Here is a 44,464-nt window from a genome sequence, read left to right on the forward strand (position 1 = left end):
CACGTAGGCACCGAAGTGGGTGTTGTCGATCTCCCACCGGGCGCCGCGACCTGCAGCCTGCTTGATGTCGGTACGGCCGATACCGACCAGCCCACCGACCTGCCAGCCACCACCGAACACATGATCGGCACCGACCAGCAGCCCGTTGCTGTTGGAATCGGTGCGCGCAGCGTTGGCATCGCCATCGAGCTTGCCGCTGCCCCCGATTGCCTGCACCCATGCACCACCGGCAGCCTCATCCGCGGCACCCGGCGAACGCACGCCGACCGCACGGCTCAGGGCCGCATCACGCAGGTAGCGGCTGCTTTCCACCAGCGCCATCGGCGTGGCGGCATGGAGCTCACCACTCAGCGCATCCAGTGCCGCACCGACCTGGGCCGGGAACAGCTGGGTCAGCGGCTTGGGCAGGCCCTGGTTGATGGCCAGACCATCGGCGCTGGTGGCTACGGCGATCTGGTTGGGCGTGACCGCAGCGCTGGCCAGTGCGTTGCCGCGGGCGACGTCGATGCGCAGCCCATTGGCGCTGTAGCCCAGGCCGAACGCCAGGAACGGCGAGAAGGCCGAGAAGTCTGTCGTGGCGAACTGGCCGTTGATGCCACCGGCGGCCTGCAGGAAGTTGAACTGCTCACCGAGGTAGTACACACCGGCTTCCGGCAATGCCTTCAGGGTGCCATCCAGCGTGGCCGTACCGCTGACGCGCAGCAGATCGCTGCGGCCGCCCGGGGACAGCTCGGCCTGGTAGACGCCGGTGGCGGTCTGCACGTAATCGCCGTTGATGGTCAGCGTGCCGATCGAATTGCCCGGCGCGATGATGCCTTCGACGCGAGTGCTCCCCAGCGTACCGATGCCCTTCAAGGTGCCCTTGGCACCGACCACCGTCGCGCCATCCTGCTGCACGCCAAGGACACGGTGCCGGCGGTGACGAACAGGTCCGAGCCGTCCAGCAGGGCCCCGGCATTGACGCGGGTGGCACCCGCCGAGGTCAGCGAGCTGTCGACCAGCCGGCCATTGAGCACGAAGCTGCCGCCGCTGCCGACCGTGGTGTCGCCCGCCTGCTGCAGGCCGTTGAAGGTGACCGAGCCGCCGGTCACGTTGAGTGCCGAGCCATCGAGCACGCCCGTGGTAGAGATCACGCTGCTGCCCCCAGGCTGTTGAGCGTGGTGGACACTAGGCTGCCGTTGAGCAGGAACTGGCCGCCCTGCACATCGACCGAAGCGGTCAGTGCATTGGCACCCTCCAGTTCCAGCACGCCGTCGCGCACGATGGCGCCGTTGAAGCTGTTGTCACCGCTCAGGCGCAGCCAGCCGATGCCGGACTTGGTCAGCTTGCCCGGGCCGCCGATGTCATTGGTCCAGTCGTCCCACGCATCGCCTTCCCACACCTTCAGGCCACCGGCCTTCTGGTTCATGACCACGTCGGTGTCCACACGCAGCAGGCCGTCGCCCTCAATGGTTTTTCCGAAGCTCATCAGGCCGCAGCCACAGTCGTCGCAAATACCTCGCGTCCCGATGACGATAAGACCTCTATCTAGCCCCTTTTGACAGCACGAGATGAGAGTTTGAACACAGATCTCGACGACTAGACTGTCGTTGTACGCCCCCGCATTGAGCGATCAATCATCAGCAAAACAGAGAGTGACTGACCCATATGGGGGTCATGTGGACAAATAGTGTCGCTCAGTCATCAGTAGCCAATGAATTAGGAGAAAAATTCCGTTATAGATACAAAACCCCTAGTCATCCCTCTCGACCTGCACGTCAGCCTTGTCCCGACAGATAATTGAAATTAAAGACAGAAGCAAAGCTGGAAGTCCCAAAAGAAGCGCAAACAACAAGGGCGCACCAAATGCCCAAAGGGCACCGGAAAATACGACAGCCGAAACTCCAAGCAACGGAAATGAATATTTGACCCTTTTAATCAATAGGTAACTTGCCGTCGAACACAGTAGCGAAGATGCGGCAACGAGAACGGCAACCTCCTGAGCCACCTGGACAGGGTTAATACCCCGCAGCGCCACCACCAGCATAAGCGCCGACGCAAATGCCATCGCCATCAACGAAACAAAATAGAATTTGCCATGTCGGTCGTCAAATCCACCGGTAATTCTCATATCCGCCCTCAAAGGAGCGCAAGGCGAAAGCCTTGCGCTCCGGTCAATTATTTACCAAGCCATTTGATAGAACTGGTAGCCAGCATAGCCAGCACCAGCAATACCGACGCCAGCAACAAAGCCCTTGCCAAATGCAATGCCAACTGCAATGACGACCGGAACGACTGCCCCGTCAACGCCCTCAACTTCAAGACTGGTCAATTCACGCATATTATTCTCCCTTGAAATAGGTATCATGACAGTTATCGTGCATTGTAAAGAACGGAACCACCAATGCCGATTCCAGTCATTGTCCCAGCCATAAACGCAACACTAGTCCAACTCACCTGGGAAAGAGCAACTGCGCCAACAAACATCAAAGGCAATACGGCGCCATCAACATTCTCAATCTCTTCCATGGTCATTTCACGCATAGTACAACTCCTTCTTAGGCTGTGCATTTCCATGCACGGGGATCCGGGATAGTCCCGGGGAATAAATCGGAGATCAGTCACCATTGACTTTCACAACAAGAGCTCTGACGGAGAGCAGTCACGCCTCTATCGTCGCTGAGCCTTCCTCCGAAGGGTTAGCCCTCAATTGCTGAACGATCTTTCCACTCTCCATTACTAGGACGCGATCAGCACTAGCGATGGTTTCAGGGCGGTGGGCGACAATTACCTTGGTGAGTCTCAGCTTCCGTATCGAATCATTGACCTCACGCTCCCGGAAAACATCCAAATGACTACTAGCCTCATCCAAAACTAGTAGATGTGGCTGCCGATACAACGCCCTAGCCAATATGATCCGCTGCTTCTGACCTCCAGAGAGCGAACTTCCCATGTCACCGATGAGGCCGTGATAACCCATCGGCATCGCCCTAATTTCTTCATGAATCGCAGCCAGCTTGGCAGCAGCCTCAACCCGCCCCTGGTCCTGACTAACATCGAAGAAACTTATGTTATCTGAAATACTCCCAGCGAAGAGTTGATCTTCCTGCATGACAGCACCAACAATCGTCCGAACATTCTTGGGACCTAACTTATTTATATCTATACCACCAATTCTTACAACCCCAGAGGTTGGCTTCAGCAGTCCAAGCAATATCTTTACAAGGGTCGTTTTTCCACATCCTGACGCACCAATGATGGCCAAGGACTCTCCGGCCGCCATCCTAAAATTACACTCATTGACAATCCAGGGCTCACCTTCTGCATATCGGAACGAAAGATTCTCAACTTCGACAGTGGCGACATCGGGAGGATCAGCATCATGAAAATCTCTTTCTGGCGCGGACAGAACTATGTCGCCGAGCCGCTCTCCGTGAAGGCGAAGCATCCGAAATTCAACCCATTTGTCAATCAAGCCACCTACACGCTGCGAGAACTGATCACGATAGGCAAGATATGCGATTAACATACCGACGGAGAATACGTTATTCAAAGCCAGAAGCGCTCCAATCCAGATCACAGAAACGCGCTCGATTCCAAAGATGAGCTGGCTTCCCACATTGAAGCCCAGCGTCATACGCGAAAGTCGGACATCTTGATTTACGGTATCAATCATCAAGTTGTCGTACGCAGCTCTCCGCTGTGACTCATGGCCTGCAATTTTAATGCTCTGCATGCCACGAAGAGACTCTAATAAGTGGCTCTGTTGCCGAGCTGCAGCAACAAGCTGCTGCTCACTTCGATTGCGAACAGGCTGATACGCAATTGCGCGCAATACCGTATAAAGAGCTACCGCCAGCAGAGAGACGAGGGCAAGCTTCCAACTGTAGTACAACATCAGACCTATCGTTACAACAGCCATCAGACCATCAATAATTGCTTCAACAAAGCTTGTTGTCAGTGTCTGCTGAATACTTTGAATTGAGTTCATTCGAGAAGTAACGTCGCCAAGATGCCTCTTCTCAAAGAAGTCCAGGGGAAGTTTCATCATGTGGGCAAAAACATTACCCATCCACTGAACGCCCAATTGCGCAGACAGGTGCACTACAACCCAGCCACGAAGCAGTCCAACACAAACCTGCAACAGCAACGCAAGGCCGAACCCTAACCCGAGAACTGTCAAAAGGTCTCTATCCGCAGAGACAAGGGCATGATCAACCGTCCACTGCAAGTAGAACGGCGCTAGCACCACGAATACCTGCATAGCAAGCGATATGGCAATAATTTGTGCCAATACCCTTCGCAGCCCACGAACTGGGCCAGTCAATTGCCGCAGCGAAACTGCCGGATAGGTCTTCTGTGGCTTGAATTCCTCGGTCGGCGTCAGCTCTAGCGCCACACCGGTAAAGTGCTCAGACGCCTCCATCAGCGAAAGTGTCCGCTCGCCGAGTGCCGGGTCAAGGATAGTTATCCTCACTCGACCTACGGCACTAAGGACGACAAAGTGATTTAAATCCCAGTGCAAAATGCACGGAAGTTTCAGCTGGGATAGATGCTCCATCTCAAGCCGAACCGGCCGAGCAGAGAAGCCCAACTGCTGAGCGATCTTAATCAAATATCCAAGCCTGGCCCCTTTAAGGGATAGCGAGAAACGGCGACGCATCTCAACAAGACCAATCGCGTTACCATAAGCCTCTGAGATCATCGCAAGGCAGGCAAGGCCGCACTCCGAAGACTCTGATTGAATAATCCCCCTCACGACTTTCCCTCTTAATGCGCAACACCCTTGGGTTGAACGCCATTTCTACAGATATTGCGCACAACACCAAGCAGAAGAAAATACTCGGCCAGCTATACACTTAAGAACCCATGCCGCCGTACGAATTAGAATTCTTGTCAGCCATCGGGCAACCCGCCTCACCCCGTATTCATACGGGGCCCAGAAATACATACCCAAACAAATCACCCAGCCTTCCCCTTCACAGAAAACAAGGGTTCAAAGATCCATTCAATTAGGCTTCGACTCTCCCCCATAATATCCGCTTCGAGCAACATCCCTGGCTTTAGCGGTTCACGCCTTCCATACGCCATTACGTCTTGATTCGTCAGGCCGACAGTTACGCGATAGAAGGGTTCGCCTTGCTCTGCCCTCCCAACAAGCGTTCCAAGCTCACCCGACGTCAAAGCACTGCGGCTTATTTTTTTTACGGTTCCTCTTTGATGGCCGAACTTTTGATAAGGATATGCTTGGTATCGGAGCTGGACTTCGTCACCGGGTGCTAGGAAACCGATGGCTCGACTTGGCACAAGAAGATTTGCTTCCAGCGCCCCCTCACCGGGAATCAAACTCATCAGCGGCGCGCCGGCCTGGACGGATTGACCAGCCTTTACAAGTTGGCTCGAGACGACTCCAGCTACAGGCGCGACCACTGCCATGATTCGCTCTGACTCAGCGTGCATGCGCTCTTGTGATAGCTGCGCAAGCTCCCTGTTCAAATTAGCGTGACTCGCGAGTTCCTGACCAGGAAGTTCCTCTAAAGACTGCCGCAACTGAGCGACTACACGCTGCGTATTTGCAGCCTGCCTCCGTAACGATTGTATTTGCGCGCTATAGTCCATAGCAGCAATCTTCTGCTGCTCAATCTGAAGCAAGCTGACATATCGCTCATCAGCTAGACTATTAAGCTTTGCAAGAACATCGCTCGCCACCCTTTCTTGCTCTGATCGAGTCATTATTTCCAGCTTAATCTGATCCAACTCTCGCAGAGCGGTAGCGAGCTGCAACTGCAAACCAGCGCTTTGCGCCTTTAGCTGTGACTGATGAGCCTGGCCCCCACTTTCTAAGCCTGCTTGGCGCTGCATAAATTTCTCTTCCAACGCGACATGGGCGTCGTCCCCCAGTTGAGTCGCACGCGGAAATACAATTACGCCAAGCTTGTCTCCCAACGCAACTCGAGCCCCCTCAGACTCCGACAGGTGCTTGACGACACCATTCACTGGTGAAACCACAGTCGCCAGACCATCGATCGGCGTCAATTGACCGCTAACCGTTGAGCGACGCGTATACGTCCCTAGAACCAAGAATGAAACGACAGTTAGCGCTAAGAGCGCAGCTAACGAAGTGAATGCCCAAAGCCCAAGGGATTGAGACAGCATGATGCTCCCCAACCAGCTAGTTCGCTTTGCATTCAACACTTCCTGTCTAAACAACGGCTCCGACATCCTGTCTCCGAACATTGTTGGCGGGCGTATCACCCCCGGCGTGCATTAGACCGTAGCGTGACCTTCCGCAGAGGTCAATGAGGCAATTGCGACATCAAGCCATCAACCCTCTTGTTTTTATACCGCTGAGAAATCTGATTCCGTCACCCGAACCCCATTGAACACGTGATGCTGGCCATCCTCTATTTTGTGGAGCAGGCAGCATTCTGTTGCGTACTAGCGCGCATGCTGTTTCGATCATTCTTCTTCACAGCGCGAATGATCATTTCCGTCCCTGCGAACTACCGAGGACTATCACGACGCATCCTAGTGATTGTCAGCGCAACAATGCGCTCACCCAACTGGCGAGATACGAACGAAATATAGAAATCTAATGCCCTCGTATCGAACTGTTTGATGAAGTTAGGCGGAAGCATTCACACGCGCGTGCACCAGATCCCGCATAGTTCTCGCTACAGTGGTTCATAGCCACTTGGCAAGCGCTGTCGATCTCGCTAGCGTTCGTGCGGGCGGTTAGATGTGATTCGAGGGGAGAACCATGCAGAAGTTGTTGAGCGTCGGCGTTGGCCTGGCGTTGATGTGGATCGTGTCCGCGCCGGCGCCCGCCGCGTCGCGTTTCCTCCAGGATCCCTACCCCAGCACCTATGTGCCAATCGCCTCGGCGCCGGTGTTGATCAGCAATGCCACCGTGCTCACCGGCACCGGCGGGCGCCTGGACAACGCCGATGTGCTGCTGCGCGACGGCCGCATCGCGGCGGTGGGTACCGCCCTCAGTGCGCCGGCCGATGCGGTCCGCGTCGACGGCCAGGGCAAGTGGGTCACCCCGGGCATCATCGACGTGCACTCGCACCTGGGCGTGTATCCCAGCCCGGGCGTCAGCGCGCACAGCGACGGCAACGAGATGACCGCCCCGGTCACCGCCAACGTCTGGGCCGAGCACTCGGTGTGGCCGCAGGATCCCGGCTTTGCCGCGGCACTGGCCGGCGGCGTGACCTCGATGCAGGTGCTGCCCGGCTCGGCCAACCTGGTCGGCGGCCGTGGGGTGACCTTGAAGAACGTACCCGCGACGACCTACCAGTCCATGAAGTTCCCCGGCGCGCCGTGGGGCCTGAAGATGGCCTGCGGCGAAAACCCCAAGCGCGTCTACGGCGGCAAGGGCACCGCGCCGGGCACGCGGATGGGCAATGTCGCCGGGTACCGCGCGGCCTTCATCGATGCCAGCGAGTACATCGCCAAGAACACGCCGAAGCAGCCGAAGAAGAAGCGCTGGTTCAGTGGCGATGACAAGGGCGACAGCGCCGGCGACAGTGGCGGCAAGCGCGATCTCAAGCTGGACACCTTGGCCGGTGCGATCCAGGGCGACATCCGCGTGCACATCCACTGCTACCGCGCCGATGAGATGGCCACGATGCTGGATCTCTCCAGGGAGTTCGGCTTCAAGATCGCGGCCTTCCACCACGCGGTGGAAGCCTACAAGCTGGCCGACCGGCTCGCCGAAGAGGGCGTGTGCGGCGCGCTGTGGGCCGACTGGTGGGGCTTCAAGATGGAAGCCTTCGATGGCATCCAGGAGAACATCGCCCTGGTCGACCGCCCGGCCAACAGTTGCGCGATCGTGCACTCGGATTCGCCCGAGGGCATCCAGCGCTTGAACCAGGAGGCTGCCAAGGTGATCGCCAACGCACGTCGCGCCGGCATCGAGATCGCCCCGGAACGGGCCATGATGTGGCTCACCTCCAATGCGGCGCGCTCGCTCGGCGTGGAGAAGCAGACCGGCAGCCTGGAAGCCGGCAAGATGGGCGACGTGGTGGTCTGGAACGGCAGCCCCTTCAGTTCCTACGCATTGGCCGAGAAGGTCTACATCGATGGCCACCAGGTCTATGACCGCCAGGACGTGAGGCGGCAGCCGCTGTCGGACTTCATGCTCGGCCAGGAGGCACGCCCATGAGCCGCCGCTCGTTGCGCCTGCTGCCGCACGCTCTGCTGCTCGCCGGAGCCTGCGTGGCGCCGTCGTTGTCCGCCCAGGACCTGCTGATCCGCAACGCCACCGTGCACACCGCCGCGGCACGCGGCAGCCTGCAGCACAGCGATGTGCTGGTCCAGGGCGGCGTGATCCGCGCGGTCGGTCCGGGCCTGTCGGCGCCATCCGGCGTGGCCGTGGTGGAGGCCGCGGGCAAGCCGCTGACGCCGGCGTTGTTCGGCGGCATCACCGACATCGGTATCGAAGAAGTCTCCGGCGAATCGGCCACGGTCGACAGCACGCTCAAACTTGAAGACCAGCCGCTGCGCCCGGAATTCGATGTCACCCTGGCCTTCAATCCGGATTCGGTGCTGATTCCGGTCGCACGGCTGGATGGCATCGGCTTCACCATGCTCGGGGCCAACACCGGCGGCGGCTTCATCGCCGGCCAGGGCGGCGTGATGCGGCTGGACGGCAGCGCCGATCCGGTCGGTCCGCAGGCGTTGTTCATCCGGCTTGGCGCGTCCGGCGCCGAGCTGACCGGCAACTCGCGCGCGGCGCAGTGGATGCTGCTGGAGCAGATGGTCAGCGAGGCGTGTGGCCGCGTTCCGGCCGACTCGCCGCATGCCCTGCTGACACCGGCCGGGCGTGCCACGCTGGCACGCTACCTGGCTGGCCAGGGGCGCATCGTCGTGCAGGTCGACCGTGCCGCCGACATCCGTCAGCTGCTGCGCTGGGCCGCTCGCGAGAAGGTCAAGATCGCCATCGCCGGCGGTGCCGAGGCGTGGCGTTTGGCCCCGCAGCTGGCACAGGCCGGCGTGCCGGTGTTCGTGGATGGCCTGGGCAACCTGCCGACCAGCTTCGATCAGCTCGGCGCGACCCTGCAGAACGCGGCGCGACTGAAGGCGGCCGGCGTGGCGGTCAGCTTCGATCAGCTCGGCGCGACCCTGCAGAACGCGGCGCGACTGAAGGCGGCCGGCGTGGCGGTCAGCTTCGCCCAGCGCGACGATGCTTCGCACAACGCGCGCAAGATGCGCCAGCTGGCCGGCAACGCGGTCGCCAACGGCTTGCCCTGGAACGATGGCCTGGCCGGCCTGACCCGGGTTCCGGCACAGGCGCTGGGGGTCGGCGACCGGATCGGTACCATCGAACCCGGCAAGCTGGCCGACCTGGTGCTGTGGGAAGGCGATCCGCTGGATGTGGGTCACTATGCCGAGCAGGTCTGGCTGGGCGGCCGCGCGATGCCGATGCGCTCGCGCCAGACCGAGCTGCGCGACCGCTACCAGGCCCCGGCGTCCAGCGAACCGCGCGCATACTCGCGCTGACTCCCTGCACAGGGCCGCTGCCTGCGGCGGCCCTGTGTTCCGCGCCCCTGTCGTCCTGCAACGTGAGCACCCGATCATGGCCCTGCGCTGGTATTTCGACTTCGTCTCACCGTTCGCTTACCTGCACTGGCAGCAGCTCAAGGCGTTGCCGCAGTTCAAGAGCATCGTTCCGGTGCCGATCGCCTTCGGCGCGGTGCTGCACCACCTGGGCAACCTGGGTCCGGCCGAGATTCCGGCCAAGCGGGTGTTCACCTATCGGCAGGCGTTGTGGCAGGCCCGCAGTGCCGGGGTGACGCTGCGCTTTCCGCCGGGCCATCCGTTCAACCCGCTGGCGGCGCTGCGCCTGTGCCTGGCCGCCGGCGCCAGCCACGAGACGGTCGAGATCCTGTTCAACTGGATCTGGCGCGACGGCCATGCCGGCGACAGTGCAGCCGCGTTGGCCTTGCCCGGCGCGATGCTGGACATCGCCGATGTCGCCGCGGCAATCAGCGCACCGTCGGTCAAAGAGGAACTGCGGCGCAATACGGATGCCGCGCTGGCCGCCGGGGTCTTCGGCGTGCCGACCCTAGCGATCGGCACCGAGCTGTTCTGGGGCAACGACGCCCATCCGCTGATGCAGGCGGTGCTGGCCGATCCGGCCCTGCTCGAGCGGGGCGAATGGGCCCGGATCAAGGACCTGCCGGTGGCCGTGGAACGCAGCCGCTGAAGGAGGCCCCCTCCCCGGTCAGGCAAAACATCTCGTTTTGAGATAGCGTTCACGTTTCCGAACCTACAACCTGCCGGAGGGGCACAGGATGCGCATCGGAATCGTGGTCGACTCTGCGTGCGATCTGCCGCAGGAGTTCATTGAACAACACAACATCGTGCTGCTGCCGATCACCGTCCGCATTGGCGAGGCCGTGCTGGCCGACCATCGCGACGAACAGGCGACACTGAGTTTCCTGCATGCCCATGTGGCCGAGCACGGCGCCGAAGCGGAGACCATTCCATTCAGCGTCAACCAGATCCGGGACCTGTTCCTGGGCAAGCTGGTGATCGATTACGACCATGTGTTCTGCATGACGATCACCAAGACCCGCAGCCCGATCCACGACAACGCGATGCAGGCGAGCTTCGCGATCCTCAACGACTACAAGCCGGTGCGGCAGGCGGCAGGCTTCAACTCACCGTTCGCGCTGCGCGTGCTCGATACCCAGAACCTGTTCGCCGCTCAGGGCGTGACCGCGGTGGAAGCGGTACGCCTGCGCGACAGCGGCGCAAGCGTGCAGCAGATCCGCGAGCGGCTGGAGCTGCTGGCGCACAACGTGCACGGCTACATGATCACCCGCGATCTGTACTACATGCGCGCCCGTGCACGGCACAAGGGCGACCGCAGCGTCGGCCTGATCAGTGCCGCGCTGGGCAGTGCGCTGGACATCAAGCCGGTCCTGCATGGCTACCGCGGGGAGACCGGGCCGGTGGCCAAGATCAAGGGCTTCGACAACGCCGTGCAGAAGCTGTTCGATTTCGTCGGGCAGCGGGTCAAGGCAGGCCTGATGACCCCGACGGTGTGCATCAGTTATGGCGGTGAACTGGCCGACCTGCAGGCGCTGCCTGGCCATGCAGCGCTGCGCGAGACCTGCCAGGCCCATGGCGTGCAGGTGTTCGAGGCGGTGATGAGCCTGACCGGCATGGTCAATGTGGGCAAAGGCGCGCTGACCATCGGCTTCGCCGACGGTCCGCATACCTTCAGCGGCTGACCACACTGGCCAGCCACGCCGCGGCCATGCCACGATCCCGGCACGGCGCCGGTTCTGCACGCGGATTGCACCGCGTCTCTGCCAGCCTTGCCGCATTCAATGGAGGTAACCATGCCAGTTAGTTATGACATCAGCCTGCCGGATCCGGCCAAGGCACGCGGCAACGACCCGGACCTGTCCTTCCGCGCCCAGGGCGCGGCGGGGCTGGCCGAAGAGTTGGAGAACGCGCTGCGCACCACGGTGCTGTTCGACCGCTGGCGCGCAAAACAGGACGATCCCGACGCAGTCGACCCGCAGTGGGGTGCAACCGATCCGGCCGCCACCGTGACCGGCGCGCAGGATGATCTGCGGATCAACCTGTGCGCCACCACCAGCATCGACAGCGATGTGTTCAAGCAGCGCCTGCGCATGCTGGCCGGCAGTCACTGGGAACTGCGCAACGTGCGTTGAGCGATGTTGCCAACCCCGCTGGCAGCCGACACGCTGCCAGTGAGGGCTGCATCCGCCCCCTCATCGCGCCACCCACCGCCCAGCGCTCGATACAGATCCACCCGGGCGATCGCAGCCGCCGCCTGGCTGCCAGCCAGCGCCGCCTGGTTGTCCAGCGCGATGCGCTGGGTGGTCAGCACGTCGAGCATGTCGATCACCCCCGCTTGGTACTGGCGGCGCGCCGCCGCCAACGCACGCTCACTTTCCTCCACCGCCACCTGCAGCGCCTGCCCACGCTGCTGTTCCGCGCTGTAGCCGTCGATCGCATCGTCCACATCGTGCCAGGCCTGCAGCACCGTCTTCTGGAACTGCAGTCCGGCCTGGCGTTCCTGCAACCGGCTCAGGGCCAGGTTCGCCTTGAGCCGGCCTCCCTGGAAGATCGGCAGACTGATCGCCGGGCCGATGCTGAAACGATGTGCGTTCCAGCCGTCCAGCTCGTCGAGCTGTCTGGCCTGGAAGCCGGCATCGCCAGTGAGGGTGATGCGCGGCAGGAAGTTGCCTTTGGCCACACCGATGCCCGCCGTCGCCGCGTGCAGGGCCGCTTCGGCGCGGCGGATGTCCGGGCGGCGCTCGACCAGGTCGCTGGGCAGGCCGGTCGCCATGCCGGGCAATGCCGGCCAATCGCGCCGTGCGCTGTCCAGTTGTGCGTCCAAGGCCTGCGGAGAGCGCCCCAGCAGCAGGGCCAACGCATTGCGCAGTTGCGATTGCCGATGCTGCAGCGGCACTACCCGCGCCGCCAGTGCGGCCACCTGTGCGGCCGCACTGGCGACCTGCAGGGTGGTCGCCACGCCCCGCTGCTGGCGGGCCAGGGTCAGCCGCTGTACGTCACGCGCGATGTGCAGGTTGTTCTCGGTAATGGTCAGCAACTGCCGGGTGGCACGCAGTTGCAGGTAATCGCGGGCCGTTTCAGCCATGACCGCGGTCTGCACCGCGTGCCAGTCTTCGTTGGCGATCTGCACGCGGGCATCGGCGATCTCGACCTGACGCCGCACACGGCCCCACAGATCCAACTCCCAGCCCAGGCCGATACCGGCCTGGAACAGTCCGTAGTCCTCGCGCCCGGCGTTGCCGGACGGGTCGTTCAGGCCGACCTCGCTGTTGCGCGCTCGGGTGGCGCCGACCGTCGCACCGACGGCCGGTACGCGGTCGGCGGCTCTGATTCCGCGCAGCGCGCGGCTCTGCGCGACGCGGTTGGCGGCCAGCTGCACATCCTGGCCTGCATGGCCTGGCTCGCCAGTGCCGCCAGCAGCGGATCCTCGAAGCCGTTCCACCATGCCGCGTCATCAGCGAAGGCGGCCGAAGTGATCACCCGGCCCGCCCACTGCGCCGGCAGGCTCGCCTCGGGCCGCACGAAATCCGGGCCGAGGGTGCAGGCGGCCAGCGCGGTGCACAGCGCGCTGCCTGCGATCAGGCGCAACGTCTGCCGGATCCTCATGCGCCCTCCCCCGGCAGTCCACGCGCGCCACTGTCCAGATCCACGCGCGCCTCCACCGACATGCCTGCGCGCAGCTTGCCCGCCAGCGGCTGGCCTTCATCGAGCACGATCTTGACCGGAATCCGCTGGACCACCTTGGTGAAGTTGCCGGTGGCGTTCTCCGGTGCGATCGCAGCGAAGGTCACGCCGGTGGCCGGGGCGATGCTGTCGATCCGGCCGTGCAGCGGCTGGCCGGGGAACACATCCACCTGCACGTCCACGCGCTGTCCCGCGTGCATCCGGGTCATCTGCGTTTCCTGGAAGTTGGCGACCACGAACGCCTGCTGCAGCGGCAGCACCGCGAGCACCGGCGTGCCCGGGGTGAGGTAGGCGCCCACGCGCACCGCGCGGCGGCCGACCATGCCATCGATCGGCGCGCGCAGCTCGGTATGCGACAGGTCCAGTTCGGCACGGGCCTGTGCGGCTTCGGCGCGCTGCACGGCGGCCTGCGCGGACTGCACGCTGGCAGTCAGCAGCGCAATGCGTTGCCGCGCGTTGAGCACGGCGGCGGTGCCCTGCTGCAGGTGCGCACCGGCCACGGCCTGGCGCGACTGTGCCTGCTGCGCGTTCTGCACGGTGCCCGTGCCATCACTGGCCAACGCCTGGTAACGGCGTTGATCGGCCTGGGCGAGACTGAGCTCGGCGCGACTGACATCCACGCTGGCCTGGGCCTGATCGATCACCGACCCCTGCTGCGCCAGGGCGGCCTGTGCGCTGGCCAGTTGCGCCTGCGCATTGGCGAGATCGGCACGCGCCGCCGCCAGCGCGACCTGATAGTCGCGGTCATCGATGTGTGCGAGCACATCACCCGCCTTGACCCTCTGGTTGTCCTGCACGCGGACCTCGCTGACGAAGCCAGCGATCTTCGGCGCGACCACGGTGAAGTCCGCGGTGACATAGGCGTTGTTGGTGGATTGGTGGCGGCCGTCGCGCAGCAGCCACCAGGTACCGCCGGCGAGCAGCAGCAGTCCGGCGGCGATGACGAAGGGAACGGAGGTGCGATGCAGGGACACGGGGGAGTTCCTTGAATTCAAGCCACGGCGCGTGGCGGATGGATGCGTGTGGGCAGCCACGGAATCAGCGCGATCAGCGCCACTGCCACCCACGCGACGAGGAGATAGAGATCGGCCGAGGTCAGCGCCACCACCTGCGCATGCAGGCGTGCGCCCAGCCCTGGCGCGGTGGTGGCGTCAAGCCAGCTCGCGTTGCCGATCCGGTCGACCAGCACGGTCGAGTGCAGGTGGCTGCGCACGGTGGTGACCGCCTCGAGCACGCCACCGGCGAGCACCGCGGCGAATCCTTTGACCGTGTTGAACCACGCCGAGGCGAACGGGCCATCAGTCGGCGCCAGGCTACCGGTGGCAAGCAGCAGCAAGGGCAGCACCGCCATGGGCTGGGCGATGATCTGGATCACCTGCAGCCACAGGAAATCGTCGCGATGCCACTCGGTGGTCAGCTGTGCGCCCAGGCCACAGGCCAGCGCCAGCAGCCCCAGGCCGATGGCCTGCACCCAGCGGCTATCCACCCGGCGCTGATTGAGCAGGGTCGCCACCAGCGGCAGTGCGATCAGCTGCGGCAGCGCGACCCACAGCAGCATCGGCGCGGTCTGCAGCGGTCGGTAGCCCTGCACTTTGGCGAGGAAGCTGGAGGGAATCATGATCACCGCCAGCAGCACGAACAGCACGCCGCCCAGCGTGATCAGCGCGTAGGTCAGATTGCGGTTGGCCAGCAACTGCAGCTTGAAGAACGGCAGCGGGTGCGACCATTCGTTGTAGAGGAACAACGCCAGCAGCCCGGTGCCGCCACCGAGCAGCAGGCAGATCACCGGCGAGGCGAACCAGTCCAGCCGCGGCCCCTGCACCAGCCCGATCACCAGCATCACCAGCGCTGGAAACCCCAGTGCGAGGCCGACGCCGTTGAACTGCGCGAACCGATCCAGCCGCAGCGGATCCTGTGGCAGCCCCCAGGCCACCATGCCGACGGCGGCCAGGCACCACGGCACGATCTGCCAGAACGCCCACTGCCAGCCCACGAACTCCACCCACAGGGCCGCCATCGGGGTGCCCAGGCTCGGCCCGAACGTCGCGGTCAGTGCGTAGCCGGCCAGGCCGTACAACTTGATGCCCGGCGGCAGGAAGCGCAGTGCCACGCTCATCAGCAGCGGCGGCAGCGCACCACCGGCCAGCCCCTGCAGCGCACGCAGGATCAGGAACGAAGGCAGGTCCGGCGCGAACGGACACAGCACGCCCAGCACCATGAAGGCACCGATCATCACCAGCGCAAAGCGGCGCAGGGAGAAGGTCACCGCACACCACGGCGCGAACGCCATCGCACTGACCGACATCGCCGTGTACAGCGCGATGATCCAGCTGCCCTCGTCGGCGCTGAAGCCCATCGCGCCGCGGATGTCGGCCAGCGCTACCTTGGTGACGTTTTCGTTGATGCCGGAGATCAGCACGGCCAACAGCACGCCGCACAGGCCGACCGCCAGACGCAAGCCGAACGCCGCCTGCCCGGCAGGTGCGGCAGGTGCAGCCGTCGCCGCCGGAAGGGTTACGGCGACAGCCGTCATCGGACACCGCCAGGGTGCGGGGGTGCGGGGGGTGCAGCGGGAACAACACGGACATGGATCCACTCCACGACGGGGAGCGGCAGTCTAGGCAGCGCCGATGCTGCGAAAAATGCTGCGTCGGCCAGCCCTGGCGTGCATCCCACGCACGCCTCGCCGATCACCGTACAAGCGGGCGCGGCCGCGGCGTGTCAGGCCTGCGTGGACTCCGCATCGCACATCGCCTTGATGCTGCGGCGCAGCCAGCGATGCGCCAGATCGCTGTCCAGGCGGGGATGCCATGCCTGCACGACAATCGCGCTGCGGACCGGAATCGGCAGCTCGAACAGGCGCAGCGGAACGCCGAGGCGTTCCAGCCGGCCCAGCATCACGCTGGGCATCTGCGGCAGGATCAGGTCCGAGTCGGCCGCGGCGAAGATCGCCGAATGGAAGGTCGGCATGATCTGCGCGACCCGCCGGCGCAGGCCCAGCACCTCCAGATCCTCGTCGATCGGGCCATACCAGCGGCCACGACGCGATACGGCGATGTGATCGAAGGCCACGAAGCGCTCGGCGGTGATCTCCCCGGCGAAGATCGGATGGGCCTCGTGCGCGGCACCGAAGAACGAGGTGCTGAACAGATTCTGCACCTTGGTATCGGCACTGAGTTTGCCGGCGGCGCTGATGTGCAGATCGATCCGCCCCTGCTCCATCGCATCGTCGTCCCCATCGCCCTCGGGGACGAAGCGCAGCACCGAACACGGCGCCTGTGCCTTGAACAGCTCACGCATGCGACCACCGTAGGTGCCGACGAACACATCGTTGGCGCGGATGCTGAAGGTGCGCTCCAGGGTCATCATGTCGACCTCGCGGCCGGCGTTGAACACCAGGTGCGCCTGCTCGATCACCCCACGTACCTGCTCGCGCAGCTGCAGCGCGCGCGGGGTCGGGGCCAGGCCGCGACCCGCCCGGACCAGCACCGGGTCACCGATCGCCTCGCGGATGCGGCCCAGCGTGCGGCTCATCGCCGGGGCACTGAGATTCATCCGTCGTGCCGCGCCCACGACACTGCCCTCCTCGATCAGGGCATCCAGGGCAATGAGCAGATTCAGATCGGGCATGGTCACGGCAGTATCACCTTCAACGTGTGGCGGTGACTCTACTGCAATCCAAACTCCCTATTCGTGCGTTACACGCACTGCTCGCCTGCGGCGCACGGCATGGGTCCGGCGCGGGCACTGGGCGACCCTAGCGGCCCCTCTCCCGAGAATGCCGATGTTCACCAAGATTCTAGTGGCCCTCGATGGCGGCCCGCAGCACGCACAGGTCCTGGCGCTGGCCGGGTCGCTGGCCGGCCCTGCCTCGCGCCTGCACCTGCTGTGCGTGCTGGATCCCGCCTTCGCGCTGGCCGATGACGCACCGCGTGCCGACCATGCCGAATACCCGGCCGCCGATGATCAGGTCCACCAGGCCGAGCGTCTGCTGGCCACCGCGCTGGGCAGCCTGCACGAGCGCGGTATCGATGGCCTCGGGCATCACCCGGCCGGCGAACCGGCCCAGGTGATCTGCGACTACGCCCGCCAGCACGGCTGCGACCTGATCGTCATCGGCCATCGCCACCTGTCGCGCATGGAACGCCTGCTGGACCGCTCGGTCGGGCAATGGACGGTGGACCATGCGCCCTGCCCGGTGCTGGTGGAAGTGCGCGGCGGCGATGCCTGAGCGCGTGCCACCCTGCCGGGCAGCTGCCCAGCGGGTGGTCAACCGGTGCGCTCAGCCGTACAACGCCTTGGCGTGATGCGCGATGTGCTCACCGATGAAGCTGCTGATGAAGTAATAGCTGTGGTCGTAGCCGGGCTGCAGGCGCAGCGTCAGCGGGTGACCGGCCGCGGTGCAGGCCGCCTGCAGCCACTGTGGCTGCAGCTGGTTGTCGAGGAACTCATCGCCACCGCCCTGGTCGACCAGCAACGGCAGCCGCTCGGTGGCGCCGGCAACCAGCGCGCTGGCATCCCACGCCGCCCAGCTGGCGCGGTCCTCACCCAGATAAGCGGTGAAGGCCTTCTGGCCCCACGGCACGCACGTCGGCGCGACGATCGGCGAAAACGCCGACACGCTCTTGTAGCGGCCGGGGTTCTTCAGGGCGATCACCAGCGCACCATGACCGCCCATCGAGTGGCCGCTGATGCTGCGTGCGCCTGTGGTCGGGAAATGCGCCTCGATCAGCGCCGGCAGTTCCTCCACCACGTAGTCGTACATGCGGTAGTGCGCCGCCCACGGCTGCTGGGTGGCGTTCACATAGAAACCAGCCCCCTTGCCCAGGTCGTAGCCTTCGGCATCGGCGACGTCATCGCCGCGCGGGCTGGTGTCGGGCGCGACCAAGATCACGCCGTGCTCGGCGGCATAACGCTGCGCGCCGGCCTTGGTGATGAAGTTCTGTTCGGTGCAGGTCAGCCCGCTCAGCCAGTACAGCACCGGCAGCTTCTGCGTGGCCGCCTGCGGCGGCAGGTAGACGGCGACCGTCATCTCGCAGCCCAGCACCTGCGAGGCATGGCGGTACACGTCCTGCCAGCCGCCGGACGCGGCGCGGTGTTCGATGCGTTCCATGGGGATTCTCCGTAGGGGCGACGCGGATCACGCGCCGCCCGCAGTGACTCAGAAATGCACGACCGAGCGGATCGACTTGCCTTCATGCATCAGATCGAACGCCTCGTTGATCTCGTCCAGGCCCATCGTATGGGTCACGAACGGCGCAAGTTCGATATCGCCCTTCATGGCGTCTTCGACCATGCCCGGCAGCTGGCTGCGGCCCTTGACGCCACCGAAGGCGGTGCCCTTCCACGAGCGGCCGGTGACCAGCTGGAACGGACGGGTCGAGATTTCCTGGCCCGACCCGGCGACGCCGATCACGACCGACTGGCCCCAGCCACGGTGTGCGCATTCCAGCGCCGCGCGCATCACGTTGACGTTGCCGATGCATTCGAACGTGTGGTCCACGCCCCACGTGGTCATCTCCACGATGACCTGCTGGATCGGCTTGTCATGGTCCTTCGGGTTGATGCAGTCGGTCGCACCGAACTGCTTGGCCAATTCGAACTTGGCGGGGTTGGTATCGATCGCGAAGATGCGGCCGGCCTTGGCCTGGCGCGCGCCCTGGATCACCGCCAGGCCGATGCCACCCAGCCCGAACACCGCCACCGAATCGCCTTCCTGCACCTTGGCGGTGTTGTGCACCGCGCCGATGCCGGTGGTCACGCCGCAGCCGAGCAGGCAGACGTGCTCCGGGTTGGCGTCCGGGTTGATCTTGGCCAGCGAGACGTCGGCCACCACGGTGTACTCGCTGAAGGTGGAGCAGCCCATGTAGTGGTAGATCGGCTCGCCGTTGTAGCTGAAGCGGGTGGTGCCATCGGGCATCACGCCCCTGCCCTGGGTGGCACGCACGGCCACGCACAGATTGGTCTTTCCGCTCTTGCAGAACAGACACTCACCACATTCGGCGGTGTACAGCGGAATAACGTGGTCGCCCGGCTTGACGCTGGTGACGCCCTCGCCCACTTCCACCACGATGCCCGCGCCTTCATGACCGAGCACGGCGGGGAACAGACCTTCCGGATCGTCACCGGACAGCGTGAACGCATCGGTGTGGCAGACACCGGTGTGGGTGATCTTGACCAGCACTTCGCCCTTCTGCGGCGGCGCGACATCGATCTCGACGATCTTCAACGGCTCGCCAGCGGCGAAGGCAACGGCAGCACGGGATTTCATGGGGAACACTCCAAGGCAGGGAACAAGATCGGCAGCGCGCGGTCGCCCGCGCACCTATTTGAGGTAGGAACGAATGAGCATGCTCATCTCGCGCACGCGCTCATCGCGCTGCGCATCGGATTGGGCCGGTTGCCCGAACTCTTCGCGCAGATGCGCCTCCATCACTTCGGACATCAGCCCGTTGACGGCACCCCGGATCGCGGCGATCTGCTGCAGCACCGGCCCACACTCGGCCCCGGCTTCCAGCGCGCGGTCGAGGGCATCGCACTGGCCACGGATCCGACGGACCCGGGCGAGAACGCGTTTTTTTTCCTGCGGCGAATGGGGCATGGAGCAAGCGGCCAGTTAACTATACTGGGGGTTAGTATACAGCAGCGGGAAATCCAAGTCGTTGACAGGCGCCCCGGCTCGCAAGAACAATCCAACTCGGCCGCCGCATGCATCCGCCGGCGTCACGGACGACATCGCTTCCCCTTTGCCGACGGACCTTCCGATGCCAACGCTACGCGCAGTGCTCCCCCCACTCTGCTTTCTTGCCGGCGGTGCGTTGCTGCTTCGCGGCATGAGCGTGCTGTCATCGCGCATGGGGGATGCGGCCGGACAGACATCGGCGTACGCCGACGGATATGCAGCCGGACAGATGGCTGCCGGGCTGCTGCTGGTAGCGGCGGCCATGGGTTTGATCTTGCTGGGATGGCGCAGGCTGCGCCACTGACCCCTCGGGCACGACATCCCGCGCAACGCGCAGGGATGTCGCCGGCACGCCGCATCCCTCAGCGCTGCCGGGCCCTGCGGTCGTTCCGCCAGGCCAGCCACAGCCGGACCACCAGCAGAGCGGCGAACGCCACCACGACACCCTTGATCAAGGGCACCGATGCCTCTCCGGCCCGTGGCCAGAACGCAAGCCACGCGAAGGCGGCGGCGAGCCCGGTATAGGCCAGCAACAGCAGCCATTTGGCGACCCGCCGGGAAAACGGCAGGGCCACGGCGGGCGCTGCCGCGAGCAGACCGGCGGCCACGATGACCACCCAACCGGCGCCGGCCATCATGGCGAGGGTCACTGCCACGCAGACCAGCACCAGGGCGCCGATGATGACGAAATAGGCCGTCACCCAGGAAATGAGCAGGTTGAACAGATGTCGAGAGTGCATCCCTTCCACGTGTTGCCTCCTTGTGGTCATACCGCGATGTGATCGTTGCAGGGCCAGCGAGACGTCCGCTCGCAGGACTCAGGCTACCCAACCCGACTGCGTGCCGCCAGTGCAGGCGCCTTCAGGCGAATTACTCCCGCAGCAGATCGATGAACGCCCGCAGCGCCGACGACATCTGCCGTTGCCGCGGGTAATACACCGCAAAGCCCGCGAACGGTTCACTCCAGTCCTCCAGCACGGCGACCAGCCGGCCGTCGTCCAGATACGGGCGTGCGGAATCTTCCAGCACGTAGGCCAGCCCCAGCCCGTCCACGACCGCCTGCAGGATCGTGTTCTGATCGCCAAGGGTCAGGCGACCCGGCACGTCGATTTCCAGCGCCTGGCCATCGCGTTCGAACTGCCACTTGTAGAGATGGCCGCTGGCGAAGCGGAAGCGCACGCACTCGTGGCCGACCAGATCGCGCGGATGCCGGGGTATCTCGCGTCCCTCCAGATACGACGGTGCCCCCACGATCAACCCACGCAGCGCCGGCCCCAGCGGCACCGCGACCATGTCTTCCGGCACCGATTCGTGCAGGCGCACACCGGCATCGTAGCCACCGGCCACGATATCGACCAGGCCGTCGTCCTGGGCCAGTTCCAGGCGCACATCCGGGTGGGCCAGCAGGAACTTCGCCAGGCGCGGGCCGAGCTGGGTCTGGACGGCGGCGCGGGTGGCGTTGATCCGCAGCAGGCCAGCCGGTGCGGCCCGGAAGTGATTCATTTCTTCCAGCGCGTCATGCACCTGTCCCAGCGCGGGCTGCAGCCGTTCCAACAGGCGCTGGCCGGCTTCGGTAAGGGCGACGCTGCGGGTGGTGCGGTGGAACAACCCCACGCCCAGGCGCTCTTCCAGCGCGCGGATCGCATAGCTGACCGCCGAGGTGGACAGCGCCAGTTCGGCACCGGCCTTGCGGAAGCTGCGGTGGCGGGCCACGGCGGCGAAGGCGGCCAGGTGGGTCAGGTTGTCAGTGACCATGATTATCCCGTTTCACTTGATGAATCATGCCGATATCCTGACTTTTTGTGCACGGGATCGGGGCGTATTGTAAAGCGCCTTTCTACAAACCTGCCAAGGATTCCCCATGTCCCTCGCCCATGGTTATGCGGTCCACGACCAGACCGCGCCGCTGGCGCCGTTCTCCTTCGAACGTCGCCCGGCCGGTCCCGATGACGTGCGCATCGAGATTCTCTTCAGTGGCATCTGCCACTCCGATCTGCACCAGGCCCGTGACGACTGGGGTGGCTCCAAGTTCCCGATGGTGCCGGGCCACGAGATCATCGGCCGCGTGACCGAGGTCGGTGCCAATGTCACCCGCTTCAAGATCGGCGACTTCGCCGGTGTCGGCTGCATGGTCGATTCCTGCCGCCATTGCGCTGCCTGCGACGAAGATCTGGAGCAGTACTGCGAGAAGGGCGCGACCTTCACCTACAACAGCACCGAGCACGAGAGTGGCCAGCCGACCTTCGGCGGCTACTCCGACCACATCGTGGTCGAGCAGCGTTTCGTGGTGAAGGTGTCCGAGACGCTCGACCTCAAGGCCGCCGCACCGCTGCTGTGCGCAGGCATCACCACCTACTCCCCGCTGCGCCATTGGAAGGTCGGTCCCGGCCAGAAGGTCGGCGTGATTGGTTTGGGTGGCCTGGGCCACATGGGCGTGAAGTTCGCCAAGGCGATGGGCGCCACCGTGGTGATGATCACCACCACCCCGGAAAAGGGGGCCGATGCCAAGCGCCTCGGCGCCGATGAAGTACTGGTCTCGCGTGATCCGGCGCAGATGAAGGCCCACGCCGGCAGCTTCGATTTCCTGCTCAACACCATCCCGGTCAGCCACGACACCAACCCGTACATGTCCCTGCTCAAGCGCGATGCGACGATGTGCCTGGTCGGCGTGTTGACCGAGCTGGAGCCGCCGCTGATGGGCGCTGCGATGATGTTCGGCCGCAAGCACATCACCGGCTCGGCGATCGGCGGCATGGCCGAAACGCAGGAGATGATGGACTTCTGTGCCGAGCACAACATCGTCAGCGATGTGGAAGTGATCGACATCAAGACCGTCAACGAGGCCTGGGAGCGCATGGCGAAGAACGACGTTCGCTACCGCTTCGTGATCGACATGGGCACGCTGGAAAAGGCGGCCTGATATCCGCGCACCGGCCGGAAAACACCGGCCGGTGCGTCTGACTTAAAAGGCGTAGCGGAGGCCGAGATGGACCTCGCTGGAGGCCAGATCCAGGCGCATCTTTTCATCCTGCAGGCCACGCGCATTGCCGAATGCGTTCCAGCCGCTCTCGGCCGTGCCCATGTCGACGTAGCGATAGCCCAGCTCCAGCGTGGTGCGCTCCACCGGGGTATACGACACGCCGGCACCCACCGACCAGGCCAGGTTGGTCTGCGATGCAGCGGTGTAGGTGCGCGAAGTGTTGCCTTGCCAACCGCTGGACTTCAAATGCGCCAGACCGATACCCGCGGTGCCATAAAGAGACCACGCCGTCGCAACGGGATAGTCCCGGTACGCATTGACCATCAGCCGCTGGGACTCCACTCGATGATTGTTGAAGCTGGTCGGAAACACCGAGGATCCGCTGGTGAACGTATCGCTGCGGCCGAAGGTGTACTCACCCTCTGACCGCCAGCCGTTGCCAAATGCGTAGCCGTATGCCAAGGCGCCGGTCATGACACGGTTGCGCTCGCGCCCGGGTACGAAGGCGCCGATGCCGGGACGCGCGCTGGCATCCATGTTGTTTGCCCGATGCTGTGCGCTCACGAGGCGGGCCGCAGCATAGGCGCCTTCTGCAGTGTCGGTTTGTGCATGGACGATGTGCGGCGCCGCAGCGCACGCGAGAAGACAGGCGAATCCGATGGGGGACAATTTCATGAATGATCTCGAGGCAAGGGAAAGACGCAATCGCACGGCCGTCGCAGCAAAACGCATCCGACCGCAACGACGACAATCATCTTTCAACCACTCCGTGTTTGCTCGAAGCAGCCTCAACATTACCCAAACCACCACGCGAAACCCTTGTCCGCGTTGACCTTCATGCATCTACCGGCCACGCACCGAATGTCGCCTTCAACCCAGAGGCACCTGTCAAACCACTCCCCGGAAGCCCGCGCACAACGCAGGATCAGTACGCGAATTCCTTGAACACCGGATCGATGTTGCCGCCCCACTCGCCGCGGAAGAGCGCCAGCTTGCGGTCGGCCGGAGTCAACCCGGAATCGACGATCTCCTGCAGCACCTCCAGGAACTTGCTTTCGTCCTGGCCATCGGCATTGCGCGCGGCGCGGCGCTTGAGGCCGGCCACGGCGATCTTCAATGCCTCGCGCGACAGGTCCAGCACCGTGCCATTGCGGAACGGCAGCTTCAACCCCTGCTTCGGCACGCCATCACGCAGGACATTGCGCTCGACCAGGCTGAAATCGCGCACCAGGTCCCACGCGGCATCCAGTGCGGCATCGTCGTACAGCAGGCCCACCCAGAACGCAGGCAGCGCGCACAGGCGGCTCCACGGACCGGCGTCAGCGCCGCGCATTTCCAGGTACTTCTTCAACCGCACTTCGGGGAAGGCGGTGGTCATGTGATCGGACCAGTCGCGCAGCGTGGGCAGCTGGCCCGGCAGTACCGGCAGCTTGCCGACCATGAAATCGCGGAAGCTCTGACCGCTGGCATCGTGGTACTTGCCATCGCGGTAAGAGAAGTACATCGGCACATCAAGCAGGTAATCCACGTACCGCTCGTAGCCGAAGCCGTCTTCGAAGACGAAGTCGAGCATGCCGGTGCGGTCGTTGTCGGTATCGGTCCAGATGTGCGAGCGGTAGCTCTGGTAGCCGTTCGGCTTGCCCTCGGTGAACGGCGAATCGGCGAACAGCGCCGTAGCGATCGGCTGCAGCGCCAGCGACACCCGGAACTTCTTCACCATGTCTGCTTCGGTGGCGTAATCCAGGTTGACCTGCACCGTGCAGGTGCGGGTCATCATGTCCAGGCCCAGCGTGCCGACCTTGGGCATGTACTCGCGCATGATCTTGTAGCGGCCCTTGGGCATCCACGGCATTTCGTCGCGGGTCCACTTCGGCTGGAAGCCCATGCCGAGGAAGCCCAGCTGCAGTTCGCCGGCGACCTGCGCCACTTCGTTGAGGTGGGTGCCGGTTTCCACGCAGGTCTGGTGGATCGTCTCCAGCGCCGCGCCGGACAACTCCAGCTGGCCGGCCGGCTCCAGCGTCACCGAGGCGTTGTCGCGCAGCAATGCGATGGTGCGGCCATCTTCCTGCACCGGATCCCAGCCGAAGCGGGTCAGGCCGTTGAGCAGCGCTTCAATGCCGCGGTCGCCATCGAAGGTGGGCGGGCGCAGATCGTCCAGGCGGAAGCCGAACTTCTCGTGCTCGGTGCCGATGCGCCACTGCGCCTTGGGCTTTTCGCCGGAGGCCAACGTGGCGACCAGTTCATTACGGTCGGTGATCGGCGTCTCGGCGACGTGGCTGGGGCTCGACAAGGGGAGGCTCGCAGAATTCTGGTCAGGGCGGGGATGTGGGGTTCGCGCCCCTGCATCGCAAGGGCGCACTATATCGTGGCGTCCCCTGCCGTCGTGTCACCGTGACGGTTTTCAGCATCCTACTGGCATGGGCTTGACGCTGCGCCGCCCCCGCCGCGGCTGCGAGTCATTCCGCCGCGGGCCGTCGCGAGCCCCTAAACTGCGTCAATGAGCCGATCCCGACATCCGGAAGTCCATCGCTCCGACCGCGTCGGTTGGCTGCGCGCCGCCGTGCTCGGCGCCAATGACGGCATCGTCTCGGTGGCCGGCCTGGTGGTGGGCATCGCGGCCAGCGGTGCCACGGCGTCGACCATCCTGGCGACCGGCATCGCCGGGACCGTGGCCGGTGCGATGTCGATGGCGGCTGGCGAGTATGTTTCGGTGCAGTCGCAGGCCGATACCGAGCTGGCCGACCTGGCGGTGGAAAAGCGCGAACTGCACGAGGACCCGCACAGCGAGCTGGAAGAGCTGGCGGCCATCTACCGGCATCGCGGGCTGAGCCCCGAACTGGCGCATGAGGTCGCCACCCAGCTGACCGCGCACGACGCGCTGGGCACCCACGCCCGCGATGAACTGGGCATCACCGAAGAACTGCGCGCGCGCCCGATGCAGGCGGCGATGGCCTCGGCCGGCGCCTTCGTCAGTGGCGCGGCGTTGCCGGTGCTGACCGCCCTGCTTGCGCCACATGCCCTGGTAGGCCAGGCGACCACCGTGGTGACGCTGCTCGGACTGTGCCTGACCGGCACCCTGGCCGCGCATGCCGGCGGCGCTTCGCGCCTGCGTGGCGCGTTGCGCGTCACCTTCTGGGGTGCGATCGCGATGGCGGCCGCCGCGCTGGTCGGCCAACTGTTCAACGTGGCAGGCTGAGCGATGTCCGCACTGATCGATACGACGACGTCCCTGCTGGCGACGATGGCCAGTCTGGCCGACTGCCAGCGTGCCGATGGCTACGCCTGCATCACCGCACGCCGCGAGCATGGTGCCTCCTCGGTGGACATCCCGCAGCCACAGTTCGCGATCCTGCTGCAGGGGCGCAAGCAGGTGAGTACCGCCCAGCAGTCGCTGGAATTCGTACCCGGTGATCTGTTCCTCATCACGCGCCGCTGCCGCATCGATGTGGTGAACATTCCCGATCCGCACAGCGGGGTGTACCTCAGTGCGATCGTGCCGCTGTGCGCCGAAGCGCTCACGGCCGCCCGGGCGCTGTGGAACGAGCCCCTGCCCGACGCCGGCGACGCGCTGGCACGGCTGCCGCTGGCCGAGCATGGCGCGACGCTGCTGCAATGGCGGCAGGCGCTGGAACAGGGCCACTACACCGAAGCACGATTGGCTTTGGCCGGGCTGGCCGTGGCGTTCTGCCGGCGCGGGCATGGCAGCCTGCTGATTCCACCCGAGCCCAGCGTGGCTGATCGCATCCGCGATCTGATCGCGGCCCAGCCCGAGCGCGACTGGCAGTCACGCGATTTCGAAGCGCAGCTCGGGCTCAGCGGTGCGACCCTGCGGCGGCGCTTGGCCAGCGAGCAGTCCAGCGTGCGCGAGTTGATCACCGATGCGCGGCTGGCGCATGCCATGAGCCTGCTCTACACCACCCGGTTGCCGCTGAAAACGGTGGCCGCGCGCGTGGGTTACCGCTCGCTGGGCAGTTTCAACAAGCGCTTCGCCGAACGTTACGGGTTGGAACCGGCGGCGATCGGCAACAGCTGAGCGCGAGCGGATCGCGCGGCATTCTGAGCGGAACGCAGCCGACCAGGCGCGCAGCATGGGGACACCGCGGCGCTGCCGCCTTGTACGGAACCTGCCATGCATTTCCCCCGCGTTCGCACGCTCGCCTCCGCCTTGTTGTTCGCCGTTGTCGCCAGCCCCGCATGGGCCACCACCTCGCACACCCCGCGCGAGCAGGTGCCCGGCGTGTATCACCAGACCATCGGCACGCTGCAGGTCACCGCGCTGTTCGATGGCACGGTCGCGCTGGGCAGGCAGGAGCTGGTCGGCATTGCGCCCGGCGCAGTGACCCGCCTGCTCGATCACCGCTACGTGCCCGAAGATGGCAAAGGCCTGCAGACCGCGGTCAACGCCTACCTGGTGCAGCAGGGCGATCACCTGACCCTGGTCGATACCGGTACCGCCCAGTGCTTCGGCCCCGGCCTGGGCCAGGTGCTGGGCAACCTGCGCAAAGCCGGCTACGACCCGGCCGAGGTGGATGATGTCGTGCTGACCCACGCCCACCCCGACCACCTGTGTGGCCTGCTGGATGCCCAAGGCAGGGTCGCCTATCCGAAGGCCACGGTGTGGCTGTCCGCCGCCGATGCGGCGTACTGGCTGGATCCGGCCAGCGAGGCGACCGCGCCGCAGGGGGTGCGCTTTGCCTTTGCCCTGGCCCGCAAGGCGGTGGCGCCGTATGAAGCGGGCGGGAAACTGAAGCGCTTCGCGCCCGGCGACGCGTTGCCGGCCGGCATCACCGCGTTGGACAGCCACGGCCACACGGTTGGCCATGTGTCCTACCGGATCGATGGCGGCAATGGCCAGCAGCTGCTGGTGTGGGGCGACATCGTGCATTTCCACGCGGTGCAGTTCGCCCAGCCGCAGGCCTCGTATGAAGCCGACAGCGACCGCACGGCCGCCATCGCCAGCCGGCGCCGGATGATGGCGCAGGCCGCGGACCAGGGCTGGTGGGTGGCGGGCGCACACCTGCCGTTCCCGGGGCTGGGCCATGTGCGTCGCGAAGGTGAGGCGTTCGCCTGGGTGCCCGGCGAATTCGCACCGTTGCCGGCGAAGTAACGGGACACGCTCGCGCCGCGCGGCCCGTTGGACCGCGATAGCGCCCGGATCAGACCGCTTCGGGCGCCGGCTTGTTCAGGCCCAGCCAGCCGCCGATGATGCCGCGGGCTTCATCCACGCCTTGGCGGGCGGGACCGGAGAAGGTCTGCACGCTGACGGTGTCGCCGAAGGAGGAATGCAGTTCCTTGCGCACCTTCTGCAGGGCGATGCCCTGCTGGCCACGGCCGAGCTTGTCGGCCTTGGTCAGCAGGGCGTGCGCGGGCAGGCCACGCTGCACCGCATAGGCCAGCATCTGGCGGTCGTAGTCCTTCAGCGGGTGACGGATGTCCATCACCACCACCAGGCCACGAAGGGCCTCGCGGGTACGGAAGTACTGGTCGATGAAGGCCTGCCAGTGCGCCTGCAGGTCCAGCGGGACCTTGGCATAGCCGTAACCGGGCAGATCGACCAGCTTGGCCTCCGGGGTGACTTCGAAGAACACCAGCTGCTGGGTGCGGCCGGGCGTCTTGGACACCCGGGCCAGGCTGTTCTGGCGGGTCAGGGCGTTGAGGGCACTGGATTTGCCGGCGTTGGAGCGACCGGCAAAGGCGACTTCCGCGCCCACGTCTTCCGGCAATTGCCGGGTGTTGTGGGCCGAAAGCAGGTATTGGGCGCGTTCGAGGAGCAATGACATGGGCATAGGATCGCATGTCCGGGGCCCCTCCGCGCTGTCTGTCCCCGGTTTTGCTGCACCCTGCGTTGACCGTGGCGTGAAACGGCGTTGATAATCGGGCGATCCCCGTGGTTGCGGTCCCGCAACCGCCAGGCCGGTCCACACGGAGCTTCCGCATGCGCCATGCTCGCGTTCTTGCCGTTTCCGCACTTGCTGTCTCGCTGCTCGCCGCCGTTGCCGTTGCCCAGACCTCGATCACCCCGTTGCCGGACAACGGGCCGATCAAGACCGCCTCGCTGGAGGTCGATTTCAGCAAAACCACCTGGGGCGATCCCAAGGCCGGGCAGACCAAGGCCGCGGCCTGCGCTGCCTGCCATTCGGCCGACGGCAACTCGACGGTGGAGATGTACCCGAGCATCGCCGGCCAGAGCGAGCGCTACAGCGCCCAGCAGATGGCCCTGATCGCCAATGGCCAGCGCACCTCCGGGGCCTCGGCGGCGATGGTGCCGTTCGTGCAGGACCTCACCCCGCAGGACATGCGCGACATCGGCGCCTACTTCGCCACGCAGAAGGCCACCGCCGGCATCGCCGACGACGGCGCGGTCACCGAGGGCCCGTACGCCGGCAAGAAGTTCTATGAAATCGGCCAGCAGCTGTACCGCGGCGGCGATGCCGAGCGCGGCATCCCGGCCTGCATGGCCTGCCATGGCCCGACCGGCGCCGGCAACCCGGGCCCCGCCTACCCGCATATCAGTGGCCAGCACTCGGCCTATGTCGCGCGGCGGTTGCAGGAATACCAGGCCGGGACCACCCAGGAAACCGACAAGGCCCACTTCCAGATCATGGCCACGATCGCCAAATCGCTGACCGAGCAGGAGATCCAGGCCCTGGCCAGCTATCTGCAGGGCCTGCACAACCGGGCCGATGACGTCGCCGCCGCCACCACCCCGGTCGCCGGAGGCACCCAGGCACCGTAACGACCGCCCGCGCCGCAGCCGGTTCCCTTGGTCGGAAGGCGGATGCAGCACCCCCGCCGGCGGGGTATGTTCACTGGTACGCCGGCGACTGGGCCGGCGTCGTTTTTTCTGTATGGAGATGGATGTAGATGACGTTGATGCCCCGCCTGATGTTGTTGCTGCTGGCCCTGAGCCCGTTGAGCACCCTCGCCGCCACCCCGACGCCGCTGGTGGAGGGCAAGGATTACGAACGCATCGCCGACGCCGGTCCGTTTGCGCCGCTGGCCGGCAAGATCGAAGTCGTGGAGATGTTCGGCTACACCTGCCCGCACTGTGCGCACTTCGAGCCGCAGCTGGAGGCCTGGGCTGCCAAGCTGCCCAAGGATGTCCGCTTCACCCCGGTCCCGGCTGCCTTCGGAGGCGTGTGGGATTCCTTCGCCCGCGCCTACTACGCCGCCGACCAGCTGGGCGTGGCCAAGCGCAGCCACCGTGCGATGTTCGATGCCCTGCATGAGAAGGGCTCGCTGCCGATGCAGAATGTCTCGCCGGACGAGCTGGCCGCGTTCTACCAGGGCTTCGGCGTGGCGCCGGCCCAGTACGTTGCCGCGCTCAAGAGCGACGCGGTCGATGCCAGGGTCAAGGCCGCCCGCGCCTTCGCCGTCCGCACCAAGGTGCCGGGCACGCCGACGCTGATCGTCGATGGGGTGTACCTGGTCAAGGGCGACTCGTTCGAGTCCATGCTGCGCAACGCAGATGCCCTGATCGCCCGCGCGCGCAGCGGCAAGGCGCTCTAACGGCGCTCGCTGAACCATCACGCACCGTGCACGCGGGACGCTCGTTTCCGCGTGTCATCATGCTTCCCTGGCCGATGCTCCCAGCGTCGGCCTCAACATGCTCATCCGCTGGAGATGCTTCGATGAAGACCCGTTTCGCCATTACGCTCATGGCCCTGCTGCCGATCCTGGCCGCCTGCAAGGCCCAGGACGGTACCGCCAACACCACCGCCCCGGCCGAACCGGCCGCCCCGAGCAGCACCCCGGCTGCCGAAACGGCCACGCCGGCCGAGCAGGCGCCGGCCGCCAGCGGTGAAACCGCCGCCGCCGAGACCGCTGCCGCCGAAGCCACCACCCCGGCGCCGGCCCCGGCCTCTTCGCGCCCGACCGGCCCGGAGCCGGTGGCCGGCACCGACTACGTGGTGATCGAGAATGGCCAGCCGTTCCAGCCGGCCACCGGCAAGATCGAAGTCGCCGAGATCTTCGGCTATGTATGCCCGGCCTGCGCCGCGTTCCAGCCGCTGATCGGGCCGTGGAAGGCCGGTCTGCCGAGCGACGTCAACTTCGTCTATGTGCCGGCCATGTTCGGCGGTACCTGGGATGACTACGGCCGTGCGTTCTACGCCGCGCAGGCCATGGGCCTGCAGGAAAAGACCCACGAAGCCCTGTACGCCGCCATCCATGCCGACAAGACCCTGAAGGGTGAGCGCGGCCGTGATTCGGTCGAGGACATCGCCAACTTCTACGGCAAGCACGGCGCCGACCCGAAGCAGTTCTCCGCGATGATGGGCAGCTTCGCCATCAACGCCAAGACCAACTCGGCCAAGCAGTTCGCCATGCGCAGCAAGATCAGCGGCACCCCGTCGGTGATCGTCAATGGCAAGTACCTGGTCAAGGGCAAGGGCTTCCCGGACATGCTGCGCATCGCCGATCACCTGATCGCACGCGAACGCGCGGCCAAGGCCAACTGATCCCGCGATAGCGAACCGTCGTGACTTCCCCCCACACGCGGACCCTGCGCCTGCTGACGGCCAACATCCAGGCCGGTTCGAGCACCCGCCGCTACAGTGACTATGTGACCCGCAGCTGGTCGCATGCGCTGCCGGCGGGGCGCAAGCGAACCAGCCTGGATGCCATCGCGCAGATGGCCCGCGAGCACGACATCGTCGGCCTGCAGGAGGCCGACCCCGGCAGCCTGCGCTCGGGCTTCACCAACCAGACCCACTATCTGGCCGAGCGCGCCGGCTTCAATTACTGGAGCCACCAGCCCAACCGCCGGATGGGCGGGGTGGCCTCCAGCGCCAACGGCCTGCTCAGCAAGCTGGAGCCGGTCGAGGTCCAGGACCACGCCCTGCCCGGCCGGATCGGTGGGCGCGGCGTGCTGCTGGCCAAGTTCGGCGAAGGCAGCCAGGGCCTGGCGGTAGCGGTGGCACATCTGTCCCTGGGGACCAATTCGCGCATGTCGCAATTGGCCTTTATCGCCGATCTGCTGTCCGACCACCCCAACGCCGTGCTGATGGGCGATTTCAACTGCCTGGCCGAACGGCCGGAGATGCAGGTGCTGTACCAGAAGACGACGCTGCAGCCGCCCGGCTGCGTGGTGCCGACCTTCCCCAGCTGGCGCCCGGACCGGGCGATCGACCACATCCTGCTCAGCAACGGCCTGCAGCAGCGCAGTGCCGAAGCCGTGCCAGCCGCGTTCTCCGATCACCTCGCACTGGCGATGTCGATCGACGTGCCGAGCAGCGCGCTGCGCTGACCCTTGCGCACCCGCCGCCCTTGCGCGGCGGGCATCGTGGGCATGTAAACAGGCTGTCCACAACGGCTGTGCGATAAATCCCGCCGTCTGCCGCTCCGGCACCGGGAGTACCCCCCACCCCATGAGTAACGTGGAGCCGCCTCTGCCCGAGGTGCGCACGCTTCGCCCCGTGTTCCTGCTTGCCGCTACGATCGTGGCGGCATTCGCCATTCTGGTCACCGCATTTCCGATCGATGCGGGCGTGATGCTGCTCGATGCCCAGACCTGGGCCTCGCGCAATGTCGGCTGGTATTACCTGTTGGCGATGACCGTGTACCTGGTGTTCGTGGTCGGCGTGGCGTTGTCCGGCTATGGCAACGTCAAGCTGGGCGCGGACCATGACGAGCCGGAGTTCAGCTATCTGTCCTGGGCCGGCATGCTGTTCGCCGCCGGCATCAGCATCACCCTGTTCTTCTTCTGCGTCTCCGAGCCACTGACCCATTACCTGCTGCCGCCACAGGGCGGCACCGGCAGTGGCGAGGCCAGCGCGCGCCAGGCCATGCAGCTGCTGTTCCTGCATTGGGGCCTGCATGGCTGGGGCGTGTTCGCGCTGGCCGCGATGGCGCTGGCCTACTTCGCCTACCGCCACAACCTGCCGCTGGCGCTGCGATCGGCGCTGTATCCGCTGATCGGCAAGCGCATCAACGGACCGATCGGCTACACCGTGGATGCGCTGGGCATCGTCGCCACCGTGTTCGGCCTCGGCGCGGACATGGGCTTTGGCGTGCTGCATCTCAACGCGGGCTTGAACACCCTGTTCCCGGTGCCGCACGCGGCCTGGGTGCAGGTCGGGCTGATCGTGCTGATGATGGGCGCGGCGATCACCGTGGCCGTCTCCGGCGTGGAGAAGGGCGTGCGCTGGATGTCCAACATCAACATGCTGCTGGCGATCTCGCTGCTGCTGTTCATGCTGTTCGCCGGACCCACCCAGTACCTGCTCAATGCCTTCATCCAGAACATGGGCGACTACCTGGGCAACGTGGTCGGCAAGAGTTTCGATGTCTATGCCTACGGCGGGCGACCGGACTGGCTGGGCAACTGGACGGTGTTCTACTGGGCCTGGTGGATCGGCTGGGCGCCGTTCGTCGGGCTGTTCATCGCACGTATCTCGCGCGGCCGCACCATCCGCGAATTCGTGCTGGGCGTGCTGCTGATCCCACTGGGCTTCACCCTGGCCTGGCTGTCGATCTTCGGCAACAGCGCGCTCGATCAGATCCTGCACCACGACCAGGTCCATCTGGCGCAGATGGCGGTGGAGAACCCACCCACCGTGCTGTACGCGCTGCTGGAGAGCTACCCGTGGAGCCGCACGGTCATCGCGGTCACCGTGATCGTCAGCTTCATCTTCTTCGTCACCTCGGCCGACTCCGGCACTGTGGTGCTGTCCACGCTGTCTTCGCAGGGCGGCAATCCGGAAGACGACGGCCCCCGCTGGCTGCGCGTGTTCTGGGGCGTGATGACCGGTCTGGTCACCGCCGGGCTGTTGCTGGCCGGCAGCATGGATGCGCTCAAATCCGCGGTCGTGCTGGCCTCGCTGCCGTTCTCGGTGGTGCTGCTGCTGTTGCTGTGGGGCCTGACCCGGGCGCTGGGCGAAGAGTCGCAACGCAAGAAGGCCTCGCAGTACTCGCCGATCCCGCTGATCGGCCAATCCCGACATCAGCGCGGCTGGCGCCAGCGCATCACCCAGGCCGTGCATTTCCCGGCACGCGATGAGGTGTACCGGTTCATGGACAGCGACGTCAAACCCGCGATCGAAGCGGTTGCCGCGCAGTTGGGCGAACAGGGCCTGGACGTGCAGACGAAGTTCGAGCCGGGCCACATGGAACTGCTGGTGGACCATGGCGAACAGCAGGTGTTCACCTACCAGGTGATCATGCGTGGTTACCTCACCCCTTCGTTCGCCGCGCAGCGCTTCCGCAACCAGCGTTACTACCGCGCCGAGGTCCACCTTTACGAAGGGGGACAGGATTACGAACTGGTCGGCTACAGCCGCCAGCAGATCATCAACGACATCATCGACCAGTACGAGCGTCACCTGCAGTTCCTGCATCTCACGCGCTGACGCCCGCTGGTCTCCCGCTGCGAAGGAGTCATCGACATGCCCACTTTCCCCGACCAACTGCTCTACATCGGCGGCCGCTACGTTCCCTCCCGGGGCGGCAAGACCTTCGAGGTCATCAATCCGGCCAACGGCGAGTTGCTCGCCAACGTGCACAGTGCCAACAGCGACGATCTCGACGCTGCGGTGGAGAGCGCGCAGGCCGGCCAGAAAGTGTGGGCGGCGCTGACCACCGTGGAGCGCTCGCGGATCCTGCTGCGTGCGGTGCAGCTGCTGCGCGAGCGCAACGATGCGCTGGCCGAGCTGGAATCGCGCAACACCGGCAAGGCGCTGAGCGAAACGCTCAGCGTGGACGTGGTCACCGGTGCGGACGTGCTGGAGTATTACGCCGGTGTCATGCACGGACTGGAAGGCAGCCAGGTGCCGCTGCGCGAGAGCAGTTTCTTCTATACCCGGCAGGAACCGCTGGGCGTGGTCGGTGCGATCGGCGCCTGGAACTACCCGATCCAGATCGCGCTGTGGAAGGCCGCCCCCGCGCTGGCTGCCGGCAACGCGATGATCTTCAAGCCCAGTGAAGTCACCCCGCTGACCGCGCTGAAGCTGGCGGAAATCTTCACCGAAGCCGGCCTGCCCGATGGCGTGTTCAACGTGCTGCCCGGCGATGGCGCCGGCGTCGGCTCGGCACTGACCGAGCACCCGCGGATCGAGAAGATTTCCTTTACCGGCGGCACCGCCACCGGCCGCAAGGTCATGGCCAGCGCCTCCAGTTCCACGCTCAAGGAGGTGACCATGGAGCTGGGCGGCAAGTCGCCGCTGATCATCTGCGAGGACGCTGACCTGGACCTGGCCGCCGACGTGGCGATGATGGCCAACTTCTACAGCTCCGGTCAGGTCTGCACCAACGGCACCCGCGTGTTCGTGCCGCGCGGCAGGCTCGCCGCCTTCGAAGCCAGGCTGCTGGAGCGGGTCAAGCGCATCCGCGTCGGCGACCCGCTGGCCAAGGACGCCAACTTCGGCCCGCTGGTCAGCGCCGCGCACATGCAGCGCGTGCTCGAGCACATCGGCAGTGGCAAGGCCGAGGGCGCACGCCTGGTCTGCGGCGGCGAGCGCCTGACTGACGGCGCGCTGGGTAAGGGCTGCTATGTGGCCCCGACCATCTTCAGCGATTGCCGCGATGACATGCGCATCGTGCGCGAGGAAATCTTCGGGCCGGTGATGAGCCTGCTCGCCTACGACGACGAAGACGAGGCGGTGCGCCGCGCCAACGATACCGATTACGGCCTGGCCGCCGGTGTGGTGACGCCGGACCTGGCGCGCGCGCATCGGGTGATCCATCAGTTGGAGGCCGGCATCTGCTGGGTCAACAGCTGGGGCGAATCGCCGGCGCAGATGCCGGTGGGCGGCTACAAGCAGTCCGGGGTCGGCCGCGAGAACGGGCTGGCCACGCTGCGCGCCTACACCCGCACCAAATCCATCCAGATCGAGCTGGACCGCTACGCGTCGGTGTTCTGAACCGGCCTTACCAGGAGACACCGCGATGAAGCGCGAATACGACTACATCATCATCGGCGCCGGTTCGGCCGGCAACACGCTGGCCGCGCGCCTCACCGAAGACGCCGGGGTCAGCGTGCTGCTGCTGGAAGCCGGCGGCCCGGACTACCGTCTGGACTTCCGCACCCAGATGCCGGCCGCGCTGGCCTACCCGCTGCAGGGCCGCCGTTACAACTGGGCCTATGAAACCGAGCCGGAACCCTACATGGACAACCGGCGCATGGAGTGCGGCCGCGGCAAAGGCCTGGGCGGTTCTTCGCTGATCAACGGCATGTGCTACATCCGCGGCAATGCGATGGACTTCGACCAGTGGGCCAGCTTCGACGGCCTGGAGGACTGGAGCTACCACGACGTACTGCCCTACTTCCGCAAGGCGGAAACACGCGACATCGGCGCCAACGACTACCACGGCGGCGACGGCCCGGTCAGCGTGGCCACCCCGAAGAACGGCAACAACGTGCTGTTCCACGCGATGGTCGAAGCCGGCGTGCAGGCGGGCTATCCGCGAACCGATGACCTCAACGGCTACCAGCAGGAAGGCTTCGGCCCGATGGACCGCACCGTCACCCCGCGCGGGCGTCGCTCCAGCACCGCACGCGGTTACCTGGACATGGCCAAGGACCGCGATGGGCTGGAGATCGTGGTGCACGCCACCACCGACCGCATCCTGTTCGCCGGCAAGCGCGCGGTGGGCGTGCGCTACCTGGCCGGCAACAGCGCCGAGCCGATCGATGCCAGCGCACGCCGCGAAGTGCTGCTGTGTGCCGGTGCGATCGCCTCGCCGCAGATCCTGCAGCGCTCCGGCGTGGGGGCGCCGGCCTTGCTGGCCGCACTCGGCGTGCCACTGATGCACGACCTGCCCGGCGTCGGCGAGAACCTGCAGGACCACCTGGAGGTGTACATGCAGTACGCCTGCAAGAAGCCGGTCTCGCTGTACCCGGCGCTGCAGTGGTGGAACCAGCCGGCGATCGGTGCGGAATGGCTGTTCGCCGGCACGGGGATCGGCGCCAGCAACCAGTTCGAGGCCGGTGGCTTCATCCGCACCCGCGAGGAGTTCGACTGGCCGAACATCCAGTATCACTTCCTGCCGGTGGCGATCAATTACAACGGGACCAACGCGGTCAAGGAGCACGGTTTCCAGGCGCACGTCGGTTCGATGCGCACGCCCAGCCGCGGCCGCGTGCATGCCAAGTCACTGGATCCGCGCGAGCATCCCTCGATCCTGTTCAACTACCAGTCCACCGACCAGGACTGGCAGGAGTTCCGCGATGCGATCCGCATCACCCGTGAGATCATCGCCCAGCCGGCGCTGGACGAATACCGCGGGCGCGAGATCAGCCCGAGTGCGGACTGCCAGAGCGATGCCGAGCTGGATGCCTTCGTGCGCGCCCATGCGGAAACCGCGTATCACCCGTCGTGCTCGTGTGCGATGGGCACCGATGCGATGAGCGTGGTCGACGGCCAGGGCCGCGTGCATGGCATGGAAAGCCTGCGTGTGGTCGATGCCTCGATCATGCCGCGGATCATCACCGGCAACCTCAACGCCACCACGATCATGATCGCCGAGAAGATCGCCGACCGGATCCGCGGGCGTGCACCGCTGCCGCGCAGCACCGCGGCGTATTACGTGGCCGGGGATGCACCGGCGCGGCGCTGGGGCGCGGCGATCCATGGGTAGCGCCTCCATCAGGCGGGCGCACCCGGCAGCGGCACCACCACCCGCTTCGCGGTCAACGTGCTCCCTACCGAGGCCACCACGGTGCAGCCGATCGCCGCCCATTGCAGCGTGGTCAGGTGCTCGGCCAGCAGCCCCATCGCCAGCAGCGCGGCGACCGCTGGCTCCATGCTGATCAGGATGCCGAAGGTCTCTTTCGGCAACCGCTTGAGCGCCATCATCTCCAGCGACATCGGGATCGCGCTGGAGACGATCGCCACGCCGAGGCCGAACAGCAGGATCTTCGGATCCAGCAACGCCATGCCCGCATGCGCCACGCCCACCGGCACCACCACCAGCGCAGCCGCGCACAGCCCCAGCGAGACCGTATGCCCGGCCGGCAGATGCCCGGCGCGCTTGCCGAAGATGATGTACATCGCCCAGCACACCGCCGCGCCCAGGGCGAACATCACGCCGACCGGATCCAGTGGCTCGCCATGGCCCAGGGGCAGCAGCAGCAACAGCCCGACCAGCGCGCAGCCGACCCACACGAAGTCCACCGGCCGGCGCGAGGACCACATCGCCACCGCCAACGGCCCGCAGAATTCGATCGCCACGGCGATGCCGAACGGGATCGTGCGCAGCGCCATGTAGAACAGCAGATTCATCACCCCGAGTGTGATGCCGTAACGGAAGATCGCTCCGGCATCCGCGCGCGACGTGGTCCAGCGCCAGGGCCGGAACACCATCAACAGCACCAGCGCCGAGAAACCCACGCGCAGTGCGCTGGTGCCCTGCGCACCGATCAGCGGGAACAGCTGTTTGGCATACGAGGTGCCCACGGCCAGGGAGGTGACCGAGCCGAGCACGGCCAGGGCGGGGAAGAAGCTGGAGAGGCGGGAGGTCGACATCCGCACAGGATATTGCGCAACGGCCGAAGGAGATGCTCAATTGCAGGGGCCTTCCTGCATGTTTCACTCACCATGTCCGCCTCGTCCTACACCCCCGACAGCTTCGACCGCGCCATCCTGGCGATCCTGCAGCGTGACAATGCCACCCCGCAGCGCGAGATCGCCGAGGCGGTGAGCCTGTCGGCCCCGGCGGTGCAGCGACGGATCAAGCGCCTGGAAGAGACCGGCATCATCCGTGCCAACGTGGCCGTGCTTGACCAGGCCCGGCTGGGCCGGCCGCTGACGATCATGGTCGAGGTCCGGGTCGCCAGCGAGCAGCCGCATCGGGTCGCGCCGTTCCGTCGCCGCGTGCAGGAGGACCCCGCCGTGCAGCAGTGCTACGCGATCACCGGCGACGCCGATTTCCTGCTGATCCTGACCGCCGCCTCGATGGAGGAATACGAGGCGATCAGCGAGCGGCTGTTCGGCAACGACGACAACATCGAGCGCTTCCGCACCGCGGTGGCGCTGAGCACGCTCAAGCGGGGGCTGGACGTTCCGCTCGCGGAGTAGTCCCCGTCAGCGCGTGGCCGCCAGCGCGGCATCGAACAAGGCCGTGGCTTCCGTGATCGCGGCCCCGTGGGTGGCCTGCTTGTCCGCCGCCACCTGGCAGAGTGCACCGATGCGGGTCTGGCCCAGGGCGGTGCAACTGGACAGGAAGTCGTAGTGCCCGACCGCGGGCAAGGTGGTCAGCGTCGCCTTCGGGAGTGCCGCGGCCGCGATGTCGCTGTTGGTGGCCGGTGAGGCCACCGTGTCGGCCGCACCGACGATGATCGAGACCGGCTGCGTGACCTTCTCCAGCGCCTCCGGCGCAAAGGCCTGCACCATCGCCGGCGCGATCAGGAATACGGCGCCCACGCCTGCGATGGCGCGATCGTCTCCGGCCCCGGCAACCCACGGCGCCAACGCCGGTGTGTCTGCGGCAGCGACCCGCCGCGCCAGCGTCAGCCCCGGGGTCTCCGCCTGCGGGGCGCATACCCCATCGGCCGGGTGCGCGTGACAGAACGCCTGCAGGCGCTGCACGTCCGGGCGTGCACCTGCGGCAACCAAGGCGGTGAACCCACCCGCCGAGTAACCTGCGATGCCCAGCCGGGTGGTATCCACGGCTCTCGCCAGCACGGGGTCGGCGCGCACGCCGGCCAGTGCCGCCGCCAGGTCGTCCACGCGGTTCCACATCAGGATGCTGCCGGCCTCGGTCATCGGCTCTCCCCCGTTGTTGCCTGGATGATCCACGGCGATCACCACGTACCCTGCCCGCGCCATCGCGGTGCCGAACCAACCCATCATCCGTGCACTGCCGCCGTTGCCGTGCGAGAGCAGCAGCACCGGCCAGCGTCCGTTGGCGACAGCGGCATCCGCGGCGGCCGTGCCCACCTCGAACAGCGGCGCATCGGGCGGCCCGATCGTCAGCGCGGTTTCCTGCGCCCCGGGCTGTGCCGGGTACCACACGGTGTAGCGCACGCTGTCGCGGTGGCCGGCATCGCGCACGGCCGCACTGGGCGTATGCGCAATGCCGTGGCGCTCGCCGACGGGTGGCACGGCCCCCGCGGCAAGCAGAGGCAGGCAGAGCGCCAGCAGCGCGGCACAACAACGGGCGGTCATTCGCATGGGTCACTCTCCTTGAGGTGCAGCGTGTCGGTCAGCGGCAGCCAGATCTCCACCCCGCCGTGGCCGCTGCGGTCATCGAAGCGCGTGTCATAGCGCTCCAGGTCCGGTGCATCGGCCAGGGTCAGGCCGGAAGCCGGCAGATAGTCGTTCAACAACCAGCACCAGGTGGAGCTGATCGCGGAGATGTGCCCGGCATGCCAGGCCACCAGGTACTCGCGGGGCGGAATCAGGATGGCCTGCCAGCCGGCGGGCACGGGCGCGCAGGCGCTGATCTCGACACCGGCGATGTAATCAAAGCCCCCTTCGGCATCGTTGTTGCCGCACACGCCATACGCGATCTCCGTGCCCAGCCCATGCGCTTCCTCCAGACGCTGCCATTGCGAGGGAATCGATGCGACGGTCGCGGCGGTGTGCCGTGCCCCGATCCCGGCCACGCGCAGAGCGCCGCGGTGTTCGCGATGGGGGTCGATCGCGCAGGGTGTGGAGGTATCGACCAGTTTCAGTGCCTCGACCAGCGCCAGGCCGGCGAGCCCCTGCGCGCGCACCTGCTCCGGGGAACGCCCGAACTGCTCGAAAAATGCGCGGGTGAATGCCGCATGCGATGCATACCCGGCGGCGATCGCCACATTGAGGATGTCACTGGCTCCGGCCGCCAGTTGGCGCGCGGCCTCGGTCAGCCGGCGGCCACGCAGATAGCGCACCACCGACGTGCCGGTGCTGCGCTGGAACAGCCGCGAGAGATGGAACGGCGACACCCCCGCCACGCCGGCGATAGCGGCCAGCGACGGATTCTCAGCGAAGTGGCTTTCGATGTACCACAAGGCCCTGCGCGCCGCACCCATACCGCCAGATCCATGCCGATGAACGGGTGCGCAGCGTAACCCAGCGCGCGCCGCGCCATTTGATCCTTCTTGCTGTCCGCCGCAACGGGCCGCGCACCTTGCCTCAGCCCTTCACCGCCGCCTCGATCGCGGCCACGTCGATCCTGCGCATCGTCATCATCGCCTCGAACGCGCGGCGGGCCACGGCGGGGTCCTTGCTGGTCACCGCATCGGTCAGCACGCGCGGGGTGATCTGCCAGGACAGCCCCCACTTGTCGCGACACCAACCGCAGGCGCTTTCCTCGCCGCCATTGCCGACGATCGCATTCCAGAGACGGTCCGTTTCGGCCTGGTCATCGGTGGCGATCTGGAAGGAGAACGCTTCGCTGTGTTTGAACGCGGGGCCGCCGTTGAGTCCGATGCAGGGGATGCCGGCGACGGTGAAATCGACGGTGAGCACATCCCCCTGTCTGCCGGAGGGAAAGTCACCGGGTGCATGGTGGACCGCGTGCACCGCACTGCCCGGGAAGGTGGCGGCGTAGAAGGTGGCGGCCTCCAGTGCGGTGCCGTTGAACCAGAGGCAGATTGTGTTCTTGCTGACCATGGGCGTCTCCTGCAGAGGATGGATAGCGCCTGCTTACCGTAGGCGCCGGCGTGTTAAGCCTGCGCGCGGAGCGCCAGCGCTCCGCCGGATGCGGTTGCGGATGCGAATCACTACCATTAACATGGTGTGATCCGGGTCGCGCAAGGGATGCGCACCCGTGAACAGGTATCGAGCCCGCGCCGGGTCACCGCCCCCGCCAGCCGCTTCCTGCCCCCACCCCGCTCCGCCGCAGGCCACCCAGGACGCCGGCCATGCCCGTTGCCGCCCTTCTGGAAACGCCGATGCCCCGCTCCGCCCACGTGCTGTCCCGCCCGTCGATGCTCCGTCGCCCGCTGCCGCAGGCCTTGATGGTGGCCCTGTGCGCCCTCGCCGTCGCCCCTGCGTTCGCACAGGACGCCACGCCCGATGCCACCACCCTGGACAGGATCGTGGTCAAGGGCGAGCGTGCCGAAGGCTATTCGGTCCGCAAGACCTCGGCCGGTACCCGCTTCGATCTGGCCCCGCGCGAAATCCCGCAGTCGGTCAGCATCATCAGCCACCAGCGCATCGAGGATCAGAACCTCGATGACATCATCGACGTGCTGGGCAACACCACCGGCGTCAGCAGCACCCAGTCCGATACCGAGCGCACCGAGTTCTACGCGCGCGGTTTCTACATCGACAGCTACCAGTTCGACGGCCTGCCGACCCAGATGGTGCAGAACTGGAGCTACGGCGATTCCGGCCTGGACCTGGCGCTGTATGACCGCGTGGAAGTGGTGCGTGGCGCCACCGGTCTTCTGAGCGGCGCCGGCAACCCGTCCGCCTCGGTGAACCTGATCCGCAAGCATGCCGACAGTGCCGAACTGACCGGCAGCGTGTCGGTGAACGTGGGCAGCTGGGGCCGCACCCGCAGCACGGTGGATGTGACCACGCCACTGAACGCCAGCGGCTCGGTGCGCGCCCGCGTGATCGGCAGCTACCTGGATACCGAATCACAGATGGACCGCTACGACCAGCACAAGACGCTGGGCTATGCGGTGATCGATGCCGACCTGACCCCGGATACCCAGCTGAGCGTGGGCTATGACTACCAGCAGAAGCGCGCCAACGGCGCGACCTGGGGTGGCTTCCCGATGCTGTTCTCCGACGGCAGCTCCACCGGTTACGACGAATCGTTCAACGCCAGCCCGAACTGGACCTACTGGGACACCACCAGCAAGCGCGCCTTCGCCACCCTGGAACATGGTTTCAACAACGGCTGGAAGTTCAAGATCGGCGCGACGCATGACGAAACCAGGGCCGACGACAAGCTGTTCTACCCGGCGTACAACGACTGGGTCACGGGCGCCTCGAACTTCGACAAGACCACCGGTGCCGGCATCTCGCCATCGGCCGGCTTCTACAACACCGAACGCAAGGTCGACGCGGTGGATGGCTTTGTCGACGGTCCGTTCCAGCTGTTCGGCCGCGAACACCAGTTCATGGCCGGTCTGAGCTACAACAAACGCGATTACGCCAACTACGGCGATTACCAGGTGGGCGGCGCCGGCCTCGCCTGGGATCCCTTCTCCAGCTATCTGAACTGGACCGGCAACATCAGCGAGCCGAACTGGAACGCGCTGGCGCTGGCCAGCGAAGGCACCATCACCCAGAAGGCCGGCTACGCCGCCACGCGCCTGTCGCTGGCCGATCCGCTGAAGCTGATCATCGGCGCGCGCTACACCGATTGGAAGAGTGAAGGCGAAGGCGCCGACCGTTCGCACAAGGTGACCACGCCGTATGCCGGCCTGGTGTTCGACCTCAACGGCACCTACTCCACCTACGCCAGCTACACCGAGATCTTCCAGCCGCAGATGCTCAAAGACCGCAACGGCAGCTACCTGGATCCGGTCGATGGCAAGAGCTACGAAGTGGGCGTCAAGGGGGCCTGGTTCGATGATCGCCTGAACGCGTCGCTGGCCGTGTTCCGCATCGAGCAGGACAACGTGGGCCAATCCACCGGCGAACCGGTGATCGGCGGCAGCAACGGCTGAATCGCCCCGACTTTCCTAGACACCTTGCAGCCATAATTCACAGCAGCACTAGGGGTGTCTATGAGCAGCAAGCGATACACGTAGGAGTTCAAGGTCGAGGCGGTCAAGCAGGTCACTGACCGCGGACACTCAGTCGCCGATGTAGCAAGTCGGCTCGGCATATCGATCCACAGCCTCTATGCCTGGCGAAAGCAATACGCCAATCCATCACCCATGCATCCGGCGGCAATCGATCAGGCGTCCGAACTGCGACGTGTCAAGTCGGAGTTGCGGCGGGTAACCGAAGAGCGAGACATCCTAAAAAAGGCCGCAGCGTACTTTGCCAAGCTGTCCGGGTGAAGTACGCATTCATGCTCGATCATGAGCAGCAATTCCGCCTTCGAAGCATGTGTAAGGTGTTTGGCCTGCATCCCAGCGGGTACTACGCCTGGCGGAGCGCACCGATGTCACCAAGGGCCAAGGATGACACGCGTGTCCTGGGCCTGATCAAGCAGTCCTGGCTGGAAAGCGGCGGCGTGTACGGTTACCGGAAGATTGCCCGTGATCTGCGCGACCTGGGTGAATCGTGCGGCAAGCATCGGACGGCGCGATTAATGCGACAGGAAGGTCTGCGAGCACAGGTGGGCTATCGGCGCCGGCCGGGCATGCGCGGTGGGAAGCCGGCTATCGTCGCCAACAATCAGCTGGCGCGTCAGTTCGATCCGCGCATCGCCAATCAGGCATGGGTGACCGACATCACCTACATCCGAACGCACGAGGGCTGGCTGTACCTGGCAGTCGTGCTGGATCTTTTCTCACGGAAGATCGTGGGTTGGGCGATGCAATCCACGATGCACAGCGACCTGGTACTGCAAGCCTTGATGATGGCCGTATGGCGACGCAAGCCGCCTGCCGGGCTACTGGTGCACTCCGATCAAGGCACGCAGTTTACTGGCCACGACTGGCAAGATTTCCTGAAAGCACATGGGCTCATCAGCAGTATGAGCCGGCGCGGCAACTGTCACGACAACGCGGTCGCCGAGAGCTTCTT

The 44,464-nt window shown here is 65.5% G+C and carries 39 protein-coding genes and 5 pseudogenes; 21 read left to right on the top strand and 23 right to left on the bottom strand.

The window, feature by feature from the left end; translation table 11 throughout:
* The 7 genes and pseudogenes from AC07WC_RS17100 to AC07WC_RS17130 all read right to left on the bottom strand — a co-directional run.
* Nucleotides 1-885, bottom strand: a pseudogene (locus tag AC07WC_RS17100) (autotransporter outer membrane beta-barrel domain-containing protein); the annotation flags it as partial.
* Between the two features lie 162 nt (nucleotides 886-1,047).
* Nucleotides 1,048-1,483 (bottom strand): annotated as a pseudogene (locus AC07WC_RS17105) (autotransporter outer membrane beta-barrel domain-containing protein); the annotation flags it as partial.
* 249 nt (nucleotides 1,484-1,732) lie between these two features.
* Complete coding sequence (locus AC07WC_RS17110; RefSeq protein ID WP_495211066.1) at nucleotides 1,733-2,110, bottom strand: hypothetical protein; 378 nt, start codon at nucleotides 2,108-2,110, stop codon at nucleotides 1,733-1,735.
* Nucleotides 2,111-2,161: 51 nt separating this feature from the next.
* Entirely contained in the window at nucleotides 2,162-2,320 is a 159-nt protein-coding gene (locus tag AC07WC_RS17115; protein WP_495211067.1) for a hypothetical protein, read from the bottom strand.
* Between the two features lie 32 nt (nucleotides 2,321-2,352).
* Nucleotides 2,353-2,523 carry a hypothetical protein gene (locus AC07WC_RS17120; RefSeq protein WP_495211068.1) on the bottom strand — a complete coding sequence of 57 codons (171 nt, stop codon included), beginning with the start codon at nucleotides 2,521-2,523 and terminating at the stop codon, nucleotides 2,353-2,355.
* A 118-nt stretch (nucleotides 2,524-2,641) separates the two neighbouring features.
* On the bottom strand, nucleotides 2,642-4,738 hold the full coding sequence (locus AC07WC_RS17125; protein WP_495211069.1) for a peptidase domain-containing ABC transporter: 2,097 nt from the start codon (nucleotides 4,736-4,738) through the stop codon (nucleotides 2,642-2,644).
* A 203-nt stretch (nucleotides 4,739-4,941) separates the two neighbouring features.
* A complete protein-coding gene (locus tag AC07WC_RS17130) occupies nucleotides 4,942-6,201 on the bottom strand; it encodes an HlyD family secretion protein (protein WP_495211070.1) in 1,260 nt (419 codons plus the stop codon).
* 538 nt (nucleotides 6,202-6,739) lie between these two features.
* Here AC07WC_RS17130 and AC07WC_RS17135 point away from each other — a divergent pair.
* The 5 genes from AC07WC_RS17135 to AC07WC_RS17155 all read left to right on the top strand — a co-directional run bounded on the left by AC07WC_RS17135 (nucleotide 6,740) and on the right by AC07WC_RS17155 (nucleotide 11,672).
* Complete coding sequence (locus AC07WC_RS17135; protein WP_495211071.1) at nucleotides 6,740-8,146, top strand: amidohydrolase; 1,407 nt, start codon at nucleotides 6,740-6,742, stop codon at nucleotides 8,144-8,146.
* Entirely contained in the window at nucleotides 8,143-9,483 is a 1,341-nt protein-coding gene (locus tag AC07WC_RS17140) for an amidohydrolase family protein (RefSeq protein ID WP_495211072.1), read from the top strand. Before AC07WC_RS17135 ends, AC07WC_RS17140 begins: the two co-directional genes overlap by 4 nt.
* Nucleotides 9,484-9,556: 73 nt before the next feature.
* Complete coding sequence (locus AC07WC_RS17145; protein WP_495211100.1) at nucleotides 9,557-10,189, top strand: 2-hydroxychromene-2-carboxylate isomerase; 633 nt, start codon at nucleotides 9,557-9,559, stop codon at nucleotides 10,187-10,189.
* 88 nt (nucleotides 10,190-10,277) lie between these two features.
* Nucleotides 10,278-11,222, top strand: coding sequence for a DegV family protein (locus tag AC07WC_RS17150; protein ID WP_495211073.1), 945 nt, complete (start codon nucleotides 10,278-10,280; stop codon nucleotides 11,220-11,222).
* A 111-nt stretch (nucleotides 11,223-11,333) separates the two neighbouring features.
* Nucleotides 11,334-11,672, top strand: a complete 339-nt coding sequence (locus AC07WC_RS17155) for a hypothetical protein (protein WP_495211074.1) — start codon at nucleotides 11,334-11,336, stop codon at nucleotides 11,670-11,672.
* 68 nt (nucleotides 11,673-11,740) lie between these two features.
* Here the strand turns inward: AC07WC_RS17155 and AC07WC_RS17160 are convergent.
* The 4 genes and pseudogenes from AC07WC_RS17160 to AC07WC_RS17175 form a co-directional block, all read right to left on the bottom strand.
* A pseudogene (locus tag AC07WC_RS17160) lies at nucleotides 11,741-13,146 on the bottom strand (efflux transporter outer membrane subunit); the annotation flags it as partial.
* Complete coding sequence (locus AC07WC_RS17165; RefSeq protein ID WP_495211075.1) at nucleotides 13,143-14,198, bottom strand: HlyD family secretion protein; 1,056 nt, start codon at nucleotides 14,196-14,198, stop codon at nucleotides 13,143-13,145. The pseudogene AC07WC_RS17160 and the gene AC07WC_RS17165, both read right to left, overlap by 4 nt.
* A gap of 17 nt (nucleotides 14,199-14,215) precedes the next feature.
* Complete coding sequence (locus AC07WC_RS17170) at nucleotides 14,216-15,757, bottom strand: MFS transporter (RefSeq protein ID WP_495211076.1); 1,542 nt, start codon at nucleotides 15,755-15,757, stop codon at nucleotides 14,216-14,218.
* Nucleotides 15,758-15,945: 188 nt separating this feature from the next.
* Nucleotides 15,946-16,860 (bottom strand): LysR family transcriptional regulator, encoded by a 915-nt coding sequence (locus tag AC07WC_RS17175; protein WP_495211077.1) that lies wholly within the window; start codon nucleotides 16,858-16,860, stop codon nucleotides 15,946-15,948.
* Nucleotides 16,861-17,008: 148 nt separating this feature from the next.
* Here AC07WC_RS17175 and AC07WC_RS17180 point away from each other — a divergent pair, with 148 nt between their 5' ends.
* A complete protein-coding gene (locus AC07WC_RS17180) occupies nucleotides 17,009-17,455 on the top strand; it encodes a universal stress protein (RefSeq protein ID WP_495211078.1) in 447 nt (148 codons plus the stop codon).
* A gap of 51 nt (nucleotides 17,456-17,506) precedes the next feature.
* Here AC07WC_RS17180 and fghA read toward each other — a convergent pair whose 3' ends face one another.
* The 3 genes from fghA to AC07WC_RS17195 are packed head-to-tail and all read right to left on the bottom strand — an operon-like array spanning nucleotide 17,507 to nucleotide 19,825.
* Nucleotides 17,507-18,337 carry an S-formylglutathione hydrolase gene (fghA, locus tag AC07WC_RS17185; RefSeq protein WP_495211079.1) on the bottom strand — a complete coding sequence of 277 codons (831 nt, stop codon included), beginning with the start codon at nucleotides 18,335-18,337 and terminating at the stop codon, nucleotides 17,507-17,509.
* 48 nt (nucleotides 18,338-18,385) lie between these two features.
* Nucleotides 18,386-19,495 carry an S-(hydroxymethyl)glutathione dehydrogenase/class III alcohol dehydrogenase gene (locus AC07WC_RS17190; RefSeq protein ID WP_495211080.1) on the bottom strand — a complete coding sequence of 370 codons (1,110 nt, stop codon included), beginning with the start codon at nucleotides 19,493-19,495 and terminating at the stop codon, nucleotides 18,386-18,388.
* Between the two features lie 54 nt (nucleotides 19,496-19,549).
* The gene (locus tag AC07WC_RS17195) at nucleotides 19,550-19,825 is read right to left on the bottom strand and encodes a metal/formaldehyde-sensitive transcriptional repressor (protein WP_019183747.1); all 276 of its coding nucleotides are present in this window, start codon (nucleotides 19,823-19,825) and stop codon (nucleotides 19,550-19,552) included.
* Nucleotides 19,826-20,057: 232 nt separating this feature from the next.
* On the opposite strand from AC07WC_RS17195, the gene AC07WC_RS17200 reads away from it, so the two are divergent.
* The gene (locus AC07WC_RS17200) at nucleotides 20,058-20,210 is read left to right on the top strand and encodes a hypothetical protein (protein ID WP_495211081.1); all 153 of its coding nucleotides are present in this window, start codon (nucleotides 20,058-20,060) and stop codon (nucleotides 20,208-20,210) included.
* 58 nt (nucleotides 20,211-20,268) lie between these two features.
* On the opposite strand, the gene AC07WC_RS17205 is transcribed toward AC07WC_RS17200, so the two are convergent.
* Complete coding sequence (locus tag AC07WC_RS17205; protein ID WP_495211082.1) at nucleotides 20,269-20,655, bottom strand: hypothetical protein; 387 nt, start codon at nucleotides 20,653-20,655, stop codon at nucleotides 20,269-20,271.
* A 121-nt stretch (nucleotides 20,656-20,776) separates the two neighbouring features.
* A complete protein-coding gene (locus AC07WC_RS17210) occupies nucleotides 20,777-21,661 on the bottom strand; it encodes a LysR family transcriptional regulator (RefSeq protein WP_495211083.1) in 885 nt (294 codons plus the stop codon).
* A gap of 106 nt (nucleotides 21,662-21,767) precedes the next feature.
* Here AC07WC_RS17210 and AC07WC_RS17215 point away from each other — a divergent pair, with 106 nt between their 5' ends.
* On the top strand, nucleotides 21,768-22,826 hold the full coding sequence (locus AC07WC_RS17215) for an NAD(P)-dependent alcohol dehydrogenase (RefSeq protein WP_495211084.1): 1,059 nt from the start codon (nucleotides 21,768-21,770) through the stop codon (nucleotides 22,824-22,826).
* 42 nt (nucleotides 22,827-22,868) lie between these two features.
* Here the strand turns inward: AC07WC_RS17215 and AC07WC_RS17220 are convergent, their stop codons facing one another.
* Both AC07WC_RS17220 and AC07WC_RS17225 read right to left on the bottom strand, forming a co-directional pair.
* Nucleotides 22,869-23,561: an outer membrane protein gene (locus tag AC07WC_RS17220; protein WP_495211085.1), complete on the bottom strand. Its 693-nt coding sequence runs from the start codon at nucleotides 23,559-23,561 to the stop codon at nucleotides 22,869-22,871.
* Nucleotides 23,562-23,811: 250 nt separating this feature from the next.
* Complete coding sequence (locus AC07WC_RS17225) at nucleotides 23,812-25,176, bottom strand: glutamate--cysteine ligase (RefSeq protein WP_495211086.1); 1,365 nt, start codon at nucleotides 25,174-25,176, stop codon at nucleotides 23,812-23,814.
* A gap of 207 nt (nucleotides 25,177-25,383) precedes the next feature.
* Here AC07WC_RS17225 and AC07WC_RS17230 point away from each other — a divergent pair, with 207 nt between their 5' ends.
* From AC07WC_RS17230 to AC07WC_RS17240, 3 genes are all read left to right on the top strand, one after another.
* On the top strand, nucleotides 25,384-26,082 hold the full coding sequence (locus AC07WC_RS17230; RefSeq protein WP_495211087.1) for a VIT1/CCC1 transporter family protein: 699 nt from the start codon (nucleotides 25,384-25,386) through the stop codon (nucleotides 26,080-26,082).
* 3 nt (nucleotides 26,083-26,085) lie between these two features.
* On the top strand, nucleotides 26,086-26,919 hold the full coding sequence (locus AC07WC_RS17235) for a helix-turn-helix transcriptional regulator (RefSeq protein WP_495211088.1): 834 nt from the start codon (nucleotides 26,086-26,088) through the stop codon (nucleotides 26,917-26,919).
* A gap of 96 nt (nucleotides 26,920-27,015) precedes the next feature.
* A complete protein-coding gene (locus tag AC07WC_RS17240; protein WP_495211089.1) occupies nucleotides 27,016-27,993 on the top strand; it encodes an MBL fold metallo-hydrolase in 978 nt (325 codons plus the stop codon).
* Nucleotides 27,994-28,042: 49 nt separating this feature from the next.
* Here AC07WC_RS17240 and yihA read toward each other — a convergent pair whose 3' ends face one another.
* Nucleotides 28,043-28,666, bottom strand: coding sequence for a ribosome biogenesis GTP-binding protein YihA/YsxC (yihA, locus tag AC07WC_RS17245; protein WP_293981956.1), 624 nt, complete (start codon nucleotides 28,664-28,666; stop codon nucleotides 28,043-28,045).
* A 155-nt stretch (nucleotides 28,667-28,821) separates the two neighbouring features.
* On the opposite strand from yihA, the gene AC07WC_RS17250 reads away from it, so the two are divergent.
* The 7 genes from AC07WC_RS17250 (at nucleotide 28,822) to betA (ending at nucleotide 37,460) form a co-directional block, all read left to right on the top strand.
* Nucleotides 28,822-29,622: a c-type cytochrome gene (locus AC07WC_RS17250; RefSeq protein ID WP_495211090.1), complete on the top strand. Its 801-nt coding sequence runs from the start codon at nucleotides 28,822-28,824 to the stop codon at nucleotides 29,620-29,622.
* Nucleotides 29,623-29,750: 128 nt separating this feature from the next.
* Nucleotides 29,751-30,395 carry a thiol:disulfide interchange protein DsbA/DsbL gene (locus AC07WC_RS17255; protein ID WP_495211091.1) on the top strand — a complete coding sequence of 215 codons (645 nt, stop codon included), beginning with the start codon at nucleotides 29,751-29,753 and terminating at the stop codon, nucleotides 30,393-30,395.
* Nucleotides 30,396-30,517: 122 nt separating this feature from the next.
* Nucleotides 30,518-31,345: a thiol:disulfide interchange protein DsbA/DsbL gene (locus AC07WC_RS17260; protein ID WP_495211092.1), complete on the top strand. Its 828-nt coding sequence runs from the start codon at nucleotides 30,518-30,520 to the stop codon at nucleotides 31,343-31,345.
* Between the two features lie 50 nt (nucleotides 31,346-31,395).
* Entirely contained in the window at nucleotides 31,396-32,133 is a 738-nt protein-coding gene (locus AC07WC_RS17265) for an endonuclease/exonuclease/phosphatase family protein (RefSeq protein ID WP_179460400.1), read from the top strand.
* A 121-nt stretch (nucleotides 32,134-32,254) separates the two neighbouring features.
* Nucleotides 32,255-34,234, top strand: coding sequence for a choline BCCT transporter BetT (gene betT / locus AC07WC_RS17270; RefSeq protein ID WP_495211093.1), 1,980 nt, complete (start codon nucleotides 32,255-32,257; stop codon nucleotides 34,232-34,234).
* A gap of 36 nt (nucleotides 34,235-34,270) precedes the next feature.
* Entirely contained in the window at nucleotides 34,271-35,743 is a 1,473-nt protein-coding gene (gene betB / locus AC07WC_RS17275; RefSeq protein WP_495211094.1) for a betaine-aldehyde dehydrogenase, read from the top strand.
* A gap of 25 nt (nucleotides 35,744-35,768) precedes the next feature.
* Nucleotides 35,769-37,460: a choline dehydrogenase gene (gene betA / locus AC07WC_RS17280; protein WP_495211095.1), complete on the top strand. Its 1,692-nt coding sequence runs from the start codon at nucleotides 35,769-35,771 to the stop codon at nucleotides 37,458-37,460.
* A gap of 8 nt (nucleotides 37,461-37,468) precedes the next feature.
* Here the strand turns inward: betA and AC07WC_RS17285 are convergent, their stop codons facing one another.
* Nucleotides 37,469-38,347, bottom strand: coding sequence for an EamA family transporter (locus tag AC07WC_RS17285; RefSeq protein ID WP_478050100.1), 879 nt, complete (start codon nucleotides 38,345-38,347; stop codon nucleotides 37,469-37,471).
* Nucleotides 38,348-38,419: 72 nt separating this feature from the next.
* On the opposite strand from AC07WC_RS17285, the gene AC07WC_RS17290 reads away from it, so the two are divergent.
* Nucleotides 38,420-38,899 carry an Lrp/AsnC family transcriptional regulator gene (locus AC07WC_RS17290; protein ID WP_495211096.1) on the top strand — a complete coding sequence of 160 codons (480 nt, stop codon included), beginning with the start codon at nucleotides 38,420-38,422 and terminating at the stop codon, nucleotides 38,897-38,899.
* 6 nt (nucleotides 38,900-38,905) lie between these two features.
* Here AC07WC_RS17290 and AC07WC_RS17295 read toward each other — a convergent pair whose 3' ends face one another.
* From AC07WC_RS17295 to AC07WC_RS17305, 3 genes are all read right to left on the bottom strand, one after another.
* Complete coding sequence (locus tag AC07WC_RS17295) at nucleotides 38,906-39,994, bottom strand: alpha/beta hydrolase family protein (protein ID WP_495211097.1); 1,089 nt, start codon at nucleotides 39,992-39,994, stop codon at nucleotides 38,906-38,908.
* Nucleotides 39,985-40,836 (bottom strand): AraC family transcriptional regulator, encoded by an 852-nt coding sequence (locus tag AC07WC_RS17300; RefSeq protein WP_495211098.1) that lies wholly within the window; start codon nucleotides 40,834-40,836, stop codon nucleotides 39,985-39,987. The genes AC07WC_RS17295 and AC07WC_RS17300 overlap by 10 nt, the downstream gene beginning before the upstream one ends.
* Before the next feature lie 103 nt (nucleotides 40,837-40,939).
* Nucleotides 40,940-41,419 (bottom strand): VOC family protein, encoded by a 480-nt coding sequence (locus AC07WC_RS17305; protein WP_495211099.1) that lies wholly within the window; start codon nucleotides 41,417-41,419, stop codon nucleotides 40,940-40,942.
* Between the two features lie 281 nt (nucleotides 41,420-41,700).
* Between AC07WC_RS17305 and AC07WC_RS17310 the strand changes: the two are divergent.
* Together AC07WC_RS17310 and AC07WC_RS17315 are read left to right on the top strand one after the other, a co-directional pair.
* Nucleotides 41,701-43,419, top strand: a pseudogene (locus AC07WC_RS17310) (TonB-dependent siderophore receptor); the annotation flags it as partial.
* A 75-nt stretch (nucleotides 43,420-43,494) separates the two neighbouring features.
* Nucleotides 43,495-44,464 (top strand): annotated as a pseudogene (locus AC07WC_RS17315) (IS3 family transposase); the annotation flags it as partial.

The sequence above is a fragment of the Stenotrophomonas sp. GW821-FHT01H02A genome, assembly GCF_059422145.1.

Bases quoted from the DNA above. Each gene is read 5' to 3' on its own strand.
- AC07WC_RS17110 (WP_495211066.1), bottom strand. From the start codon at position 2,110: ATGAGAATTACCGGTGGATTTGACGACCGACATGGCAAATTCTATTTT.
- AC07WC_RS17115 (WP_495211067.1), bottom strand. From the start codon at position 2,320: ATGCGTGAATTGACCAGTCTTGAAGTTGAGGGCGTTGACGGGGCAGTC.
- AC07WC_RS17120 (WP_495211068.1), bottom strand. From the start codon at position 2,523: ATGCGTGAAATGACCATGGAAGAGATTGAGAATGTTGATGGCGCCGTA.
- AC07WC_RS17130 (WP_495211070.1), bottom strand. From the start codon at position 6,201: ATGTCGGAGCCGTTGTTTAGACAGGAAGTGTTGAATGCAAAGCGAACT.
- AC07WC_RS17135 (WP_495211071.1), top strand. From the start codon at position 6,740: ATGCAGAAGTTGTTGAGCGTCGGCGTTGGCCTGGCGTTGATGTGGATC.
- AC07WC_RS17140 (WP_495211072.1), top strand. From the start codon at position 8,143: ATGAGCCGCCGCTCGTTGCGCCTGCTGCCGCACGCTCTGCTGCTCGCC.
- AC07WC_RS17150 (WP_495211073.1), top strand. From the start codon at position 10,278: ATGCGCATCGGAATCGTGGTCGACTCTGCGTGCGATCTGCCGCAGGAG.
- AC07WC_RS17155 (WP_495211074.1), top strand. From the start codon at position 11,334: ATGCCAGTTAGTTATGACATCAGCCTGCCGGATCCGGCCAAGGCACGC.
- AC07WC_RS17170 (WP_495211076.1), bottom strand. From the start codon at position 15,757: ATGACGGCTGTCGCCGTAACCCTTCCGGCGGCGACGGCTGCACCTGCC.
- AC07WC_RS17180 (WP_495211078.1), top strand. From the start codon at position 17,009: ATGTTCACCAAGATTCTAGTGGCCCTCGATGGCGGCCCGCAGCACGCA.
- fghA (WP_495211079.1), bottom strand. From the start codon at position 18,337: ATGGAACGCATCGAACACCGCGCCGCGTCCGGCGGCTGGCAGGACGTG.
- AC07WC_RS17190 (WP_495211080.1), bottom strand. From the start codon at position 19,495: ATGAAATCCCGTGCTGCCGTTGCCTTCGCCGCTGGCGAGCCGTTGAAG.
- AC07WC_RS17195 (WP_019183747.1), bottom strand. From the start codon at position 19,825: ATGCCCCATTCGCCGCAGGAAAAAAAACGCGTTCTCGCCCGGGTCCGT.
- AC07WC_RS17200 (WP_495211081.1), top strand. From the start codon at position 20,058: ATGAGCGTGCTGTCATCGCGCATGGGGGATGCGGCCGGACAGACATCG.
- AC07WC_RS17210 (WP_495211083.1), bottom strand. From the start codon at position 21,661: ATGGTCACTGACAACCTGACCCACCTGGCCGCCTTCGCCGCCGTGGCC.
- AC07WC_RS17215 (WP_495211084.1), top strand. From the start codon at position 21,768: ATGTCCCTCGCCCATGGTTATGCGGTCCACGACCAGACCGCGCCGCTG.
- AC07WC_RS17220 (WP_495211085.1), bottom strand. From the start codon at position 23,561: ATGAAATTGTCCCCCATCGGATTCGCCTGTCTTCTCGCGTGCGCTGCG.
- AC07WC_RS17230 (WP_495211087.1), top strand. From the start codon at position 25,384: ATGAGCCGATCCCGACATCCGGAAGTCCATCGCTCCGACCGCGTCGGT.
- AC07WC_RS17235 (WP_495211088.1), top strand. From the start codon at position 26,086: ATGTCCGCACTGATCGATACGACGACGTCCCTGCTGGCGACGATGGCC.
- AC07WC_RS17240 (WP_495211089.1), top strand. From the start codon at position 27,016: ATGCATTTCCCCCGCGTTCGCACGCTCGCCTCCGCCTTGTTGTTCGCC.
- yihA (WP_293981956.1), bottom strand. From the start codon at position 28,666: ATGTCATTGCTCCTCGAACGCGCCCAATACCTGCTTTCGGCCCACAAC.
- AC07WC_RS17250 (WP_495211090.1), top strand. From the start codon at position 28,822: ATGCGCCATGCTCGCGTTCTTGCCGTTTCCGCACTTGCTGTCTCGCTG.
- AC07WC_RS17255 (WP_495211091.1), top strand. From the start codon at position 29,751: ATGACGTTGATGCCCCGCCTGATGTTGTTGCTGCTGGCCCTGAGCCCG.
- AC07WC_RS17260 (WP_495211092.1), top strand. From the start codon at position 30,518: ATGAAGACCCGTTTCGCCATTACGCTCATGGCCCTGCTGCCGATCCTG.
- betT (WP_495211093.1), top strand. From the start codon at position 32,255: ATGAGTAACGTGGAGCCGCCTCTGCCCGAGGTGCGCACGCTTCGCCCC.
- betB (WP_495211094.1), top strand. From the start codon at position 34,271: ATGCCCACTTTCCCCGACCAACTGCTCTACATCGGCGGCCGCTACGTT.
- betA (WP_495211095.1), top strand. From the start codon at position 35,769: ATGAAGCGCGAATACGACTACATCATCATCGGCGCCGGTTCGGCCGGC.
- AC07WC_RS17285 (WP_478050100.1), bottom strand. From the start codon at position 38,347: ATGTCGACCTCCCGCCTCTCCAGCTTCTTCCCCGCCCTGGCCGTGCTC.
- AC07WC_RS17290 (WP_495211096.1), top strand. From the start codon at position 38,420: ATGTCCGCCTCGTCCTACACCCCCGACAGCTTCGACCGCGCCATCCTG.
- AC07WC_RS17295 (WP_495211097.1), bottom strand. From the start codon at position 39,994: ATGCGAATGACCGCCCGTTGTTGTGCCGCGCTGCTGGCGCTCTGCCTG.
- AC07WC_RS17300 (WP_495211098.1), bottom strand. From the start codon at position 40,836: ATGGGTGCGGCGCGCAGGGCCTTGTGGTACATCGAAAGCCACTTCGCT.
- AC07WC_RS17305 (WP_495211099.1), bottom strand. From the start codon at position 41,419: ATGGTCAGCAAGAACACAATCTGCCTCTGGTTCAACGGCACCGCACTG.